Raw genomic sequence first — 42,555 nt, 5'->3', positions numbered from 1 at the left:
CAAAATAACCTCATATTCCGTATCGCTTTTCAAAAGCTCTTTACGTCCCGGTAAAGCAAAATCTGGATGCTTGATTAACGTATCTTCAATCCATTTCACTGCTTTATAAGCTGAGCTTTCGCTGATTCCATAGCTTTGGCTAATATGGAAATAGGTCCTATATTCTCGCATATATTCCAATGCCATCAACAGCATATCTTCTAAACGTAGTTTATATTTACGCCCACCTTTAATCTTCTTGGCCGTATCGGCTTGCTGTAAAATTTGCACCATCTTATCAAAGGTACTACGCTTTACCCCTGTCAATCTGCGAAAGCGTTCATCATCTAATTTCTCTATCCTATCAAATTTCATGGTGCCTCCTTTAAATGTTGAGTCACCATTTTACTAAAATTTACATTTTATTCCAGTTTCGAAAGAGGTCTATTAATGATAGAGGGGAAATGTTTGGTTTATATGTTAACACCATGAAATGTGGAGACCCAAGTCCCTGTGTCTGATCTGTCGGCAGACATTTTTGGCAAAATGTTTGCCGACAAGGGAGAGATATCCCACCAATTGGATAGCTGCCCGATTTCTGCTGTCAGACTGGTGAACTGGTTTTGATTTAAGTTTGGATGGCTTGTTTAAAGATAAGATAGCTAAAAGTTTTTTATTTCATTTTAGCCCTCCCCAAATTAAAAAGTACTTACAACCATTCTACAAGGGAAAACGCTGCCTTATTTTTTCTGCAATATCTTTCAAAGGATTTTCCGCTAATTCAAGTTTGGTAAGCTGAGACAGCTGCCCGATTTCTGCTGGCAGACTGGTGAGCTGGTTTTGATTTAAGTAAAGCAATTGTAGCTGAGGCAGCCCCCCGATTTCTGCAGGCAGACTGGTGAGCTGGTTTTGATTTAAGTAAAGCCATTGCAGCTGAGACAATTGCCCGATTTCTGTAGGCAGACTGGTGAGCTGGTTTTGATTTAAGTAAAGCCATTGCAGCTGAGACAATTGCCCGATTTCTGTAGGCAGACTGGTGAGCTGGTTTTGAGTTAAGGAAAGCTCTTGCAGCTGAGACAATTGCCCGATTTCTCTAGGCAGGTTGGTGAGCTGGTTTTGATTTAAGTCAAGGCATGCCAGCTCAGACAATTGCCCGATTTCTGCAGGCAGACTGGTGAGCTGGTTTTTGCTTAAATCAAGCCCTTGCAGCTGAGACAATTGCCCGATTTCTGCAGGTAGGCTGGTAAGCTGATTTTGATTTAATCCAAACCATTGCAGCTGAGACAGTTGCCCGATTTCTGCAGGCAGACTGGTGAGCTGGTTTTGATTTAATTCAAGCCATTGCAGCTGAGACAATTGCCCGATTTCTCCTGGAAGGCTGGTGAGCTGATTTTGGTTTAAGTCAAGCGCTTGCAGCTTAGATAACTGGCATATTTCTGAGGGTAAATAAGTCAAGCCAACCCCAGATAAACCTGAAGCCGTGAAGTTTTTACAATTTTCTTCAATCCAACCTTTAAGAAGCTCCCCTTGTTTTTCTAAAGGTAAATACTTGATTTTTTCTTGACTTAAGTATTCTTTCCCGCTAGGAAGTTTTTTCCAAAGCAAAAGGCGATTAATATTCAGCAGATAAGAGGAGTAGCTAGCCAGAGTAAAGCACCTTTTTTCCTGAGTTTTCCATTTAAATTCTAGCTCCGCAGGAGCAAGTGATTTAGCTAGAGTAAAGGCCTTCTTGAAGATTGCCTTATCTTTTTCTCCTTCAGAAAGCCTATCATCCAGCTTATAAATTCTATCTAAAATAAAAGCCTGCTTGTTAATATCTCCTTGGGAAACATGTACTTTACCTATTTGCTTATAAAGAAAAGGCATCACTTCAGAATTTAGCAGATGATGCCATCTTTTACAGACGCTAAATAAGGGAGGAGCTGCGCAAGCCTCTAAGATAGGGAGCAGCAATTCATTGGGTAAGCTTTCAATAGATGCCGAAGAGATAGGATACATTTTATTTCCCGAGGTAGTAATGACTTTTCAGCCTTTTTATTTTTAAAGGCAATATAAAAAAGCTAGAAAAGCAAGTCAAACGAATTCGTATCCTTATCACCAAGGGGGTATCGGCTAACTTGTTAAGCAAAGAGCAAGCTACTATGCCTTATAGGCGACAGCTAGAGATAGAAGGTTTTGCTCAGCTTTGGCCGACTAAACGCAGTATGCTTTTAAGCTGCAATAAATCTAGGTTCTAGAATCTGTATATATTTAAGCCTTTCTAAAACTTATCTAATTGGCATTTTCAGCATCGTTTGGACATGAAAATTCTTGCCGCATGAGGTTCATAAAGGCTTTGACTTCTTTTGCATTGCCCTTAAGGTAAGGCTTAGCTAAAGTATGGCATTCTCTTTGATAGGTCGCTTGGCTGAGGATTACTACCCATCTTTGTTCAACGCCTACATAGCAAGAGGTAGTCTTAAAAGCTCGATAGCCTTCTACTATCGTTACAGTTTTGTCGTAAGGCTTTTTACCTCTTTAATTTGCAGGGGCACACGCGTGGCAAATAAGCTTTGTTCTCTTTTAAAGGCTTGTAAGGTAGTTGGCGTATAGAGAGCACTCTCTCCTACTATATCATTCAATATGATTTGAAGTATTTTCGCCTTGAAGTAGAATTCTAGGAGCTTTTTTTTAATGCTATATTTTCTTTACAAGTCAATCTATTACAAAGCTCTTAATTTCTTGCAAAGTTTACTATGGAAACAAACAGGCTAGATAGCCAGCAAGGCTGCCTTTTTAAATTCCGTCTTAGCGCTGAACTCACTCAAAATCATCCTTTTTATTTAAGCTATCTTAAGTGGATTGGATGGAAGTAGCTAGAAGAAGAATTTGATAAGTTGTTTGTAGAAAAATAGGCCAACCAGCTAGGCCTGTAAGGTTAGTTGTAGGGCTCCTTCTACCTTGTAACACATCTGCTGGCTTACAGTTTAGGTATAATTGAAGCTGTCTTAGAATGCTTTCTTATCCGATAACTCGTGTTAAGCTAGGTAGCATTTTAGATCTTTTCCTAAAGATAGGGTAGCTTCTTTAAGCAAAAGTTTCCATGCAGCTTTTTTTTACAAACTTAGATAATAAAGTGGAGAAATATGAGACCTCTTTATCAGTAAAGTCTCTTATTTCTGAGCACATAAAGTCATAAAAAGAGGAAATTCTTGGCGACTACGATTTTCCATTTTAGCATTTGCACCTGTGCTAATCTTATTAGAGCACCACTCTTCCATATCGTATACGCTAAAACCGGCTTCTCTTAACCAATGAAAATAGTTACAGAGAGGGAAATGGTAAGAGGTGAGCTGCGCAGAGTGTTGTCCCTTACTAGGATGGGCACAGATAGGAATTTCTAGAGGAGACATGTATCTATCTATGCGACGGTATTGAAGCTTCTTGTCCTTATCTATCTGCCAGGAAGTCTGGCGAGGAAGCCGAAAATAAGGGTGATTAAGAACCATTATTAATACTCCGTGCTTTTCCAAGTGTTTATAAGCATTGTGGAATACTTGTAAAGGAGATGAAATGTTTTGCAGAGCTAAAATAATGGTAGCATGAGTAAATTTCTTGTCATCTAAAGAAAGGTTTTTTGTAACATCCGCTACCTTGTAATGATGCTGAAGGTTAGTATCCAATTTTTTGGCTTCTTTGATCAAAGTAGGAGAAAGATCTATACCCATATAGTTTGTATGGGTAGGAAGATGACGAGCTAACACGCCTGATCCGCAAGCAATATCTAATATAGCAGGAGAGGAGCAAGCTTGAAGGTTTAGCAACCGCAACAAATTTGGAATGATAATTTGCTGGTGATAGTAATGACCTTCTGCGCCGACAAGGCTTTTATACCATTGGCTGGCAGGCTCCCATGAGGCAGCTTTTGGATGCGGTAATTTGGTAGGTGTTTTCATGAAAAAATCAACTCTCTAGGATTAAGTAAACATAAATTTTTAAGATAACTTCTTGTGTTTCCTTTAAAGGGGGACAATAGGAATTTAACTTGTTATACGAAGAGTTTACAAGGTAGCAGATTTTACTTTCTACAGATATGATGAACTAGTAGCTTGATAGGACAGTACAAAAGTAGTCTCTTAGGCTCAAGAAAATTAAAGTGTATACGTTTTTTAATCTAATCCTTATGCAGTCACGTACTTTATGAAATCCTTTTTGTTAAGCAGAGGGACATCTTTCAGAGGCTTAGGTATACAGACTAAGTTTTTTTAAACGCACTATTAGGAAAATTATTTTTACCAAAAGTGGAAATGCTTGGAGGAAATTTAACCAAGAGACAAGAAAACTTTTAACATCCTACTCATTGGACCCCATTTTTTTAAAGTAACAACATTAACCGCTTTTAATAGAGCACATCTTCAAGAGAGAAAGAAAAAGTTAAAGCCAAAGGAATGCATGGCGTGAACAAGAAGAAGGCAGAGATTGCGAGGGATAAGAAATTTTAAGAGTTGTAATACTTGTAAATTGTAAAAGGATTATTAAATTTTAAATAATAGAGAATTGATCAATCATTTGAAAAAGTCCTACCTTCTTTATCTGATGGCCTGTTTGAAAGAAACTAAGAGGAAAAATAGTGAAAAATGTTATAAGAAAGCAAGCTAGGAAGATATCAAGTTAATGAATGCATATTAGAGGATGTCCATGGTTAAAGTGACTGTTTTATATACGGGTGAGCTTCACTGCCAAGTAATTCGTGAGAATCCACGAGCTACGCTGGAAACAGATGCTCCTGTAGATAGTGGGGGAACAGGGGTATCATTCTCTCCTACAGATTTGATGGCAAGTGCTTTAGCAACTTGCATAGCGACAACTCTAGCTTTATACGCGCAGAGAAAAAGCTGGGATGTAACAGGGATGCGACTGGAAGTAGAAAAAAGCATGACTACTCAACCCATTCGCCGCATTGGAAAAATTATAATCAAGATAGGGATTCCTCAGAATTTTTCTTTCGAGCAAAAGCAAACTTTAGAAAGGATAGCTGCTAGTTGCCCTGTTCATCATAGCTTACATCCCGAGGTAAAAGTAGAGCTTATTTTTTGCTGGGGTAGCTAGAACTTTATCAAGGATGGCTGTAAAAAATTATAAATTTTTTTAAGCTCCTCTGAAGTTTTGGGATAGGCTAAAAGTAGTAAATAAAATATAGAAAAGGATATCTTATGGAGAAAGCAAATGCTTAATAGCCTGAATCCTTTTGAAGATCCTTTTCTGATCCAAAAACTAAATCCTCTTCTAATTGAATCGCTACATAGTTACTGGATAGCTTTAAAAGAGGCAAAAGTTTCTGCTGAAGAAAAGTTACAAGTAGAGGATGCCTTATATAATTTGGTAGGCTTTGCTTTTCTTCACCTGTTCCAACCTCTTTATCACCAACATCCTCCTAAAATTTCTGGGTCAGTTTTTTTACTTTCTGCCGTGCATTCTGATGGAATAGGCGATTATATAACATTATTTAAATGCGCTAAAATTTTAAAAGAACATCACCCTGCTTTAGAGGTTTATCTTGCTTATACTCATAAGCAATCTTTGCCTTCCATCGATCCTTACCTTTATCATATAAAAAAAGAAAATATTTATGCTTTTAAAGAAACCGAGGAAGCTTGCAGTGTTATCTTAGAACCCATTTTAGAGGGGAAAAAAGGTTTTTTATGTGAAGCGCAGCTTGACCAATTACTACTAGAGCACGATAGGCTTTTAGCTGAGTATGAAGCTTTGCAAGAAACCCACCCTCAGATAGCCCTAGCTATTCAGGAGCTTTCTAATGAAGTGGATCGATCTATTCAATCGCACTATTATTATCAGCAAAAAAAAGTAGAAGCGGAAAAGCTTTATCTTTTAATGAGAAAAAGCTTAGCTATTGTGCACATCGCACTGGCCTTGAACACGTTTGATAATCCTGAGTTAGCCTCGAAATCTCTTTATTTTGCAGAAGCGGGAAATTTTCAAGGGATAGCCAACTACCTTCAACGCCATTGGTTTAGCATGGGATTAAACGCCTTTGAAGAAGGGATTTTTCTTAATAATCATCATACAACCTCTCATTGGAGCTGCACAGCTTTATGTCAATATCTATGGCAAGTTGATCAGCCCCTTGCTGAGCATCTTGAAAATTATTTAAAGGATTATGCTATAGAAGTTGCCTACTTGCCGCATTCTTCTGCTCATCAAGAGGTTTTTATCGAGATGATGTGCCGCTTTCATCTACATGATAGCCGCCATCTTACCATTATTCTTCCTCAGCACAAAAAAGAGCAACTTCTTCATTTTAGCGATAGTTGGATGCTTGCTTACGGATTTTCTAAAATCCTTGTAGTCGATTTTGTACCTTCTGCCCGAGAAACAGTATTAAATCAAATTAATTTGGCGAAAAGAAAAATTTTACGGCTAGTTTACGTTCTTCCTTTACCAGCTTCAGATTTTACCAAACTAATAAATCTGAGTGGAGAAATTATAGGCTGTACGGGTGATGGATCATTAAGTGATTGCATTCAATCAGGCAAAATTCCTTTTTATGAAGTGCGCCGACATAAAACAGGAACTTTAGAGGCTTTTATACGGTTAGCGCAAAAATTAATGCTGCCGGAGGTTTTGAAGTATTGCGAGCTCTTAAAGCAGTTTGCAGATTGGCCCGTCCCTTCCTTTCTAGAAAAATTTGAAGCAATACTTCAGGATAGCTCTTTTAGAAAGCAGTGGGAGACGTTAGTGGAGTTTATTAAACATTATTATTGCTTAGAAGATTCCTATCTTGCTCTTATCAATCGCTTTTTGTGGATGTCTCTATCTAAGGAAGTTAAAGAAAAAGAAAAAAGCCTGATCAATAGCTATTTCGAAGGAACAATTGGTGCAGAAAGTGTTTATCTAAGCTTAGAAGAAACATTAAAAAGCCAACTGCCTAAAATTGTGGAAAGTTAAGGAGTAGTTAGCTTTATTTCTAACGTTTATAAGAGCAATATACAGAGGATAGCATCGAGCTTGTAGACATCCCTCTGGCGCTCATTAGCAACAGGTAGTTTTTAGCAGGCGCTCAGCAGGTTCCTTTATTGGATAAGGCTAAATAAAGTTTGATTAGAGCCAACCATCTTGCTTTAATGAGCAGTCGTAGTAGAGGATCTACTATTAGACATCTTAACTTTTTTACACAAAAAAATTAAAGGGATCATAGCTAAAAAGCCCCAAGCTGCTAGCCAAGCTAAATCATTGGTAGAAAGCATATAGCTTTGCTGCTCAATCAGCTTTTCTAAAAGTTGATTAGAAACATCTGATGTAAAGGAAGGATGATAATTTGCTAGAGTTTCATAAAATTTTTCTGTAGAAGAGTTGAAAATTGTTAAAGCCTCTGTAAGGCGAGCACGATGAAAGGTTTTAAGGCGCGTCCATATTTCAATAGACAAAGATGTTCCCAATCCACTTCCGACAAGAATACGGATAAAATTGTAAAGACCCGAGGCGCTTGCATAGCGGTCTTTGGGAATATTACCCAAAGAGAGTTGTACAAGAGGTAAAAAGAAAATAGCTACCCCCAATCCTTGGAGAAAACGAGCGAGCATAATCGCTTGCAAGCTAATAGCCGTAGTAAAATGAGCTTGGTAGAAAAAACTTAAAGCAAAAAACAGAAAACTTAATGACGAAATCAAGCGAAGATCAAAGCGGTTCATATATCTTCCTACGAGAGTAGAGAGTAGAAAAGGGATAATCCCTACAGGAGCTACCGCCAAACCTGCCCAAAAAGGAGTATAGCCTTGTTCTGTTTGCAGCCAGAGAGGAATGGTTACAGTACTTCCAAAATAAAATAAAAAGCCGATCGTAGTTGCAAGGCAGCCCAAAGCAAAATTGATATTTCTAAAAAAAGAAAGATCGACTATAGGATATGGTTGATAATAAGTCCATATAATAAAATAGCTTAAGGCGATGATAGAAGCAATTGCGAGTGCGAGAATAGTGTTGGACTTAAACCAATCCAAATCTTTGCCTTTATCTAACATAATCTGTAAGCATCCTACTCCTAGCGATAACAAAGCAACCCCAATCCAATCGATTGGATTTCTTACCACTTGGCTGTCTTTATCTTTAAGTAAATACCAGGTTACACTGGCAGAAAATAAGCCAATAGGAACATTCATATAAAATATCCACGGCCAACTATAAAAATCCGTCAAATAACCTCCTAGAATAGGTCCTAGAATTGGAGCTATAATGACAATCATTCCCCAAAAACCTAAAGCGTTCCCCTGCTTTTCCGGAGGATGATTAGCTAATAACAAAGTTTGGGATAAGGGAATTAACGAGCCCGCCACAGCGCCTTGCAATACACGAAAAAAAACAAGCATGCTAAGAGATGAAGAAAGTCCACAAAAGAAAGAGGTAATGGTAAATAAAGCGATAGACCAGCAAAAAAGGCGTACTCGGCCAAAATAATCAGATAGCCAACCCGTAAGAGGAAGAATGATAGCATTGCTAGCAGAAAATGAAGTGATCACCCAAGTGCCTTCCTCAGTACTTACATTTAAATTGCCAGCAATATAGGGAATGGCTACATTTGCAATCGAAGTATCTAGCACTTGGATAAATGTTCCTAAGCCTAGTGCTACATTAAGCAAAGTAAGCCTATATCCTTGCTCGTATTGTTCACTCTTCATTGCTAATCATCTTTTTTCTTTAAGTTTGCTTGAATTACTTCTTCGATTACATGATCGATGGGTTCTAAATGAACATTAAACACTGTAGTAGTAGCTAGAGGGCGGCTAGGAGAGGTGCTAGCAAGCATAGGTAAATCTTGATTGCTAATATCTACTTTAACTTCAGCAGAAATTCCTAAACGCAAAGGATATTTTTTCATTTGCTCCGGCTCAACGCTTATACGTACAGGTAGGCGTTGAACAATCTTAATCCAATTTCCTGTCGCATTTTGAGGAGGGATTAAAGAGAACTTACTGCCGCTACCTGAAGCTATGCCCACCACTTTTCCTCTATATTCTATCTTTGAACCATACATATCAAAACTAATCGTAGCCGGTTGGCCAATACGCATAAATTTTAATTGAGTTTCTTTAAAGTTTGCTTCTACCCAATAATCATTCTGGGAAATGATAGCCATAAGAGGCGTTTGCGGCCGTACGGATTGTCCTACGTTAACGGTACGTTGCGCTACATAACCTGTAGCGGGTGCATAAATGTAGCAATGCTGTAAATCATAATAGGTTTTGCGGACTTGAGATTTGGCTTCAATAAGCAGAGGATGGCATTCTAAAGATGTATTTCCGACAGCTGCTATAGCTGCCGCTAGCTCTGCCTCAGCAATTTGGTGAGCCGCTTTTGCCATAGATAAGCCGGCTTTAGAATGAGTATATTCTTCTTTAGAGACAGCTTGTATTTCTACAAGGTGCAAGCGATTTTCATAGTCATAATTTGCTTTTGACAAAGCAATCTTGCGTGCTTCTAGGGTCGACTGGCTTGCTTTTACTTTCTCATAAAGCTGACGTACTTTTAAGACCGTGGAAGCCAAGGAGGCCAGAGAGTGCTCGTGTTTAAGTAAATATTCTGTTGAGTCGAGTTTTACTAAAAGTTGGCCTTCGGTCACAAAATCCGTATCATCCACATAGTAAGCAATTACAGAGCCGGTGATAGCAGGATTGACGTTAATCATATTCCCACTCGCGTAAGCATCATCTGTGGTTTCATAACCTTGAAGGTAGAGTACATAGAGTAAACCCCAGCTTAGGCTTGCTAAAGCCAAGATTAATGTAAATCCCCAAAGCTTTTTATTTCTCTTGATAATATTAGAGGAAGATAGAGGGGAAGAGGAGGGCTCTTGGCAATCTAGACTATCGGGATTAGGCGATTTTTCAGAGGATTTATTAGCCTTTTGCGGCCGGGCTACTAAATCTTTTATTGTATCTACTCTCATTCTGGGCGTTTCTTTATTGGCTTTCATTATCGTATCCACCCCCTAATGCACTGATTAAACTTGTAAATCGCATGTAATAATTTTCTAAGGCCACTAGCTTTTTATTCTCTTTGGAGGTTTTGTCAAATTCGGCGTCTAATACATCTAAGTAAGAAGCTAGATAATATTTAAAGTTTTCTTTAACAAGTAATAAATTTTCTTCTGCTAGCTTGGCAATTTGTACAGAATCTTGCATTTCTTCAAAAGCATATTTTAACTCCGCTATGCTATCTAACACAGTTTGGACTGCTGTAAGAATAGATTGATTATATTGTTCGATGGCAATGTAATATTCTTCATGGGCTGTGCCTAAATTAGCTTGAAGGAGTCCTCCTTCAAAAATGGGCAAATTAATGGCAGGGCTTGCTTGCCCATAAACACTTCTCCATTTAAAAAGGTCATGAGGATGAAGAGTTTGATAGCCAAGAAGCCCCATTATGTTAAAGCTTGGATAGTAAGCTGCTCGTGCGACTTTAATTTTTTTTGCCGCTTCTTCTGCTCGCCAGATGCTTGCTGTCACATCAGGCCTATGCGCTAAAAGGTTAAAGGGTAGATTTGTAGGTAACGAAAAGAGAAAAAGCTCTTGATTTTCAATCGCAATTGCTTCTATGGGTTGGCAGAAATCCCCTGCGATTAAGGCTTGCAGTTGATTTTCATAGGCTTTAATTTGAAGTTGAACTTGCTTGAGTAGCAATTGCGCTTCTAAATGATATGTTTGAGCCTTTTTTAGAACACGGGGGTGCTCAATATCATTTTTAACGCGTTTTTCTACCAATAGTAGGTACTCAGCACGATTATGAAGTTTCTTTAAAGCCAATATTTTTCGCGCATAGGAAACCTGCAAACGGAAATAAGTTTGGGCTATAGAAGTACTTAATATGACGGAGGAAAAAGCTGCATCTGCTTTGCTAGCTAAAATTTCGCCTACAGCAGCTTTAAAGCTATTGAAATTCTGCTGCCATATATCGAGCTGGTAATGGGTGTCTAAATTAATTTCTGTCTGCGTAAAAATAAAGCCTGCGGAACGAGCAGGAGAAGCTGAAGAAGTAGTAAAAGCTGAGGCTGGGGGGGAGGTTGAAGCAATAGAGGCAATTGTACCTGTTTTACTCGTGCGCGACCGCGTTATATCGGTTTCAAGTTCTAGCGTAGGCCATAAAGCAGAACCTGCTGCTCGAGCAGCATAATTGGCTATTTTTACACGAGCCTGAGCAATTTTAATACTTGGATTATCAGATAACCCCTTGCTTATAAGCTTATCAAGTTGGCTATCGCCAAACATTAACCACCAGTGGGTCTGGGGCCATTCACCGGGAGTAAATGGCTCTTCATTAATTGTTGAGAGGAGCGATTCTTCAAAAGCTTTAGTAGGAAATTCATAAACATTGGGCTGGCGTTGTTTTAAACAGCTCGTGAAATTGATTGTGGTAAGGGATAAGAAAGCTAAGGTGCAAATTAAGGAAGGTATCTTATATTTTTTCATAAATATAGCAAGCATGAGATAGATGTGTAATTTTTCAAACCTTCTTTATTTACGTTTTTACTAAAATAAATTCTAGATATTTATTCCTGCCTAAGCAGATTAAAAGATAGACTTGGTCCTTCAGGAAATTTTTTGATGATGCAGGCGCGAAGGAAAAGGCTCTCTTCCTTTAATTGTTGATTAAAAAATTTTCAAAATTTGTTTTAAGCGCTAAAAAGAGACTGTGAAAATTTCTCTTTGAAGAAAAATTGTAGCAAAAGGTTAACCTATAGGGAGGCTTTATTATCAAAAATCACTTTCTATCTGTTGCTCGTGATTGTTTAACGGAGTAGTTTAGGGAAAAATTTTTTTTCTTCTGAAAAGCAGAATTGTTTTTTTAGCAAAAAGCTAAGCTAGCGATAGCTAGCAGTTGAGACGATGTGCCATTTCTACAGCTATTTTCTTAGGGGCTTTTAAAGATGGCAGATAAGTATGTTTAGCCAATTGTAACGGGAAAAAATCCGAGCGATGTTATTGATAAGGTTCATCCACACAGCTTTTAATAATATCGGTACATTTAATAAAAAAATTAATTAAATTCTCATTTTTTTCGATTTCCCTAAGAGCTTCTTGGCAGGCTTCTTGGTGAAGGTTGGTAAAACTTTGCTGTAATAAAGGCCCATGATAAAGGGCTCCAGCTAAGCTTACAATATCTTTAAATAGCCCCTCAATAAGTTTAAGGCGTTCTTCTGCTAGAGGATGCGCATAAAGGTCGTAATTTCCTGTTTTCAAAAGCTTATTAATTAATATATTTTCTTCTTGAACGGAAAGCTGAGCAATCCTTTGTCTAGCACTGGTAATGAGCTGCTTTCTTTTATTAAAAACTTGCAAGGAGGGAGAGTTAAATTTAGCAGGGCATACAATCTGGCTAATGATTTCTTGAAATTGCGCATAATTAGCGACTTGGCTTGTGGCTAAAAAGCTTGCCAAAATTTCACGTCCTTCCGCCAAAGCTTTCTTTTCATCTAATGTTTGACTTAACGTACAAACTAAATCTGGATTTTCGTAAATATTTTTATAGGTAAGTTTGATTAAATATTTAAGGTTGTGTTGATAAGGTGCATCCTTTTCATCCTCAATTAAATTTTTAGGAATAAAAGAGGTAGTTTCATCTTCAAGAATGTTCGTTAAAATAGGTGAAGACTTTAAGATAAGTTTTTGAGTAATCCCTTGCAGGTAAGAAGTTTGGTAAGCATTTAAAAGAAGACTCAATAGATAATGATAGTATTCCCCATTTAACTGGCGCTCGGGAGTGTAATGTCGTAAAAAGGTAGAAGGAAAAGAATCATTTGAAAGAGGGTAGCGGGTAGATAGTTTACCTGCTACAGCATCCATTACATAATCCTTTTTAGCTCCTTGGGTGATATTATCAAGCAGTGAAGGAGCGTAGTCAATAAGGAAACGTAGAGCACGGACTTCTGCGTAAGAGAACAGGTTTGTAGGAGTTTTTTTTACTTTAGACAGTTGGGTTTTGTTACCAAAAGGAAGTACCGATAGCATGGCAAAGATAGGAAGGCCATCATTTAAAAAAGCATTATAGCTATGGTATTTGGAAAACGACAGATTGATTATTTGTAAAAACTGCTTTACCATAATAGCGCTTATGTTTAGTGCATAAGCAAAACTTTTAAGAGTTGTCTTTTGCATAGAAAGGTTATTGTCTTTCCTAAGAGCTTGTAAGGAATAGGCAAGAGTAGAAAAGAACAGGGCTGAAATTAGCTCAATACTAGCAAAAACGGTGTTTAAAAGATAACCACTAATAAGAATCCCTTTAGTTATGCCTCTTTTTAAAGCCCCTTGATCGTTTATGGCATCAAGATGTTGCAACGCATGGGTTCCGAGGTTACTGATTACATAATGGAGACGGTGGCATAAAGGCTTTGGATGCAACATATCCTTTTGACTAGAATCGGCTTGCATAATCTGATGCATTAAAGGAATTGTAGAGTTGATGTCATATAATTTATTCATGAGGGCCTAATATGATTAAAGTTGTGCCTTAATACTAGCCGATTTATTAGTAATAAAGATAGTATAATTATATACTTAAAATAAATTTTTATTGATAAAAAGAAAGGTTGTGAAAAGGAAAAAAATCTAGCATCCTAAAGAACATTAACAAATAGGAATAAAACTATTTCTCCTAAAAGGCTTTTTTGGTGAAATTTTTACCTCAATGAAAACTTATAACTTTTTTAAAAAGTCAAAGTACATGCGGAAAAAGTATAAGAAGTCAAATTAAGTGGCGGCCCTATAATAAAGAGAGAGCAACAGGTAGAGGCCAAACAGCCTATAAAACGTTCTGGATAGGGAGATGTTAGGGAGCATCCTTCCTTGTTCTATCTTGAATCTCTTGAATAGCTTTTTGACAAGCTCGGGCAAATAAGTTTTCTGTTCCAAAAGCGTTGTAAACATCCCCTTGATTTAAAAGATTTGTATTAACATAATTTCTACAAAGCAACTTGCCTTGATGTAGCTCTCCTGACAGGGTGCCAATCTTATTGAAAAGTTGCTGAATACATTGGACACGTTGGAGAGAAAGACCCTGCTTTTCTATTTCATAGGAGCCAAGTTGCAGCAATTTTTTCGTAAGAATTGCTTGTTCTTCAGAAGAAAGTTGGCTGAAGCAATTTTTAGCATGCACAAGGCGTTGGTACCTTTCATTATAAGGTTTTAAGGCAACTGCTCTAAATTGGGTGGGGCATACGATTTCACTATGAAGCTCTTGTAATTGAGCGTAATTGGCAAGTTGCAGATTTATATTATAAAGCGTTTCTAACATTTCTCGGCCATCTTCTATTGCTTTTAACTTATCAGCTTCTTTACTAAGTAAGTAAACTAGCTCTTCATTATCATACAAATCTACAAAAGCAGTTTTAATAAGGCTTAAGATGTATGTTTGATATTTTACATCTTCTTTATGAATGCTTACATTATAGTAATGAATATGATGAGCATCTTGATATCCTTCTAAGAAGCTTGTATGCATCAGATAGCTTCCGACTAAAGTTAGCAAGCGTAAACGATAATGCGTATCACGTAAATTAGCAAAATTTAAACGATTCAAAATATCAATGCAATCAGGATTTTGGTGTAGGAATCTTTCTAAAGTGGGGTCATCGGTGAAATTACTTCTAATGTTAGAAGAGAAATCCCTGGCTAGCCCTCGTGCGATATCTTGCAAAGCTGAAGGCGCTAACTCTATAGCTATTCGGGCAATTTTTACTTCAAAAGGCATTAAGCTAGCGCCAATAGGTATCCTACCAGCCTGGCAATCAAAAATATGACCTATAAAGAGAGGAATAAAGGCAGAGGCTCCATGGATAGCATGGCTAGCCGTTGCATTGAGACTGTGATACTTCGAAAAAAAGCCTCGCTTTAGGCAGGTCACTTGAAGAGCAATGATAATAGCGCAATTTAAGGAGTGAGCACATAGTTTAAAAGTAATCTTTTGAAAAATGGGCGATCGGGTTTTTAAAAGCAGGGGGCCGGTAAGGGCTATAGCCGATAAAGCTGCCGTTACCAATCCTTCACTTATGGCAAGCGGCGTATTTAATAGATAGCCTGTAGCTACAAAACTTTTACTCAACACAATGACAATCTTTCCATGCCAGCGCTTACTATTGGCGCGTTGCTGCATGGCTGTTCCCACATAGGTGATCCCGTGACAAATCTGATGCACTAAAGGTGTGAGGTGAAGCACGTCTTTATCAGAAGCCGCTGGATACCTTAACTGTCTTAAAATTGGGTCTGTATCTAGTGCATTTATTGCTTGAAAATTCATAAATACTCTCCCCATAAGCTTTTCTAAAAGCTGCTTTAATAAGATTTACACTAATCCTTTATTTTAAAGAAAAGATAAAGATAAGAAATATAGGAGCTTTTAATTTATCCTCCTTAGTAGATTGCTAATATTATCCTGGAACAGATATTTGCTTGCCGCCCAGTCGCCATAAATGCTTGAAGCTCTTTATATGAAAAATGCAAGAAAGAAGAAATGGAGGCCATTGCCTTTCCAATTGATTTGCCTACACCTTAATCTTTTAGCTATAAAGGCCAAAAATAGATTAGCAAATATAATCTCTCTTCTTTAACATCCTTTTTATTCTTATTTATGGAGTGCCAGTATGCAGGAAGTTATAAAAACATTTGAAGTTACCTCTTTTGAAAACGTCATAACTGAAGAAATGAAAAAGGAGGCTATTCAAACTTTAGAGCAGGGTAAAGTAGTCTATTTTCCTCATTTACCTTTTAGCTTACATGAAGATGAGTTCCAATTTCTCTCCTCCCAGGTAGTAGCCCCTAATTCAAAAAACATTAGCTATGATGCAATAAAAGATCGATTAGGCGGAACAATTTGTAGAGGAGAGAAAGAGCAAAAGTTAAAAAATATGATGGAGCGTTATGCTTTGCAAAGTCGTCTCTTTATTGAAAAGCTATTTCCTCATTATAAAGAGCATTTAATCCAAGGTCGTACAAGTTTTCGTCCAGCAGAAATAGCAGGAAGATCTAGCTCCTGGCGTAAAGATGATACTCTACTCCATGTGGATGCTTTTCCTTCTTCACCTGTAAAAGGGAAACGAATCATGCGTTTTTTTTCAAATATCAATCCAGCTCAGCAACCTAGAGTTTGGAAATTAGGGGAGCCTTTTGCTGAAGTAGTACAAAAATTTGGAATAAAATTAAGAAAGCCGGTCCCCGGACTAGCTTGGTTATTAAAAGCAGTAGGCATTACCAAAGACTATCGCACTCTTTACGATCATTATATGATCTGCCTGCACGATTTAATGAAAAGAGATAAAGAGTATCAAGAGAATGCTAAACAGCAAGAAATATTGTTTCCACCTGGGAGTAGCTGGATAGTTTATACCGATCAAGCTTCCCATGCAGCGCTTGCAGGTCAATATGTTATGGAGCAAACCTATTACCTTCCTGTAGAAAGTCTACAAAATCCGGAAACCTCACCATTACACGTATTGGAACGCTTTTTTGGACAAAAATTAATTGAAAAGGGTTAAAGCTTAAACGTTTACTTAGCCTAATCTACCTAAAAAAGTAAGCCCTTAACAAGTTAAGGGCTTTTTTTCAAATAATCTTAGAATTTAAGCTAAAAAGCCATGTTACCTTCTAGTAGTTATGCGAGGAGCCGCAGCCACAGGATGAACGTGCATTGGGATTACTGATTTTAAAACCTGCCCCCTGAAGTCCATCCACATAATCAATTTCTGAACCTAAAAGTCGAGGCACTATAGCTTTTTTTACGTGAATTTCGATAGCATGGGAAACAAATATCTCATCATCTTCAGCAGCTTTTTCAGAGAAGTCTAACACATATTCAAAGCCACTGCAGCCTGCCATTTTCTCTTCAAATCTAATGCCCCAGCCGGTTTTACCCTCTTCGGTTAAAATCTCTAGATATTTTTTGGCAGCACGTTCAGTAATGGTAATGGTAGATAAATCTGCTTCTTCTTGTAAAAGATTGTTAAGTCTTTCTACTAACGTATTAATTTGCTCTTCATTCATCCCATGGCCTAACATGCCAGCTTCTAGAGTTTCCCAAGTGGCTGCATGGCATCCTACGCAATGGAGCCCTGCACGCGTAATTTCTTGCGCTAATTTTTGCGCTTTAAAGGGAAAAAGAGATAAAATTTGTTCAATCGTCATCTGGCGATGGATGATAGTATTTTCTTGATTTTGTGTGCTAGTCATGGGCTTAACCTTTTCATTAAAATGATACTTTTACATTGCCTTTTTTGATGCGACACTGGCAAGCAAGTCGCTCGTCGCAGGTACCTTCTCCAAGAAAATCTTCTTCTTCTTGAGTTGGAGAGGAGAGATTTTCTTTTCCCTCTTTAACAAGGATAACACAGGTTCCGCATACACCCTCTGTACAGGCAAAAGGAACTCCTGCTTCTTCACAAACTTCAGCGATTGGTGAATCATCAGGCAATTCAATTTCTTCGCCATTATGATCAAATATTAACTTGGCCACTTCTAAAGACTCCGCTTATATGATTGCAACAATCATTATAGGCATATATCTAATAAAGAACAATGCCAATTAAATATTCTCCTTTTCTTGTGTAAATGCTCTGGAGACTTTACTAGTATAAATAATAAGAAAAAATCCGCTGAGGATAAAGGGCAGGCTTAAATATTGGCCCATTTGCATTGTTGATTCGTCAATAACAGTACTTTGCGAACTCTTAAAGAATTCTAAAAAAAATCGCGTGGAAAAAAGCAATATAAAAAACAATCCGGCCATGAAGCCAGATCTCTTGCGCACATGAGTTCTTTGCCAAATTAAAATGAGGAGAGCAAAGATAATTAGATAAGCAAAGGCTTCATAAAGTTGGACGGGATGACGAGGTAGAGGCAAGCTATGATCGGCAGGATTTCCAAATATTACTGCCCAGGGCGCTTGAGAAGGTGTCCCTAGTATTTCCTGATTGAAGAAATTGCCTAGGCGAATACAAGCGCCAGCTAAGGCTGTAGGCAGGGCTATAATATCTGCAAGTGTTAAAAAAGTTAATTCAGAAAATTTCTTACGGATAGATAAACGATAAATAGCTAGGGCTAATAAAATACCCACAGCACCTCCATGGCTGGCCAAGCCTCCTTCCCAAACTTTTAAAATGTCTAAAGGATAATATTGATAATAAGGCCAATCATAAAAAAAAACGTGACCTAGACGGGCGCCAATAATGATGCCGGTGACAACGTACCATGTGAGGCGATCTGTTAGCCTTAATGCTATCGAGGAGATATCTTTATTGTTTTTTTGAGAGCTATAGCATTCCAGCAACCAAGTGCGCAGAAGATGAAGAACGATAGAATAACTTAATATAAGGCCTAACACGAAAAAGAGGCCATACCAGGCGATAGGCCTGTTAACAAGGGGTAGAGTGAAGATATCTTTAGAAGGGTTCCAGTATAGCCAGGCAATCAACAAGTGCATATAAAAGACCTTTAGAAGTCAAAGGCTCCTACTTTTTGCCATAGGAGCCTTTTGATCGGAGTAGAGGGATTCGAACCCCCGACCTACTGCTCCCAAAGCAGCCGCGCTAGCCAAGCTGCGCTATACTCCGAAGAAAAAGCAAATTATAGGCATGAGGGGCTTTTTCAGCAAGAAATTTCTAAGGGATTTGCTGATATTTCGACTTAACAACTTTAAAGTAACCATAGATCGATAGCTTTGATTAGAAGATAAGCTGGATAAGTCCGTAATGACCCAGCTTGGATATTCCCCAAGTTCTCTAGACTCCTTTAAATAAAAATTGAAAGTTTTTTCGAATGAAGAATAGCTTAGTTTAAATCCATTCTAAGAAGGTAGCTCAGTAACTTTTTATGTTAGGTTGTAGGATTATTTTATTGCCTATCTAATCGGTTAGCTAGCTTAGAGAAAACGTTAAGGTGTCCAAAGCTTAAGAGCTGGTTACATATCTTCAGCTAATAAATACAACTTCCGGTCTCATTTTGCTCAGTCAGCTTCTTTTTCTACTTGCCTAACTAAAGTGGCTTGAAAAAGAAAAACTGGAGTGAATGTATTTCATCCACTAAAGCTTTATTAATCGTTAAATTAAAGAGCTCAAGAGAAACAGCTTATATGAAATCATTGTAGATAGAATTCATGTGTTAAAGAACGCCTTCCCCTCCCTCTTTATTGCGATTATTAGGTTCATTGAAATCGATTTTTTTCTGAATAGCTTGATAAGCACTGATAATGTCTTTATCATCGGTCTCTATACCTTTTTTTATCAGGCGTACACTCGACATCACGGTGGAATGATCTTTAGAAAAAATATCGCCAATTTTTGTAAAAGGCATTTGAAGTGTCTGCCGACAGAGATACATCGCTAATTGTCGGGGAAAAACACAATCACGGCTTTGCGCTTTTCCCAAAATATCTTCCGACATAATGCCAAATATTTCTGCAATACTTTTAATTATTTTCTCGGGAGTAAGGACATGTTGTTTTTCCTCAAGCAATAAATCACTTAAAATCTGTTTAGCCATAGGCACAGTAATACCTACTGTGGAGTGCTTTGCCATTTGCTCGTTGAGATGTGAGCGCAAAACTAAAGCTTCTAAAGCACGAATCAATGCTTTACTACTGCTAGGAAAATTATCTAACAGAAATTCAATGATTTTAGCATGAATAGGAAAATTAAAAAATTGAGCTTTTTTACGAATAGCAAGGGCTAATTCTTCCCTAGACAAAGGAAATAGATTAAGGACCACTCCCCATTCAAAACGGCTAACTAGGCGCGGTTCAATATAGGTAAGCTCTGCAGGAGAGCAGTTTGCACTTAAGATAATCTGCTTATTATCAAGATGAAGAGTATTAAAGGTATGAAAAAATTCTTCCTGAGTGGCTCCCTTTTTAGAAAACTCTTGGACACCATCAAGGATGAGGACATCACTATTTCGATAGGCCTGACGAAAAATACTCATCTCTCCTACACGAATGGCTGAGACTACGTGTTCAGTAAAAGTTTCAGCTCGAGAGTAAAGCACATGAAACCCTTGACTACGCAAAGCCTGAACGGTAGCCATCAGTAAATGCGTTTTCCCAGTTCCTGAGCTACCATGGATAAAGATAGGATTAAATATACCCAGCTCCTTTGGTTGGTCAGAATGAGCCAAGCTAAGCAACAATTTTTCTACTAATATATTCTTTTCCGAGGAAACATAATGCTCGAATGTACAGTAAGGATCTAATTCGTCAAAACATAAAGCGAAGGGGGCATGGTTGGATAAAGCTGCACTTTTTAATAAAGAACTTTTTGGTTTACGGGGTAAGCTGTTTGCAACACTTAAGTGAACTTTTATTTTCTTATTATTATTGTTAACAAATTTGGTGAGAATTTTTTGACGCATATGCTCTTCAAACCATAGAGCTTGAAAAGAATCTTTAGCTTCTAGATATAAATTAGCTGCATCAAAGCGAATAATTTTTAAGGATTTTAGCCATTTATGGACGGTTTCACTGCCTAGTTCAATTTCCTGTAAGGCGAGAAATTCATTCCATGCACGCATTTCTTAATTATCCCAGCTATAATTTAATCTCGTGCGAGAGGGCTCGCACGAATGTTGAAGAGGAGTATTAGGCAATCCTTTTTATTTTTTTACAATTTTTTGGCTGACTTCTATAACTTGAGGACGTAAGGCTTTTTTCTGAAGCTGCTTTAAAGTCCACCCTTGCTGTAGAATACCTAGTAGCATAGAAGATAACCAATATAGATTGAGGCCGGAAGGAAAATTATAAAACATTACGGCAAATACCCCCGTCATAATTGTACTCATCGAGCGTTGCTGCCTTTGCTGCTCTGTCATCTGGCTAGGATCTTTAGGGCCGGTAGTCATATAGCGTTGCTGGATGAACATCACCCCGCCTAAAAGAATAGGAAGTAAATGAAATTGATTTCCAATAAAAAAGAGGGGAGTATCCCAGCTAAATAGCACATCAGGGGCTGTTAGATTGTCAATCCATCCTGGAATAAAGCTAGCTCCACGTAGCTCAAAAGTGGATTTTAATAAATCGAACATTCCAATAAGAAATGGCATTTGTATCAGTAAAGGAAAGCAACCGGATATAGGGTTAACTCCGCGCTCACGGTACAAAGACATAATTTCAAGCTGAGCTTTTTTAGGATCTTTCTTATATTTCTCTTGAAGAGCTGTTACTTCAGGAGCAATTTGTTGCATCCGTAACATGGATTTTGTAGACCACGCATTGAGGGGATACATCATGATGCGTAAAGCAATGGTTAATAAAATAATTGAAAATGCCCATGAACTAGTGAGGCGATAAAAAAATTTCATTAAGATGAACAAAAACTTAGCAAACGGTTCTGAAATAAAAGCAAACCATCCATGAAAAGTTTGAGAGGCAATGTAGTCAGGATTGTATCCCGTGGTAGAATCACTATACATTGCATCGACTTTCTTCAAAATACTTTCAGCAAACGGGCCGCTGAAGATGCGGAAGTTCATAGAACCGCCATCACTAGCAAGCGGGAGTAGTGCCATGTATCCGGGCATATTAACTGCTTTAAAACGATCATATTGCTGATCCAATTGTACCAAACGTGAAGGAACTATCGTTCCTGGAACTTGCTGCACTCTATACCCTGCATCGATTTTGGATAATGGATCAAGGATTATGCCGAAAAAGCCATTGGAATCCACAATCCAATCTATATAGACAGAACTTACCGTGAGGGCATCTTTAGGTAGGTCAATATTTTCTACCGAGGATTTGCGATTACGTGTAATCCTATATTTTAAAGCAGGTGCTGGACTTCCAGATATCCATTCTACTTCAGGAACCCCTGAAGTTAACCATAAGCCACGGCTGTCTCCTTTTATCTCGATTGTCAAGTCAAAAGTGTAGGGGGCTGTTTGCTCGTCGTTTCTTAAAGTATAAGTTTTCGTGATGGTCCGATGGGATTGGCTAGCCTCAAATACGATCGTGTGGCTATCAAATTTTTTCACCTCATAGGTAAGCTCTGCAAATTCCGGATACTCTGAAACGATATTAGTTGCATAAAAGCGAGGTGGCAGGCGCGTAGGCTTTTTCTCTCCTTCTGCTATCAAATCGCGTCTTAAAAGCGGATAATATCCCCCTAACGATCCTTTTTGATGTAATGCCCCATCAGGAGTGTAATAAGGATGGGCAGGAAAATGAGCATTAGAAGGATGGTTTTTAACCATGTCACGATCATACTCAATTTCTTTTACCACAGTGGCTGGATGGCTAGCGCTTTGGAAAGGAAGATTAATTTCTACAATAGAGCCTCCCTGATTAGAAAAAACAAGCTGCTGGTAGGCATTTTCTAACACAAAAAATTTTTCCTCTGCCTTTTGCAGCGAGCTAGACGTTTGTTTAGCTTTAGGCATTGAAATAATATTTTCGGTACCCATAAATTCATTCATCAGCTTAAGACTACCATCCTCTTGCTCATAAATGCCTACAGGTAGATATCCCGCGGCTGTTTTTAATAAAGCAATAGCATTGGAAGGAAGATAATTTCTAACCTGATTTTCATATCTTTGCTCTTTCTGCTTTAGCAGGGCTAATCTGACTAAAGGAATAGATAAGCGCCCATCTTTATATTCTCCCCATAGGATTTTCGGAGCAGTTATTGCATGCTGATTTTTTCCACTTACTTCAACAATTTGCAAATCAAAAGAACCAAAATCAGGAAGTTCGCTTACTTGCAATTTTTTTCCATTTTCTGCTGCATAAATGGCAGGTTGTCCGATAGAGCCTTCTTTAAAAAGAAGGTTAAATGCTTGCGATTTGTTGTTTTCTTGAAATTTTTTGCTATAAACAATTTTCGGGAGCTGCTCATCCCATGCTAAGAGCATGACCACATGATTGATTTCTACCCCGGTAGTGAGAAAATTTGTAGCATTCTCATCCGCATATAAATCAATTAGGGGAAGGTTGCTAGGATTTTCGGTCTTCTGGCTAATCTCTTTCTCTAACTGTTGCTCGATTTGTAGAGCTTTGGCTTTTTGCTGTGCTGTCCATTCCTTTAAGCTTTCTTGATTTTTTCCCTCGAAGTACCAATTAACAGCAAATAAGGTTAAGGTTAGACATAAAACAAATAGCGCGGTTCGCTTATCCATAAGTAGACTTTTTTGTTGAAGTTTAAAGATAAATTAAGAACATTAGCATACATCTCTCTAATCATGCAATTTAAATCCCCTAGGTGAACCCCTGATAGGTAAGAAAAGATTATAGAGTTTAATCGGATATTTATAAGGCTTAAGTTTATTCTTGCTTTTGTCTCTTGGGAGGTGTATTTTTTATGATGGCGCCCGATATTTAATTTAAAAAGAATAGGCTATCCTACCCTTTGTGCTCATTCTCATGTTTTTTTACTAACTTTATTAATGGGCAACTTTTGAGCAGATAGATAATAAGGCTTCCAGCTTTTATGGCAGCAAGTGTGCATTAACTGCTAGATAGAACTGATTTAGGTCGATAGGGTTTTAACCATGCTAGACTTTAAATTTTATAATATTTTAAGAAGCCCTCTAAAATTTTGCACAGTGGGCGAGATGATTTTTCTTTAAAGATAGAGAAATATTTAATAGGTTTTCTAGCCCTGTTTATAATCGACAGAGAAGTTTATGAAAAAAAATTTGCTGAAAGCTCTATTACCTCTTCTTCTGGTAGGGAGAGCCGAAATTGCAGCTATGCCAGAAAAGAAATTAGAGACTTTTAACCGGGCAAGCCCACTGCCAGCTGAAGAACAGCCTCCCCAGATTTCCAAGGAAGATAAAGGGTTGACACATAAAAATTGGGCGGTTGCTTATTATAAAGATCAGGAGCAAGAAAAATCCTTTAAAGTTTTCCTTGAAGCTTTAAAAGAAATCCCTGCTACAGAAACTGTTAATATCTTAGCAGAGGAAAAGATAATCTATGCACAAGCTTTAAAGATCTATCTAGAAGATGCAGGCTATGATTCTGGCAAAACAGCAGCAAAACTAATTTCGCAATTTGAACCCCTTTTTGAAAAGAATCCTAATTTCTATCATCTAAGCTACTTATTGGCAATGAGTAAAGCAAATTTGGGTCTATACGATCAATTTTTTGAGCTATTTTACCATGCCTATCTTCATGACCCCCACCATTTTCTCGCTTATAAAGCCAAAGCTGCCCTATACGTTAAACTTTTCGAAAGAGCTAAAACAGAAGAAGAGCGGCAGGCTGCACGTTTACAAATATTAAGCCATGCTAGGAAAGCAGTCGATATAGAGCCTTATGATACGAGCCTCTATCGGATGATCATAGGATTTACTCAGAAAGATGCCAAGCCACAGGCTTTATCGACTTACCTTAACCGCATAATTGAGCAAAATGTAGTATTGTCGCGCATAGATATCCCCTATTATGTGGAGATAGCTCTTGCTTTTCATCAGTATGATTTAGCCCAAAGATTGTTAGATAAAGCTAAGCAATGGTATGCTTTTAGCCGTGTGATTAATTTGGCCCAGAAGCTTTTAGACGAAAAGCGTGGCCATTCTCAAAAATAATTAGGAAAGTATGGAACCTAGAACAAAAGAAGCGAAAATATTAGGGGATTATACTGTTGTTAAACAGATAGGCCAAGGGTCGCTAGGGAATGTTTATTTAGCCGAGCATCGCTTTATGAAAAAGCATTATATCCTAAAAGTTCTTCCAGAAGAGCTGAGTGCCGATAGAGCCTTTATTCAACGTTTTGAAGAAGATGTAGCTAATTTATCTGCTTTAGATCACCCGCATTTAGTTAAAATTCATAATGTTTCTTACTCGCATGGACAATACTTTTTAGTTACCGATTGTGTAGTAGATGAGCTGGGTGAAACAACCAATTTAATGCAATATATGGGGGGACGAGGCAAGCGATTAGAAGAGGAAGAATTATTCCGTCTACTCAGGCAGATTGCTGAAGCTTTGGATTATGCGCATGGAAAAAAACTTGTGCATCGCGGTCTTAAACTTAATAATATTTTGGTAAGTAATAGACTAGGAGCGCAAATTGATCTTTATCTTTCGGACTTCGGTCTTTCACGTATCGTCGGGGTAGGTTCCGTTTTAACGCGCATTTATAAGAGTGTAGCTGAATCTTTAGGCATTGGATCTGCCGTAAATCCTCTTAAAGCAGGGCAAGAACGCTATGCCAGCTCGTTAGAAAATTCAAAGTTAATTCCTTTGCACGCTTCTTTTCTACAGACTTACTTTTTTTTAGCTCCTGAGCAAAAACGCTTGGATACAACCAAAATAGTAGATGTACAAGCAGATTGCTATGCTTTTGGAGTGCTTGCTTATTATTTATTGATGAATGAGTTTCCGGAAGGCATTTTTGAAATGCCTTCTGAGCGTTCGGATTTGCGATGGAATTGGGATAAATTAATATCAAGCTGTCTACAAATTGATCCTGTTAAGCGTCCAGAATCGCTTGTGTACGAACTTGATAAAATGCAAGCTTCACCTGCTAAAGCTCTCTCGGCTCATGGTTTAGCCGAGGTTTACATACTCGATCAACCTGTATTAAAAGAGACAGAGAGGGCTACTCAAAAAGTAATTAAACATGACGAAAAGCAAGCTGCTGCATTAAGGCCTATTCTTCGTACGGCTCAATTGGAAAGGCCTCAAACAGATCCCGATCCTGCTGCTGTCTTTCAAATCGATACCAGCGTAAAATCTTATCGACCCGAGTATAAAGAAGTGAAAAATATTCAGCCTCTTCTAACAGATATGGTAATTATAGCAGGAGGAAGTTTTTATCGTGGTAGCAATGATGGAAACCGCGATGAAGTACCTCGCCATCAAGTGATTTTAGCTGGTTTTGCTATTGACATCCATCCTGTCACTAACGAGCAGTTTGTTCGCTTTTTAGAAGTCATGGGTGGAGAAAAAGATAGCAATCATCAAGACATTATCCGTATGCGTGATTCAAGAATCAAACGTAGCGGTGGTAAATTAAGTATTGAATCGGGATATGCTAAACATCCAGTGGTGGGGGTAACCTGGTATGGGGCTGTAGCTTATGCTAAGTGGATAGGAAAACGTCTTCCAACAGAAGCAGAGTGGGAAATTGCAGCCCGAGGAGGACAAGAAAATTCTCTTTATCCTACAGGTGAAGAGATTGAAAAATCCCAAGCTAACTTTTTTAGCTCGGATACTACCGCGGTGATGAGTTACATTCCTAATGGCTATGGCCTCTATGACATGGTAGGAAATGTTTATGAGTGGTGCCAAGATTGGTATGGCTATAACTATTATGAGATATCCATTCAAGAGCCGGAAAATCCTAAAGGGCCTTTACAAGGTGTTTACCGTGTTTTAAGGGGAGGCTGTTGGAAGAGCTTAAAAGAAGACTTGCGTTGTTCAAGACGGCATCGGAATAATCCAGGTACCGTAAATGGAACTTATGGCTTTCGTTGTGCTGCGGATGTCCAATAATAAAGGATACCTATGATTGCTGTATTATTTGTGTGCCTAGGTAATATTTGTCGCTCACCAGCTGCTGAAGGAATTTTACGTCACCTCATTAATCAAGAGGTTGCTTTAAAAAATGTGAAAGTGCAAAGCTGTGGGTTAGGCTCATGGCACGTAGGGCAACTTCCTGATGCACGTATGAGGCAGGCAGCTTCCAGGCGTGGCATTTATCTAACTTCTCAGGCGCAAGCCTTTCATCAAAAATTTTTAGAAGATTTTGATTACATTTTTGCTGCCGATCAGGAAATTTTGCATCATTTATACTTGCAAGCTAAAAGTGTTAAGCAAAAAGAGAAAATTCATCTATTAACTGCCTTTAGCCAAATCTATCATCATCAAAACATCCCTGATCCTTTTTATAAGGGAGATACAGCTTTTGAGCAGGTATTGGATATGATCGAAGAGGCTTGCAAAGGATTTATCGAGCATTTAAAAGCTTCAAATAAGCATACGGAAGTCCCTTAAATAGTGCTTAATCGAGCTCTTTTTTCTCATTTTTTTTAAGCAAGTGTAACCATTAAATTGAATTGATTGCCTAGGGGAATAGCCTTTACTCAATATCAAATTTATGGTAAAATAAGCTCTTTTCCAATGCTAGTCTTATAGGAATGAAAGTTTATGAAATTACTGTTATCTAAGCCTCGGGGATTTTGCGCAGGCGTGGAGCGGGCTATTGAGACAGTAGAAAAAGCTCTTTCTTTATGGGGTCGCCCTATTTATGTGAAACACGAAATAGTTCATAATAAACATGTGGTAGAAAGTTTGAAAGCTAAAGGTGCCATCTTCATAGAAGAGGTGAATGAAGTTCCTATGGGTTCGCGCCTCATTTATTCAGCGCATGGCGTATCACCAGCTGTACGTGCCGCGGCTCAAAAACGTAATTTGATTGAAATTGATGCCACCTGTGGCTTAGTCACCAGAGTTCACTCTGCTGTTAAACGCTTTGCTAATTTGGGATATCAGATCATATTAATTGGCCATCGCCATCATGTGGAGATTATCGGAACCGCTGGAGAAGCTCCGGATGTAACCACTATTGTGGAATCTGTGGAAGATGTAGAAAATCTTACCTTTCAAAGCAATGATAAGCTTTTTTACATTACCCAAACAACTTTAAGCCTGGATGATGTGGGAGAAATTACGCAAGCTTTGATAGCAAAATATTCTCATATTGTTACTCTGCCTAGTTCTTCTATCTGTTATGCCACTACAAATAGACAGCTTGCCTTGCGCGAGATTACGGATGCTACTGATTTAGTTTTAGTAGTTGGCGATCCCCAAAGTTCTAATTCAAACCGTTTACGTGAATTAGCAGCTAATAAAGGAATTGCTTCCTATTTAATCAATGATGATAGCGAAATTGATCCCCAGTGGATGAAAGATGTAAAAATTATAGGCCTTACAGCGGGCGCATCTACTCCTGAGGGAATTGTACAAGATTGTATTAAGAAACTTATTACTTTAGGGGTTAAAGAGGTTGAAGATGTAGTGTTTACTACGGAAGATGTTGTTTTTCAACTTCCAAAGCCTATCGTTAATGCGCGTTTTGGAGCTTAAAGTGCATGCTTAGAGAGAGAAAGCTAAAAACTAGTTTGCAAAAATGCTCATATTTATTCTAACTTTTACTTCCTTAAACTTTTTTATTAATTCTGATCATTTAGCGAAGGTAAATGAAGAGTTTACTTTAGCATTGCCTATAAGTTAGGTAGAGGAAAACAAAGCATAAAAAACGCTTGATAAGACGAGACCTTTTATGTTAAAAAGCTTACTTTTTTAAAGGAATTAAACGGTGCAAAGAGCAATTCGGAGAACTCCTAAGAATTATGATGGCACTGCAATTACCACGCACAAAATTTCGGATGTGCTTTCTCAGCTCGTTTTTCAAATTCGCGAGAATTATCGTCATCGTCCAGATCTTGTGTTAGCAGCATGGCCTGAAGTCATTGGAGCTAAGCTAGCCTCTATGACACAAGCCATGTCTTTTATGGATGGCGTTCTGCATGTTAAAGTAAAAAACTCTACTTTACACAGTCTTTTAAGCCAAAATGATAAAAATCGAATTATAGCTAGTTTAAAAACCAAGTTCCCTCATATTCATCTTAAGAACATCGTTTTTCGGATTGGATGATAAATATTATAGGATATATGCATGACTAACGATACGTTAAGTTCAGAAGGTGCTAAGCAAGTAACTAAAGAGTACGATGCTAGCTCTATCACAGTCTTAGAAGGGTTACAAGCTGTTAGAGAGCGCCCTGGTATGTACGTAGGCGATACCTCTTCTAATGGCTTGCATCAGCTGGTGTATGAAGCCGTAGATAACTGTATTGATGAAGCAATGGCAGGCTATTGCACCGCCATTTGCGTGACCCTTCATAAAGATGGCTCTGCGACTATTGAAGATAATGGCCGGGGTATCCCTGTGGAAAAGCATGAAAAAGAATCGATCAAACAGGGCCGTGATGTTTCAGCTGTAGAAGTGGTGATGACTATTTTACACGCTGGTGGTAAATTTGATAAAAACACTTACAAAGTCTCAGGTGGCTTACATGGTGTAGGCGTTTCTTGTGTCTGTGCCCTTTCTAAAAAGATGATTGTCCAGGTTTACAAAAACAACCAAACTTATGAGATTGAATTTTCTCAAGGGCATGTGGTAAAACCTCTAGAACAAATGGGCGAGACCACAAAGCGGGGAACTAAGATAACATTCTGGCCGGATGATACTATTCTATCAGTCGTAGAATTCGACTATGATATTTTAGCCAAACGTTTAAGAGAATTGGCGTTTCTCAATAAAGGAATCAATATTTATTTTCATGATGAAAGAAATGAAGATAAAGATGATGTGCATTTTTGTTATGGTGGCGGTCTTTCTTCCTTTGTATCTTACCTAAATGAAAACAAAAACGTCCTTTTTCCTGAGCCCTTATACTTTTCTGGATCTAGATCTGGTGACGACGCTCCTATTGAATTTGAAGTAGCGATGCAATGGAACGATACTTATACTGAATCCATCTTTTCTTATGTCAATAATATTGCTACACGACATGGAGGAACTCATCTTACTGGCTATTCAACGGCTCTTACAAGGGTATTAAATAGCTATATTAAAAGCCATAATCTCCTTAAATCAGATAAAATATCGATTAGTGGGGAAGACATGCGAGAAGGCTTGACAGCTGTCATTTCTGTTAAAGTTGCCAATCCTCAATTTGAAGGCCAGACCAAGCAGCGTTTAGGTAATAGCGATGTAGGCTCAGTCGTCCAGCAAATTGTTGGTGAAGAGTTAGCCATCTACCTTGATGAGCATCCCGCAATCGCCAAAACTATTTCGGACAAAGCCATTCTTGCTGCACAAGCTCGGGAAGCTGCTCGTAAAGCACGAGAATTGACCTTGCGTAAATCTGCTTTAGACAGTGGACGTCTACCTGGAAAGCTTACAGACTGTCAAGAAAAAGATCCTAAACTATGCGAGATTTATATTGTGGAAGGTGATTCAGCAGGAGGCTCTGCTAAAAATGGTAGGGACAGACGTTTCCAGGCTATCTTGCCTATTCGCGGAAAGATTCTTAATGTAGAAAAAGCTCGTTTGGAAAAAATTCTTCAGAACACCGAAGTAGGAACAATCATTTCTGCTTTAGGATGTGGCATTGGCCTTGATGGTTTTCACCTGGAAAAACTGCGTTACCATAAAATTATTATCATGACGGATGCGGATGTGGATGGCTCGCATATCCGTACTCTGCTTCTCACCTTCTTTTATCGTCACATGCCTGCTTTAGTAGAGAATAACTTTATCTACATTGCTCAACCTCCTCTATATAGAGTATCTAGGAAAAAGACTAGCCGCTATATTCACTCCGAAAAAGAGATGGATGAATACTTGTTGGAATTAGGGATTAGCGATGTGAAAATGAGACTTCCTAAAGATCAAGAGCCTATGTCTATTCCCCAGATGAAGGATTTACTTCAGCTGATGGTAGAGCTAGAATCCTTTGTTTTGCGCATGGAGCGTAAAGGAATCACTTTTCGAGAATTTCTTCATGCAAAAAATCCTCAAGGGATGCTACCTCGTTTTCAGGTTACGCTGCCTGATGGTGTACACTTTGCTTATTCATTAGATGAATTTGAAGAGCTTAAAGAACGTAATGAGTGCTTGCAAAAGACTCAGCATGAACAAACCTTAGCCTCTATTCCTGAAGAAGAAATTACTCCGGAAATGAGAATTTTTAGAGCTACGCGTCTTAATTTTATGGAATTATATGAAGAAGAGCATCTTGAACAGCTAAATAATAAGCTGGCAAGCTTTGGGTATGACTTGACTTATTATCTTATTGCTAATGGAACAATTATGGAAATTAAGGAAGATAACCATACCCATAATTTTTCTACCCTTCACGAAATCCTTGATTTTTTAAGGATAAATGGCCGTAAAGGCATTGAAATTCAACGTTATAAAGGCTTAGGTGAAATGAATGCAGATCAGCTTTGGGAGACGACAATGGATCCAATTAAAAGATCATTGCTGCGCGTGACCCTTCCTGATGTGATAGCTGCTGATCACATGTTTACCATGCTGATGGGTGAGGAAGTGCCTCCCCGGCGAGCTTTCATAGAACAGCATGCACTTTCTGTAAAAAACTTAGATATATAATCTAACAAATCGTCAACTTTAAGGTGAATATGTCGTATACGAAAAATGAGGTGATTATCCCTCGTAATGTCGAAGATGAAATGAAAGACAGCTATTTGCGTTATTCGATGTCTGTAATTATTTCACGCGCCTTACCAGATGTTCGCGATGGATTAAAGCCTTCTCAGCGTCGTATTCTTTATGCGATGCGGCAGCTAAACTTGTCGCCAGGCGCTAAACATCGTAAATGCGCAAAAATATCAGGGGATACTTCCGGGGATTATCATCCCCATGGTGAAATGGTCATCTACCCCACTTTAGTGCGTATGGCGCAAGGCTGGGTGATGCGCTACACTTTAATTGATGGCCAAGGGAACTTCGGTTCGATTGATGGCGACCCTCCTGCTGCTATGCGTTATACCGAAGCACGACTCACTCATGCTTCTATGCAATTAATGGAAGATTTGGATAAAGATACGGTAGATCATGTTCCTAACTATGATGAAACCAAGAAAGAACCGGTCGTTTTTCCTGCTAAATTTCCTAATTTGCTATGTAATGGCTCCTCAGGAATTGCGGTAGGTATGGCTACTAATATACCACCCCATAATCTTAATGAGTTAATTAAGGCAACTTTACTTGTGCTAGACCAACCTTTAACTTCTATCGAAGAAATCATGCAAATAATGCCCGGTCCCGATTTTCCTACAGGGGGAATTATTTGTGGATATCGGGGAGTGAAAGAAGCTTTTCATACAGGCCATGGTAAAATCATTCTACGGGGTGTCATCCGTGTAGAAGAAATGGAAGATAACCCGGACCGCCAGCGCTTGGTCATCGATGAAATTCCTTATAATCTTAATAAATCTCGTCTGATTGAACAAATTGCAGACCTGATCAATAGTAAAACTCTGGCAGGAGTATCTGATTTACGCGATGAATCCGATAAAGAGGGGATGCGGATTGTGTTGGAATTGAAACGAAACGAAGTCCCTGAGGTGACCATCAATCAGCTTTATAAATTCAGCGATATGGAAACTACTTTTGGATGCCATATGTTGGCCTTGGATAAAGGTCTACCGCGTATTATGAATGTAAAAAACATTATTAGTGCTTGGATTGAGCATCGTATAGAAGTTATTCGCCGTCGTACCCGTTTTGAATTGGCTAAAGCTGAGGCACGCGCGCATATCTTGGAAGGTTATTTAAAAGCTATTGATCATTTAGATGAAGTTGTGAGATTGATCCGTGCCAGCAATAACCGCGAGGAGGCTAAACAATCTTTAATTGACAGGTTTGCCTTTTCGGATAAGCAAGCTATGGCAATTTTGGATTTACGTTTATATCAATTGACGGCTTTAGAGCATGACAAAATTAATGAAGAGTACCAAAGTTTATTAGAGAAAATCAACTATTTTAAAGCTGTGCTTGCAAGCGAGCTTATGGTCCGCCAAATTATTAAAGATGAACTTAATGAAATCCAAGAAAAGCATAAATCTCCCCGTAAAACTCAGATAATTGCGGCCGAAAGCGAGATGAATATGGAAGATTTGATTGCTAATGAGCCAGTGATCATCACCATTTCGGAAGATGACTACATCAAACGTATGCCCATGGATACTTTCCGCGAACAAAGGCGAGGGGGTCAAGGAGTTGCAGGCATGCAGATGAAGCGTGAGGACGATACAATTAAAGGCTTGTATGTGGCCACCATGCATGACTACCTATTGATTTTTACGAATCTTGGGCGTTGCTATTGGATAAAAGTCTGGCAGATACCCGAATCGAGTCGTAAATCTAAAGGTAAACCGCTCGTTAACTTGCTAGAAGATATTCAACCTAATGAAAAGATTGCCACCATCATGCGTGTTTCTTCTTTTGATGAGCAAGCCTATATATTGATGGCTACACGTCAAGGCGTGGTTAAAAAATCTGAGCTCAGCCACTTTAGCAATCCACGTCGTAAAGGTATATGGGCGCTAGATGTAGATGAAGGTGACGAGGTGGTAGCAGCACGCTTAGTAAAAGAAGAATATCAAGTGATGATATTTACCCATAGGGGTATGGCCGTTCGCTTTGCTGAGAATAAGGTTAGGCCTATGGGTCGCATGGCTCGAGGGGTAAAAGGAGTTAGCCTAAGAGAAGAGAATGATTATGTCGTCAGCTGTGAAGTCGTAAAAGGAGATGAAACCATTCTTGTCGTTTGCGAAAATGGCTTTGGCAAGCGCTCCCTCGTAGAAGACTTTAGGCAAACAAATCGTGGTGGCGTAGGAGTACGTTCAATTGTGACTAGTGAGCGTAATGGAAATGTGGTGGGGGCCCTTTGTGTAGCTGATGGCGATGGCATGGTCATGATGACCGCAAGTGGACAAGCTATCCGTATTAGTATGCGCGAATTACGCGTGCTCGGACGTAATACCCAAGGAGTTAGGCTAGCCAACTTACGTGATAATGATTATCTTGTGGCTATTCAGAAAGTGAAAAGTGCAGAAGAAAGTATAGAAGATGCGAGCGTAGCTGTAGCCATAGAAGAAGAAAATCCTGATAGAACAACAACAGGCACAGAAATCGATTTAGAAGGCCCTACTACTCCTATAGATTCAGAAACTTTGGAAGAAAATAACAGCTTATGACATTATTTATCACAATAGAAGGTGGTGAAGGGGCAGGCAAAACAACTCTTATAGAGAAGCTAGCTGCCGTTTTAACATCACTTGGGTACGAGGTAGTGAAAACTCGGGAACCGGGAGGTTCTCGATTAAGCACTCATATTAGAGAATGGCTTCTTAATCGAAACGCTGATCTACCGATTGGGTATAAAGCTGAATTGCTACTATTTTTAGCAGCGCGTGCCCAACACCTGGAGGAATTGATTAAGCCTGCTCTTGAAAAAGGAAAAGTGGTGCTCTGCGATCGTTTTAATGATTCTACAATTGTTTATCAGGGCATAGGCCGGGGCCTAGGAATGGCTTATGTTAAGCAAATTTGTGAGTGTGTGAGTGAAAATTTAATTCCCGACCTCACTTTATTTTTAGATGTCGATCCGCAGATTGGCCTCATGCGCACGCGAAAGGCTTCTAAGGAGAATGCAGGGCGAGGAGAAGTAGACCGCATTGAGGCGGAGCGTTTAGATTTCCATAAACGTGTACGCCAAGGATTTTTGAGTTTAGCTAGGCAATCTCCTGAGCGCATTCAGGTCATTGACGCTAATCAAGCCGAAGATGCTGTCTTTCGTCAGGCTAAGCAGTGGTTGGAAGAAAAATTAATCCATTTGAAAAAACTATAAGTTAATTTGCTTAATAATAGTTTAATTATCCTCCTTTTTAATACGAAGGTTGTAAGGTAAACTTAGGTATGACGAGCAATATGAGAGAAATTTTTGACCACATTCTAGGTAATGAGCACGTAAAAGATTATCTAGTGAATATGGTTCAAAAGCAAGCCATTGGGCATTCTCTCTTGTTTGCAGGCCCTGAAGGAGCTTGCAAGGATCAATTTGCCTTTTCCTTGGCAAAATTGCTAATGGGAGAAAACTCTTATTCAAGAATTGATAAAAATGTCCACCCCGATGTTCATATTTACCGCCCTGAGGGTAAAATGGGGATGCATAGTATTGCTTCGATGCGTCAATTCTGTGAAGAGGTCTATTTGCCCCCCTATGAAAGCCCTTGGAAAATCTTTATGCTCTATGATGCCGAAAGGATGTTAAATTATAGTGCAAATGCTTTACTTAAAACATTTGAAGAACCAGCTTTAAATAGCCTTATTATCTTACTTTCTAGTCATGCTCATGCTCTTTTACCTACCATTTTGTCACGATGCCGTACGATTCGTTTTCAATCTCTCAATAAAAATGTTGCTTCCAAGATAAAGGATCCAAGCCGTAATCAAATTTTGTCATTACTGGCTGAAGGCAAAATGGCTACCTATACCAAACTTTCCTCATATGCTTCTCAAATTGCCCATCAAATTGAAGAGGTTCAAAAGGCAGAAGAAAAAGCTAGAATAGCCGAAATTCAAAAAGTATCGACCGATCAGATGAATGCCTATCAGAAGAATTTAGTTGAAAAAGAAACAGAAGGTGCAATAGCTATGCAGGTAAATCAGCAGGCCATAGCGTTATTAAAAAATATTTTATCTTGGTATCGCGATTTACATTTATTACATGCGGGGGGGCGCTTAGAATTGCTGGAAAACCCTGATTTTCATAAACAGCTTCTTCAAGCTTATCAACGAGGCGAAATTTTACCCTTAGAGTTTGTTGAGGAAAAAATTATGAATGTTCAAAAAAGCCTGGAAAGATCAACTTCTTTAAGCTATTGCTTAGAAAGGCTCTTTTTAGAGCTTCAGCTGCTTTAGATAGAGCTCGTGTTGGATAGATGCAAAAGATTTGTCCGCTTCCATCAAAAAGAATTCCCTTTTTCCAGCTGGCTGAAAAATTCCGCAAGAGGTTTAAGGTAAAAAAAAAGAGCTTCTTTCATAATTTCTGTAGAGGAAAAACAGAAATTTTTTAATGAAATGAAGCTCTTTAAAGATCTTATTTAAAAGTTAGGTACATTAGCTGGAGTTAAGTTTAAAAAGTGGATAAGCTCCTCTCTTGTTTCCTTGTACTTCATCTGTGATGGCTAAAAAGCTCCTTAAATTTATATTCCTTAACGATTCTCTTCACGAACTCCTCTAATTCTGCCGGCGGCTTCTTTCCTAAAAACTCTAGATATTCTTGGTAATCCTTATGAATAAAAGACCATCCTTCATTTCTTTGAATTAGGCATTCTTTATAAAATTTTTCTCTGCTCTTAGCTGGTTCAAAAAAATCTTTAAAGCTATTTCGAATATCGTTTTTTTCCTGCTCTTTAATTCCAATAAAACTTTCGGGTGGCCAAGGAATAAAAGTCCTGTTACAATTTTTCATTTTCAAGGCTAATTGAACAGAATAAGTCAAATATTTTTCGGGGGCTATATAGCTCTCTCCCTCAGATTTGACACTTGATCGATAAGCTGTTACACAAGCAAAAACATCGAATAATTCCTTCAAAACAACGAATTTTTTTCTTCCAAAAAACATGCTTTCCAATTCTAGGTCGGGATATTCGCTTAAATATTTTCTCACAATAATAGGAAGAACCTCCACCGTAATTTTTAGGTGAAAAGGATTGGAAATAACCTTTCCTAAAGAAGAGTCTTTTATTGCTTGAAAGTTATCCAAATACTCTTGTTCGGTCCAAAGAAGGGTTTTATCTTTTTGGCGCTCTGCCACAAATTTTTTTAGATAGGCCACAATTTGGGCTTCGTCAAAGGGAGTAAGACGTAGTCTTTGCAAGCCTTCACCTTGGGGTTTAAAGCATCTTTTCTTTGCTGTTCCTGTTTTACTGACAAAGATAACCTTGGAAATTTCTTTATCTTTAAATCTATTCGTCACATAGATGTTAATTTTTTTAGGGTCTTCAAATCGACGAGAAAATCTGTCAAAGTTAATTTCATCATAAGCATCGCAAATCAATAAAATTTTGCGACCACTTAATTGATTGGCTTGACCTCGATCCACTCCATAAAAATCCAGAGTATGTTCTAGAGCTCTATGAATAGGATTCTTTAACTTGGGAAGGTAGGTATAAAGAGGAAAATAACTTCTATCCGAATAGTTTATTAAAAGCTGATCCGCTAGCATTTTCATAGCAAGTGTTTTCCCGGCCCCACCTTCGCCTTCAAGATGAAGAGCATAAGCACTTTCATTCCCGAAAAACTCTTTTAATTCCTCTGCCAGCGGTTGCGGGTTAGAGAATTGCCGTTCGGAATCGCTAGCTTTAGGAGAGATATAATAGGCTCTTTCTTTCTTAAGTTGATCATCTTTCCTTAATTTTTCTGCAATGCGTTGCATAGTTTCAAAAAGAGGAACTTTTTTAATAGCTTCAGTGAAAAGATCGGTTAGTGGAGCAGGCTTAAAAGAGGTAATTGGACTTTTATCCATTGGCAAAGCATTTACAATTCCCTTAGCTAGCTCTCTAATCTCTTGCTGCGGATGAGTTGTGCAAGTTAATAAATAGCGTTTAGTAATTTCTTGAAGTTGTCTTCTATTCCTCTCTTTCTTTAAGCTAAATGCCTCCTGGGGATTATAATTTTTCTGCGTGTCATTGGCTTGGTAAATTTGTTTAAAAACCTGAACAGCTACCTTTTTTAATTCAAGATCTTCTAAAGAAGCAGAAGGGGGAAAATGAAGCACTTCCCAAAGTAGATTTACAAACCCCATTAGGAAAAAGGGATGATGGAGCGTCTCTTTTTTTTGAATTTCAACATCTGTACTTAAGGTGTTAATGGCCTTGACAAAGATATGGGGATATTCAAAAAGCGTATAGCGCACTTTAAAGAGCACATTAAACCAATCTTCAGGAAACCACTTTTCTTTAACTTTTTTTACAATTCCGGGTCCCTGAAAGGCAAAAGCCTTTTGAAAATCTGCTGGAGCCTCGAAAGCCGAGGCAATATGCCAAGGTTCAAACAGGTCAACTGCATCTGCTATCTTCGCTACCGCTCTTAGGAAGTAAAAGGTACGAGAGCATACATCTTTAACGATGTCTCCAGTAGTTTGGTCATCTGATATTTTGAGAAAAGAATTTTCCCCATACTTGGCAAGATAAGCTACCTCTAAGTCTTTATCTTTTGTAAATAGGTTAATCGCCTCATAGGCGTGTATGTATATTTCTTTATCGACGCCTTCAACCTCCTTGATTAACATAGCTTCAATTAGGGCAATGATTACCCTGAGGTGTTGTTTGACTAAAGAATTTTTCTTAGGTTGAGCTGTCGGCGCAAGATTATCTGTTAAAATTTTCAGCATCTTCCCAAAATGCGTAGGCTCAAGCCTTTCTAAAAACTCTGCTGACATAGAAGAAAGCTGACCAGACTTGTGCAAAGAGATTTCTAAATTATCCTGATAGATAAATTTTTGAAAATGAACCAAAATGTCTGTCAAGGCTTGTAAAATTTTCTTATCTATGAGAGGATTGCCCACAAAATGCGTGATCAAACTTTGGAGAATGCGAAATTGATCGTACTCTTCCAACTTATCGAAAATTTCGATAACTTCCTTAATCGCCTCTGCCGAAGGTTGCTGAAGCTGGGTAAAGCTATCCACCATCTTCTTAACAATCTTGCCAACTAAGGGATCTATATAGCCTTCACCAGCTAAATAATTAGCCAGGTCTTGAGTGTTGCGGATAGAGAACAAAGGCACAGATCTTGCAAGCAGGTGAGAAGAAGAAATAGATGCAGACGAAGCGACTTGCTGGAATTCCCCTGAGGCGGGAGCTACTTGCGGTGTAAGCGGGGCTAAAGTAGTCAGCCGTAAGCAGGGTCCTTTTGCTTCTTGAACTAAGTTAACTTGATATTTAGAGTTAAAATTAGGTAAAATATTGTTACGGATATCTTTATATCGATAATCCTTAAGAGGTCCTAAGTTGAGGCTAATTTGTACTGGATTTCCCTGTGCATCTTTAATATAAGCTTTGCTATCTTCAAGTTTGTCAGGGCATAGCTTTAAATAATATTCTTTTCCCTGGTGGGTCGTGCCTTTTATTCCTATTTCTACCTTAACGGGATATTGCCGATCATAGCTTTCAGCTTCTAAATTTAACTGTTCAATGCTCTTTTCTTTAGATACTTTTACTGCAGGATGCTGTCGAATCATCAATTCGGAAATTTGCTTTAAGGTAAATTCTTTAGGGAAATTTATATACTTAACATTCCAATAGTGAGTATGGTGCTTTATCAAAATTGAATCTTTATGTTTAACGCTCGCTATCGTCTCTTTTTTTTCAGGATTTATGCTTACATCGTAGATATATTTTGGTTTATTCGAAATCTGACCAATTAGGCGAAAAATTACTTTAGCAATAGCTTCTCCTTTTGTTGGCGGTAGATGGGTAATGGTGGGGGTAAAAGTGGTAGACTGTTGGGTGGAAATTGTAGGACTTGTGCTTGTCATAGCTTCCTCCTCATGGTTTGAAAACTAAAATTGCATCCATCTTGATTGATGGCCTGCTATTTTGTTTTTTTGAGTTTAAAAAACAACCTTCGCATTTCCATTCTTTATAATTATTTTAAATTATGCAATATTTTTTTGCCTTAAACAGCTAAGGCTCTTGATATTTAGCTATAATTTTGCAGGAGAATTTATCTAGAATATGAGTGACTGAATTCTTGAAAGTAGGTTTTTACATGACATGCCTATATCTCTTGCCTGGTTCCATTAATTTTTTCACTAGAGCTAGTCTTAACCCACTCTTGGCTATCTGTTGCCGATCCTAAGAGAAAAGCTCGCCTTATCTTAAAGTAAAAATCTTGATTAGAGTTTAGGTAGATTTGTTAATTAACTGCCTACTTATTATTTAAATCATACTTGTCATAACCAAGTCTGCGGAGTAGTGGAAGGGGGATGGCTTACCCTCATGCTTGTAGCTTTCTCTTATAGCTCCCCAATCCCTCACTTTTAAGAAAAGGATTTTACTACCTTCTTCTACTGCTATCACTTCATTTAAAGAAATAGCGGAAAGCGAGCCTCCACGCATTAAATTGGGGCCTTATGCAGAGATTAGCTCAAAAATATTTGCAAAATTGGGCGCAAAAGATCAAGATCAAGTTAAGCTGGTTTGTAGGGAATGGAAGCAGCTTATTCAAGAGAAAGAGGACGAGTTTACGCAGAAAATCTCTAATAGCGGTCAATTAATGAACTCCCACATAGTCCATCTTTTTGCAGCAGATTATTTACAGCAAGCTTCCGGACTATTAGAAATCCAGCATATGCTTCTAAAGATTATTAAGTTTTCTAAAGATTGCTTAAAGTTAAGCGTTGCCGCAGCCAACGCGATGATGATTTTAAAAAAGACAGACTTCTCTTTTGTAGATCAGAAACTTGAAAGAGTTCAGATTCCGCATATAAAGCTTTCGCATGCGATTTTTGAGGGAGCCGGTTTATCAAAGGCTAATTTAAGCTATGCCAAGCTGAGAGATTGCTCATTGACAAAGGATAACCTATCCGAGGCTAATTTAAGCCATATAGAATTATAGGCTTTTGAATAACTCTTTACCTACTCATAAGCTTTTCCTCAAGAGATAAAAGATTAATGCTTTTCTTGTACAAAATCTAAAAAGCCTTTCTCAGCATTGACAGAAACTAGCTTAACTTTCAACCGATCTCCTACCTCAATATTTTGATAGCCATTGATAAGCTTGCCTTCAATAGCGGTGCTAATCAATCGGATCCAGTTACCTTTTTCTCCTTTGCCTGTTAGGAAAGCATCAAAAGTCTTACCGATTGCATCTTCCAAATATAATGCTAAGACAGATTTCATTACACTGCGTTTAGCCTTGTCTGCACATATCTCTTTTTCTGTGCATGTTTGCAGCATGGTTTGCAAAATAGAAAGAGAATAAGGGCAAGCTTGATTTACAAGGCGAGCTTTAATCAGACGTTGGACAATTAGATCAGAGTAACGCCTATTAGGGGCAGTGGCATGCGTGTAGGGCGCTAAGGTCAAGCCAAAATGCTGGCTGGTTTTATCCGTAGGGGCTTGTACAATATATTTCCCCCGTCCTAAAAGCTTCTTAATCACTAAAAAAAGATCGCGCATATTTAAAGAATCCGCCGCTCTCATTTTAATTAAAAAATTTTCAAGAGCTCTTGAATCAGGGTTAAGAGGAAGAGGAAATTTATGTTTCTCAGCAATTTGTACAATGCGCTCCCAGTGTTTGGGGTGGCAAATAACCCGTTTAATTATCGGGCACTTATTTTTTTGTAGAAATGCAGTAATACAGGTATTTGCGGCAATCATTAAATTTTCTATTAACTCACGCGCACGATTAATTTTTACCTCTTGAAGATCTACTACCTGGCCTTCTTTTATAATGGGTTGTGGGTCGTAAGTTTCCCATGTTAAGAAGCCTAAAGATTGGCGATATTTTTTCAGGCGTTGAGCTACTTCATCTTGCAAGCGTATTTGAGAAGCCAACTCTTTTATTCTTTGAATAGGCTCAGGCGGTAAAGCTCCCGTTTCCAACCACACATCCACACTATTATAAGCAAGTTTAGCATAATTAAAGACGTAGCTTTGAAACAGATGGTAATCCACTACTCTACCTGATTCATCTACATCCATTTGGACCACAATAGAGGCTCTTTTTTCATTCGGATTAAGCGAGGTTAAATTAGTTGATAACTTCTCTGGCAGCATAGGAAATACGATCATGGGCATATAAACAGAGGTGGTATTTGCCAAAGCATGCCGATCAAGAGAGGTATCTTTTTTAACTAATGCATCTACATCCGCAATGGCTACATACACTCTTATTAAATGATCGTTTATACGCTCGGCATAGGTTAACTGGTCTAAATCTAACGAATCATCATTATCAATTGAAAACCACAGTTTATTAGTCATGTCACTACGTTCATTAGAGCTATCAAGCATCGGCGCTTGTAGCTTATTTAACTGAGCTTGTACCTTTGAGGGGAAATCAGGAGATAACCCTTTAGCTAGCATGGCCTGGCGAGCAATTTCTAACAAATTTACCCGGGAATTCATTAATTTTTGCATAGCTTTGAAAATTTAAATGAAAAGGTTAAAAAGTTATGATATAACAAGGATGGAATTTCCGTGCTAATTTATTTTGCGGGGGTATCAAATAAATTTTTAAGTTAAAGAGATATATATGCTAAAAACAATTTTAAAAGCCTGCTTTTTTCTTATCCCTTTTCTACTATTTTATTCTCCTCCCCTAGAAGCTATTGTTGTAGCCAATAAAGTTGAAGTGCATTTATCTATTGAAGATAGCGCAATGCCACACGTTACCGTTACTTCTGTTAAATTTAATGACGAAGAGGTGGATTTAGCACCAAAAAGCTTTATGAATCGTAGGATATCAAAAGTTTTTAAGCTTTTACCAGGCCAGTATGAGATTCAATGGACCACACAAAAAGCTGGTGATGCATGGGGGGGAGAAAAAGAGACAAAACAGCATCAGCGCATGATTATTATAGAAATTAGTGATGCGGTGGTGTACATAAATGTACGTGGGGAAGTTTTAGCGACATATTAGCTAGCCTCCCTTTTGCACTCATAAAACTTTTTTATAGGCTATAAAAAAATTGAGGGGGTTATAAAGCAACAAATTGTTAAATAGTTTGACATGATTTAAAGGATGTTTCATGCTTAAGCAATAATTTGAGAGAGTTTTTTCTCCCAAATCGCTATACTTTGTTTACGCCTAAATCATTATAAAGCTCTTAATTTCTTGCAAAGTTGACTATGAAACCAATCAAGCTAGATAACCAACAAAGCCGTCTTTTTAAATCTCGCTTTAGCGATGAACTCAATCTAGATCATCCTCTTATCCAGCTATCCAAATTGATTGAATGGAAGCAGCTGGAAGAAGAGTTTGATAAGCTGTTTGTAGAA

31 protein-coding genes and 1 tRNA gene are annotated in these 42,555 nt (G+C 38.3%); 15 read left to right on the top strand and 17 right to left on the bottom strand.

The annotated features are described in order from the left end of the window. Together NEOC65_RS00345 and NEOC65_RS00340 are read right to left on the bottom strand one after the other, a co-directional pair. Positions 1–354: transposase family protein (locus NEOC65_RS00345; protein WP_213155349.1), on the bottom strand; the 354-nt coding region annotated here is incomplete at its 3' end. Between the two features lie 345 nt (positions 355–699). Beyond that, the gene (locus tag NEOC65_RS00340; protein ID WP_213155348.1) at positions 700–1,977 is read right to left on the bottom strand and encodes a leucine-rich repeat domain-containing protein; all 1,278 of its coding nucleotides are present in this window, start codon (positions 1,975–1,977) and stop codon (positions 700–702) included. A gap of 381 nt (positions 1,978–2,358) precedes the next feature. Here NEOC65_RS00340 and NEOC65_RS00335 point away from each other — a divergent pair, with 381 nt between their 5' ends. Beyond that, positions 2,359–2,571, top strand: a complete 213-nt coding sequence (locus NEOC65_RS00335) for a hypothetical protein (protein ID WP_213155347.1) — start codon at positions 2,359–2,361, stop codon at positions 2,569–2,571. A 560-nt stretch (positions 2,572–3,131) separates the two neighbouring features. Here the strand turns inward: NEOC65_RS00335 and NEOC65_RS00330 are convergent. Continuing rightward, positions 3,132–3,914, bottom strand: coding sequence for a class I SAM-dependent methyltransferase (locus tag NEOC65_RS00330; RefSeq protein WP_213155346.1), 783 nt, complete (start codon positions 3,912–3,914; stop codon positions 3,132–3,134). A gap of 742 nt (positions 3,915–4,656) precedes the next feature. On the opposite strand from NEOC65_RS00330, the gene NEOC65_RS00325 reads away from it, so the two are divergent. Beyond that, positions 4,657–5,067 carry an OsmC family protein gene (locus NEOC65_RS00325; RefSeq protein WP_166154956.1) on the top strand — a complete coding sequence of 137 codons (411 nt, stop codon included), beginning with the start codon at positions 4,657–4,659 and terminating at the stop codon, positions 5,065–5,067. 117 nt (positions 5,068–5,184) lie between these two features. Next, positions 5,185–6,924 (top strand): hypothetical protein, encoded by a 1,740-nt coding sequence (locus tag NEOC65_RS00320; protein WP_213155345.1) that lies wholly within the window; start codon positions 5,185–5,187, stop codon positions 6,922–6,924. 173 nt (positions 6,925–7,097) lie between these two features. Here NEOC65_RS00320 and NEOC65_RS00315 read toward each other — a convergent pair whose 3' ends face one another. From NEOC65_RS00315 to NEOC65_RS00295, 5 genes are all read right to left on the bottom strand, one after another. Next, positions 7,098–8,648 (bottom strand): DHA2 family efflux MFS transporter permease subunit, encoded by a 1,551-nt coding sequence (locus NEOC65_RS00315; RefSeq protein ID WP_166154960.1) that lies wholly within the window; start codon positions 8,646–8,648, stop codon positions 7,098–7,100. A gap of 2 nt (positions 8,649–8,650) precedes the next feature. Further along, positions 8,651–9,943, bottom strand: coding sequence for an HlyD family secretion protein (locus NEOC65_RS00310; protein ID WP_213155344.1), 1,293 nt, complete (start codon positions 9,941–9,943; stop codon positions 8,651–8,653). After that, on the bottom strand, positions 9,930–11,435 hold the full coding sequence (locus NEOC65_RS00305; protein WP_213155343.1) for an efflux transporter outer membrane subunit: 1,506 nt from the start codon (positions 11,433–11,435) through the stop codon (positions 9,930–9,932). Before NEOC65_RS00305 ends, NEOC65_RS00310 begins: the two co-directional genes overlap by 14 nt. A 510-nt stretch (positions 11,436–11,945) precedes the next feature. Beyond that, positions 11,946–13,445, bottom strand: coding sequence for a hypothetical protein (locus NEOC65_RS00300; protein WP_213155342.1), 1,500 nt, complete (start codon positions 13,443–13,445; stop codon positions 11,946–11,948). 346 nt (positions 13,446–13,791) lie between these two features. Beyond that, the gene (locus tag NEOC65_RS00295) at positions 13,792–15,258 is read right to left on the bottom strand and encodes a hypothetical protein (protein WP_213155341.1); all 1,467 of its coding nucleotides are present in this window, start codon (positions 15,256–15,258) and stop codon (positions 13,792–13,794) included. 343 nt (positions 15,259–15,601) lie between these two features. Here NEOC65_RS00295 and kdoO point away from each other — a divergent pair, with 343 nt between their 5' ends. Then, positions 15,602–16,492, top strand: coding sequence for a Kdo hydroxylase KdoO (gene kdoO / locus NEOC65_RS00290; RefSeq protein WP_213155340.1), 891 nt, complete (start codon positions 15,602–15,604; stop codon positions 16,490–16,492). A 109-nt stretch (positions 16,493–16,601) separates the two neighbouring features. Here kdoO and NEOC65_RS00285 read toward each other — a convergent pair whose 3' ends face one another. The 6 genes from NEOC65_RS00285 to yidC all read right to left on the bottom strand — a co-directional run bounded on the left by NEOC65_RS00285 (position 16,602) and on the right by yidC (position 23,111). Further along, positions 16,602–17,183, bottom strand: coding sequence for an iron-sulfur cluster assembly accessory protein (locus NEOC65_RS00285; protein WP_166154972.1), 582 nt, complete (start codon positions 17,181–17,183; stop codon positions 16,602–16,604). Positions 17,184–17,199: 16 nt separating this feature from the next. Then, on the bottom strand, positions 17,200–17,466 hold the full coding sequence (locus NEOC65_RS00280) for a 2Fe-2S iron-sulfur cluster-binding protein (RefSeq protein WP_166154974.1): 267 nt from the start codon (positions 17,464–17,466) through the stop codon (positions 17,200–17,202). Positions 17,467–17,535: 69 nt separating this feature from the next. Beyond that, the gene (lgt, locus tag NEOC65_RS00275; protein WP_213155339.1) at positions 17,536–18,432 is read right to left on the bottom strand and encodes a prolipoprotein diacylglyceryl transferase; all 897 of its coding nucleotides are present in this window, start codon (positions 18,430–18,432) and stop codon (positions 17,536–17,538) included. 55 nt (positions 18,433–18,487) lie between these two features. Next, positions 18,488–18,562: transfer RNA gene (locus NEOC65_RS00270), tRNA-Pro, on the bottom strand. A gap of 547 nt (positions 18,563–19,109) precedes the next feature. Next, on the bottom strand, positions 19,110–20,513 hold the full coding sequence (locus NEOC65_RS00265) for a DnaA ATPase domain-containing protein (RefSeq protein WP_166154978.1): 1,404 nt from the start codon (positions 20,511–20,513) through the stop codon (positions 19,110–19,112). Positions 20,514–20,594: 81 nt separating this feature from the next. Continuing rightward, a complete protein-coding gene (yidC, locus tag NEOC65_RS00260; protein ID WP_213152251.1) occupies positions 20,595–23,111 on the bottom strand; it encodes a membrane protein insertase YidC in 2,517 nt (838 codons plus the stop codon). A gap of 507 nt (positions 23,112–23,618) precedes the next feature. Between yidC and NEOC65_RS00255 the strand changes: the two genes are divergently transcribed. The 9 genes from NEOC65_RS00255 (at position 23,619) to NEOC65_RS00215 (ending at position 35,464) form a co-directional block, all read left to right on the top strand. Further along, entirely contained in the window at positions 23,619–24,524 is a 906-nt protein-coding gene (locus NEOC65_RS00255) for a tetratricopeptide repeat protein (protein WP_213155338.1), read from the top strand. A 10-nt stretch (positions 24,525–24,534) separates the two neighbouring features. Next, positions 24,535–26,436: a bifunctional serine/threonine-protein kinase/formylglycine-generating enzyme family protein gene (locus NEOC65_RS00250; protein ID WP_213152253.1), complete on the top strand. Its 1,902-nt coding sequence runs from the start codon at positions 24,535–24,537 to the stop codon at positions 26,434–26,436. 12 nt (positions 26,437–26,448) lie between these two features. Next, on the top strand, positions 26,449–26,937 hold the full coding sequence (locus NEOC65_RS00245) for a low molecular weight protein-tyrosine-phosphatase (RefSeq protein WP_213155337.1): 489 nt from the start codon (positions 26,449–26,451) through the stop codon (positions 26,935–26,937). A 153-nt stretch (positions 26,938–27,090) separates the two neighbouring features. Continuing rightward, the gene (gene ispH / locus NEOC65_RS00240; protein WP_166154988.1) at positions 27,091–28,029 is read left to right on the top strand and encodes a 4-hydroxy-3-methylbut-2-enyl diphosphate reductase; all 939 of its coding nucleotides are present in this window, start codon (positions 27,091–27,093) and stop codon (positions 28,027–28,029) included. A 232-nt stretch (positions 28,030–28,261) separates the two neighbouring features. Next, complete coding sequence (locus tag NEOC65_RS09500) at positions 28,262–28,600, top strand: DciA family protein (protein WP_213152255.1); 339 nt, start codon at positions 28,262–28,264, stop codon at positions 28,598–28,600. Between the two features lie 21 nt (positions 28,601–28,621). Next, positions 28,622–31,126 carry a DNA topoisomerase (ATP-hydrolyzing) subunit B gene (gene gyrB / locus NEOC65_RS00230; RefSeq protein WP_213152256.1) on the top strand — a complete coding sequence of 835 codons (2,505 nt, stop codon included), beginning with the start codon at positions 28,622–28,624 and terminating at the stop codon, positions 31,124–31,126. Between the two features lie 29 nt (positions 31,127–31,155). Continuing rightward, a complete protein-coding gene (gene gyrA, locus NEOC65_RS00225; RefSeq protein ID WP_213152257.1) occupies positions 31,156–33,738 on the top strand; it encodes a DNA topoisomerase (ATP-hydrolyzing) subunit A in 2,583 nt (860 codons plus the stop codon). Further along, the gene (tmk, locus tag NEOC65_RS00220) at positions 33,735–34,391 is read left to right on the top strand and encodes a dTMP kinase (RefSeq protein WP_213152258.1); all 657 of its coding nucleotides are present in this window, start codon (positions 33,735–33,737) and stop codon (positions 34,389–34,391) included. Before gyrA ends, tmk begins: the two co-directional genes overlap by 4 nt. Before the next feature lie 68 nt (positions 34,392–34,459). Further along, on the top strand, positions 34,460–35,464 hold the full coding sequence (locus NEOC65_RS00215; protein WP_213155336.1) for a DNA polymerase III delta subunit-related protein: 1,005 nt from the start codon (positions 34,460–34,462) through the stop codon (positions 35,462–35,464). 253 nt (positions 35,465–35,717) lie between these two features. Here the strand turns inward: NEOC65_RS00215 and NEOC65_RS00210 are convergent, their stop codons facing one another. Continuing rightward, on the bottom strand, positions 35,718–39,086 hold the full coding sequence (locus NEOC65_RS00210; RefSeq protein ID WP_213155335.1) for an NACHT domain-containing protein: 3,369 nt from the start codon (positions 39,084–39,086) through the stop codon (positions 35,718–35,720). A 403-nt stretch (positions 39,087–39,489) separates the two neighbouring features. After that, entirely contained in the window at positions 39,490–39,669 is a 180-nt protein-coding gene (locus NEOC65_RS00205; protein WP_213155334.1) for a hypothetical protein, read from the bottom strand. 46 nt (positions 39,670–39,715) lie between these two features. Here NEOC65_RS00205 and NEOC65_RS00200 point away from each other — a divergent pair, with 46 nt between their 5' ends. Beyond that, positions 39,716–40,168, top strand: coding sequence for a pentapeptide repeat-containing protein (locus NEOC65_RS00200; RefSeq protein ID WP_213155333.1), 453 nt, complete (start codon positions 39,716–39,718; stop codon positions 40,166–40,168). A gap of 53 nt (positions 40,169–40,221) precedes the next feature. Here the strand turns inward: NEOC65_RS00200 and NEOC65_RS00195 are convergent, their stop codons facing one another. Beyond that, entirely contained in the window at positions 40,222–41,682 is a 1,461-nt protein-coding gene (locus NEOC65_RS00195) for an RNB domain-containing ribonuclease (RefSeq protein ID WP_213155332.1), read from the bottom strand. A 127-nt stretch (positions 41,683–41,809) separates the two neighbouring features. Between NEOC65_RS00195 and NEOC65_RS00190 the strand changes: the two genes are divergently transcribed. Then, entirely contained in the window at positions 41,810–42,196 is a 387-nt protein-coding gene (locus NEOC65_RS00190; protein WP_166155004.1) for a hypothetical protein, read from the top strand. Positions 42,197–42,555: the final 359 nt, after the last annotated feature.

It is taken from the genome of Neochlamydia sp. AcF65 (assembly GCF_018342435.1).
Taxonomy (GTDB): domain Bacteria; phylum Chlamydiota; class Chlamydiia; order Chlamydiales; family Parachlamydiaceae; genus Neochlamydia.
Note: the sequence above shows the minus strand (reverse complement) of the source record. Positions and strands in the feature narration are given on the sequence as shown.

Excerpts from the sequence above, each read along its gene's own strand:
- NEOC65_RS00340 (WP_213155348.1), bottom strand. The coding sequence starts at position 1,977 with ATGTATCCTATCTCTTCGGCATCTATTGAAAGCTTACCCAATGAATTG.
- NEOC65_RS00335 (WP_213155347.1), top strand. The coding sequence starts at position 2,359 with ATGGCATTCTCTTTGATAGGTCGCTTGGCTGAGGATTACTACCCATCT.
- NEOC65_RS00330 (WP_213155346.1), bottom strand. The coding sequence starts at position 3,914 with ATGAAAACACCTACCAAATTACCGCATCCAAAAGCTGCCTCATGGGAG.
- NEOC65_RS00325 (WP_166154956.1), top strand. The coding sequence starts at position 4,657 with ATGGTTAAAGTGACTGTTTTATATACGGGTGAGCTTCACTGCCAAGTA.
- NEOC65_RS00320 (WP_213155345.1), top strand. The coding sequence starts at position 5,185 with ATGCTTAATAGCCTGAATCCTTTTGAAGATCCTTTTCTGATCCAAAAA.
- NEOC65_RS00315 (WP_166154960.1), bottom strand. The coding sequence starts at position 8,648 with ATGAAGAGTGAACAATACGAGCAAGGATATAGGCTTACTTTGCTTAAT.
- NEOC65_RS00310 (WP_213155344.1), bottom strand. The coding sequence starts at position 9,943 with ATGAAAGCCAATAAAGAAACGCCCAGAATGAGAGTAGATACAATAAAA.
- NEOC65_RS00305 (WP_213155343.1), bottom strand. The coding sequence starts at position 11,435 with ATGAAAAAATATAAGATACCTTCCTTAATTTGCACCTTAGCTTTCTTA.
- NEOC65_RS00300 (WP_213155342.1), bottom strand. The coding sequence starts at position 13,445 with ATGAATAAATTATATGACATCAACTCTACAATTCCTTTAATGCATCAG.
- NEOC65_RS00295 (WP_213155341.1), bottom strand. The coding sequence starts at position 15,258 with ATGAATTTTCAAGCAATAAATGCACTAGATACAGACCCAATTTTAAGA.
- kdoO (WP_213155340.1), top strand. The coding sequence starts at position 15,602 with ATGCAGGAAGTTATAAAAACATTTGAAGTTACCTCTTTTGAAAACGTC.
- NEOC65_RS00285 (WP_166154972.1), bottom strand. The coding sequence starts at position 17,183 with ATGACTAGCACACAAAATCAAGAAAATACTATCATCCATCGCCAGATG.
- lgt (WP_213155339.1), bottom strand. The coding sequence starts at position 18,432 with ATGCACTTGTTGATTGCCTGGCTATACTGGAACCCTTCTAAAGATATC.
- NEOC65_RS00265 (WP_166154978.1), bottom strand. The coding sequence starts at position 20,513 with ATGCGTGCATGGAATGAATTTCTCGCCTTACAGGAAATTGAACTAGGC.
- yidC (WP_213152251.1), bottom strand. The coding sequence starts at position 23,111 with ATGGATAAGCGAACCGCGCTATTTGTTTTATGTCTAACCTTAACCTTA.
- NEOC65_RS00255 (WP_213155338.1), top strand. The coding sequence starts at position 23,619 with ATGAAAAAAAATTTGCTGAAAGCTCTATTACCTCTTCTTCTGGTAGGG.
- NEOC65_RS00250 (WP_213152253.1), top strand. The coding sequence starts at position 24,535 with ATGGAACCTAGAACAAAAGAAGCGAAAATATTAGGGGATTATACTGTT.
- NEOC65_RS00245 (WP_213155337.1), top strand. The coding sequence starts at position 26,449 with ATGATTGCTGTATTATTTGTGTGCCTAGGTAATATTTGTCGCTCACCA.
- ispH (WP_166154988.1), top strand. The coding sequence starts at position 27,091 with ATGAAATTACTGTTATCTAAGCCTCGGGGATTTTGCGCAGGCGTGGAG.
- gyrB (WP_213152256.1), top strand. The coding sequence starts at position 28,622 with ATGACTAACGATACGTTAAGTTCAGAAGGTGCTAAGCAAGTAACTAAA.
- gyrA (WP_213152257.1), top strand. The coding sequence starts at position 31,156 with ATGTCGTATACGAAAAATGAGGTGATTATCCCTCGTAATGTCGAAGAT.
- tmk (WP_213152258.1), top strand. The coding sequence starts at position 33,735 with ATGACATTATTTATCACAATAGAAGGTGGTGAAGGGGCAGGCAAAACA.
- NEOC65_RS00215 (WP_213155336.1), top strand. The coding sequence starts at position 34,460 with ATGACGAGCAATATGAGAGAAATTTTTGACCACATTCTAGGTAATGAG.
- NEOC65_RS00210 (WP_213155335.1), bottom strand. The coding sequence starts at position 39,086 with ATGACAAGCACAAGTCCTACAATTTCCACCCAACAGTCTACCACTTTT.
- NEOC65_RS00205 (WP_213155334.1), bottom strand. The coding sequence starts at position 39,669 with ATGCGTGGAGGCTCGCTTTCCGCTATTTCTTTAAATGAAGTGATAGCA.
- NEOC65_RS00195 (WP_213155332.1), bottom strand. The coding sequence starts at position 41,682 with ATGAATTCCCGGGTAAATTTGTTAGAAATTGCTCGCCAGGCCATGCTA.
- NEOC65_RS00190 (WP_166155004.1), top strand. The coding sequence starts at position 41,810 with ATGCTAAAAACAATTTTAAAAGCCTGCTTTTTTCTTATCCCTTTTCTA.